The sequence below is a fragment of the Chitinophagales bacterium genome, assembly GCA_020636535.1.
GTDB lineage: Bacteria > Bacteroidota > Bacteroidia > Chitinophagales > JADIYW01 > JADJSS01.
The window spans coordinates 57,672-115,342 of sequence record JACJXT010000012.1; the positions used below are offsets into that span (position 1 = coordinate 57,672).

General features: G+C 30.3%; 52 protein-coding genes (2 of these 52 cut by a window edge). 22 read left to right on the forward strand and 30 right to left on the reverse strand.

Annotated elements, in window-relative coordinates; all coding sequences use genetic code 11:
- From H6553_10030 to H6553_10040, 3 genes are all read right to left on the reverse strand, one after another.
- Positions 1-556, reverse strand: the 5' portion of a protein-coding gene (locus tag H6553_10030; protein ID MCB9034164.1) for an alpha/beta fold hydrolase. Its footprint begins 317 nt before the window's first position; only the first 556 of its 873 coding nucleotides appear in the window; the start codon lies at positions 554-556; its stop codon lies beyond the left edge, outside the window.
- Complete coding sequence (locus H6553_10035; GenBank protein ID MCB9034165.1) at positions 538-1,689, reverse strand: glycoside hydrolase family 3 protein; 1,152 nt, start codon at positions 1,687-1,689, stop codon at positions 538-540. Before H6553_10035 ends, H6553_10030 begins: the two co-directional genes overlap by 19 nt.
- 426 nt (positions 1,690-2,115) lie before the next feature.
- Complete coding sequence (locus tag H6553_10040; protein ID MCB9034166.1) at positions 2,116-3,072, reverse strand: DUF4935 domain-containing protein; 957 nt, start codon at positions 3,070-3,072, stop codon at positions 2,116-2,118.
- A 1,471-nt stretch (positions 3,073-4,543) separates the two neighbouring features.
- Between H6553_10040 and H6553_10045 the strand changes: the two genes are divergently transcribed.
- Complete coding sequence (locus tag H6553_10045; GenBank protein MCB9034167.1) at positions 4,544-7,882, forward strand: methylmalonyl-CoA mutase family protein; 3,339 nt, start codon at positions 4,544-4,546, stop codon at positions 7,880-7,882.
- A gap of 11 nt (positions 7,883-7,893) precedes the next feature.
- Here the strand turns inward: H6553_10045 and H6553_10050 are convergent, their stop codons facing one another.
- From H6553_10050 to H6553_10075, 6 genes are read right to left on the reverse strand one after another with little or no spacing between them, the layout of a single operon-like run.
- Positions 7,894-8,535 (reverse strand): hypothetical protein, encoded by a 642-nt coding sequence (locus tag H6553_10050; protein MCB9034168.1) that lies wholly within the window; start codon positions 8,533-8,535, stop codon positions 7,894-7,896.
- Positions 8,535-9,242, reverse strand: a complete 708-nt coding sequence (locus tag H6553_10055) for a hypothetical protein (GenBank protein ID MCB9034169.1) — start codon at positions 9,240-9,242, stop codon at positions 8,535-8,537. The genes H6553_10050 and H6553_10055 overlap by 1 nt, the downstream gene beginning before the upstream one ends.
- A 5-nt stretch (positions 9,243-9,247) precedes the next feature.
- Positions 9,248-9,901 carry an RDD family protein gene (locus tag H6553_10060; GenBank protein ID MCB9034170.1) on the reverse strand — a complete coding sequence of 218 codons (654 nt, stop codon included), beginning with the start codon at positions 9,899-9,901 and terminating at the stop codon, positions 9,248-9,250.
- 43 nt (positions 9,902-9,944) lie between these two features.
- A complete protein-coding gene (locus tag H6553_10065) occupies positions 9,945-10,397 on the reverse strand; it encodes a D-tyrosyl-tRNA(Tyr) deacylase (protein ID MCB9034171.1) in 453 nt (150 codons plus the stop codon).
- 22 nt (positions 10,398-10,419) lie between these two features.
- Positions 10,420-10,812: a type II toxin-antitoxin system VapC family toxin gene (locus H6553_10070; protein ID MCB9034172.1), complete on the reverse strand. Its 393-nt coding sequence runs from the start codon at positions 10,810-10,812 to the stop codon at positions 10,420-10,422.
- Positions 10,799-11,032 carry a hypothetical protein gene (locus tag H6553_10075; protein MCB9034173.1) on the reverse strand — a complete coding sequence of 78 codons (234 nt, stop codon included), beginning with the start codon at positions 11,030-11,032 and terminating at the stop codon, positions 10,799-10,801. Before H6553_10075 ends, H6553_10070 begins: the two co-directional genes overlap by 14 nt.
- 696 nt (positions 11,033-11,728) lie before the next feature.
- Between H6553_10075 and H6553_10080 the strand changes: the two genes are divergently transcribed.
- The 4 genes from H6553_10080 (at position 11,729) to H6553_10095 (ending at position 17,473) form a co-directional block, all read left to right on the forward strand.
- On the forward strand, positions 11,729-12,202 hold the full coding sequence (locus H6553_10080) for a hypothetical protein (protein ID MCB9034174.1): 474 nt from the start codon (positions 11,729-11,731) through the stop codon (positions 12,200-12,202).
- A 10-nt stretch (positions 12,203-12,212) separates the two neighbouring features.
- Positions 12,213-13,448 (forward strand): transcription termination/antitermination protein NusA, encoded by a 1,236-nt coding sequence (gene nusA, locus H6553_10085; GenBank protein ID MCB9034175.1) that lies wholly within the window; start codon positions 12,213-12,215, stop codon positions 13,446-13,448.
- 165 nt (positions 13,449-13,613) lie between these two features.
- On the forward strand, positions 13,614-16,235 hold the full coding sequence (infB, locus tag H6553_10090) for a translation initiation factor IF-2 (protein ID MCB9034176.1): 2,622 nt from the start codon (positions 13,614-13,616) through the stop codon (positions 16,233-16,235).
- A gap of 185 nt (positions 16,236-16,420) precedes the next feature.
- Positions 16,421-17,473, forward strand: a complete 1,053-nt coding sequence (locus tag H6553_10095; protein ID MCB9034177.1) for an IS5 family transposase — start codon at positions 16,421-16,423, stop codon at positions 17,471-17,473.
- A gap of 116 nt (positions 17,474-17,589) precedes the next feature.
- Here H6553_10095 and H6553_10100 read toward each other — a convergent pair whose 3' ends face one another.
- Positions 17,590-19,053 carry an IS1182 family transposase gene (locus H6553_10100; GenBank protein MCB9034178.1) on the reverse strand — a complete coding sequence of 488 codons (1,464 nt, stop codon included), beginning with the start codon at positions 19,051-19,053 and terminating at the stop codon, positions 17,590-17,592.
- A 378-nt stretch (positions 19,054-19,431) separates the two neighbouring features.
- On the opposite strand from H6553_10100, the gene H6553_10105 reads away from it, so the two are divergent.
- From H6553_10105 to H6553_10115, 3 genes are all read left to right on the forward strand, one after another.
- Positions 19,432-20,130 carry a hypothetical protein gene (locus tag H6553_10105; GenBank protein MCB9034179.1) on the forward strand — a complete coding sequence of 233 codons (699 nt, stop codon included), beginning with the start codon at positions 19,432-19,434 and terminating at the stop codon, positions 20,128-20,130.
- 2 nt (positions 20,131-20,132) lie between these two features.
- The gene (locus tag H6553_10110; GenBank protein ID MCB9034180.1) at positions 20,133-20,675 is read left to right on the forward strand and encodes a hypothetical protein; all 543 of its coding nucleotides are present in this window, start codon (positions 20,133-20,135) and stop codon (positions 20,673-20,675) included.
- A 163-nt stretch (positions 20,676-20,838) separates the two neighbouring features.
- Complete coding sequence (locus tag H6553_10115) at positions 20,839-21,618, forward strand: 3-hydroxybutyrate dehydrogenase (GenBank protein ID MCB9034181.1); 780 nt, start codon at positions 20,839-20,841, stop codon at positions 21,616-21,618.
- A gap of 24 nt (positions 21,619-21,642) precedes the next feature.
- On the opposite strand, the gene H6553_10120 is transcribed toward H6553_10115, so the two are convergent.
- On the reverse strand, positions 21,643-22,605 hold the full coding sequence (locus H6553_10120; GenBank protein ID MCB9034182.1) for an outer membrane beta-barrel protein: 963 nt from the start codon (positions 22,603-22,605) through the stop codon (positions 21,643-21,645).
- 54 nt (positions 22,606-22,659) lie between these two features.
- On the opposite strand from H6553_10120, the gene H6553_10125 reads away from it, so the two are divergent.
- Complete coding sequence (locus H6553_10125; GenBank protein MCB9034183.1) at positions 22,660-24,132, forward strand: DUF2779 domain-containing protein; 1,473 nt, start codon at positions 22,660-22,662, stop codon at positions 24,130-24,132.
- An 85-nt stretch (positions 24,133-24,217) separates the two neighbouring features.
- Positions 24,218-24,472: a hypothetical protein gene (locus H6553_10130; GenBank protein MCB9034184.1), complete on the forward strand. Its 255-nt coding sequence runs from the start codon at positions 24,218-24,220 to the stop codon at positions 24,470-24,472.
- Between the two features lie 30 nt (positions 24,473-24,502).
- On the opposite strand, the gene H6553_10135 is transcribed toward H6553_10130, so the two are convergent.
- The 3 genes from H6553_10135 to leuB are packed head-to-tail and all read right to left on the reverse strand — an operon-like array spanning position 24,503 to position 27,263.
- Positions 24,503-25,075 carry an SIS domain-containing protein gene (locus H6553_10135; GenBank protein MCB9034185.1) on the reverse strand — a complete coding sequence of 191 codons (573 nt, stop codon included), beginning with the start codon at positions 25,073-25,075 and terminating at the stop codon, positions 24,503-24,505.
- Positions 25,065-26,195 carry a glycosyltransferase gene (locus H6553_10140; protein MCB9034186.1) on the reverse strand — a complete coding sequence of 377 codons (1,131 nt, stop codon included), beginning with the start codon at positions 26,193-26,195 and terminating at the stop codon, positions 25,065-25,067. The genes H6553_10135 and H6553_10140 overlap by 11 nt, the downstream gene beginning before the upstream one ends.
- A gap of 3 nt (positions 26,196-26,198) precedes the next feature.
- Complete coding sequence (leuB, locus tag H6553_10145) at positions 26,199-27,263, reverse strand: 3-isopropylmalate dehydrogenase (protein MCB9034187.1); 1,065 nt, start codon at positions 27,261-27,263, stop codon at positions 26,199-26,201.
- Positions 27,264-27,386: 123 nt separating this feature from the next.
- On the opposite strand from leuB, the gene H6553_10150 reads away from it, so the two are divergent.
- The 4 genes from H6553_10150 (at position 27,387) to H6553_10165 (ending at position 33,451) form a co-directional block, all read left to right on the forward strand.
- Positions 27,387-30,269, forward strand: coding sequence for a CHAT domain-containing protein (locus H6553_10150; protein MCB9034188.1), 2,883 nt, complete (start codon positions 27,387-27,389; stop codon positions 30,267-30,269).
- On the forward strand, positions 30,266-31,240 hold the full coding sequence (locus H6553_10155) for an NAD-binding protein (GenBank protein ID MCB9034189.1): 975 nt from the start codon (positions 30,266-30,268) through the stop codon (positions 31,238-31,240). The genes H6553_10150 and H6553_10155 overlap by 4 nt, the downstream gene beginning before the upstream one ends.
- A gap of 119 nt (positions 31,241-31,359) precedes the next feature.
- Positions 31,360-32,451 carry a hypothetical protein gene (locus H6553_10160; GenBank protein MCB9034190.1) on the forward strand — a complete coding sequence of 364 codons (1,092 nt, stop codon included), beginning with the start codon at positions 31,360-31,362 and terminating at the stop codon, positions 32,449-32,451.
- Complete coding sequence (locus H6553_10165; GenBank protein MCB9034191.1) at positions 32,432-33,451, forward strand: AI-2E family transporter; 1,020 nt, start codon at positions 32,432-32,434, stop codon at positions 33,449-33,451. Before H6553_10160 ends, H6553_10165 begins: the two co-directional genes overlap by 20 nt.
- Before the next feature lie 49 nt (positions 33,452-33,500).
- Here H6553_10165 and H6553_10170 read toward each other — a convergent pair whose 3' ends face one another.
- From H6553_10170 to H6553_10200, 7 genes are all read right to left on the reverse strand, one after another.
- Positions 33,501-34,100 (reverse strand): hypothetical protein, encoded by a 600-nt coding sequence (locus H6553_10170; protein MCB9034192.1) that lies wholly within the window; start codon positions 34,098-34,100, stop codon positions 33,501-33,503.
- A 388-nt stretch (positions 34,101-34,488) separates the two neighbouring features.
- A complete protein-coding gene (locus H6553_10175) occupies positions 34,489-34,647 on the reverse strand; it encodes a hypothetical protein (GenBank protein ID MCB9034193.1) in 159 nt (52 codons plus the stop codon).
- 2 nt (positions 34,648-34,649) lie between these two features.
- Positions 34,650-34,952 (reverse strand): hypothetical protein, encoded by a 303-nt coding sequence (locus tag H6553_10180; GenBank protein ID MCB9034194.1) that lies wholly within the window; start codon positions 34,950-34,952, stop codon positions 34,650-34,652.
- Positions 34,953-35,087: 135 nt separating this feature from the next.
- The gene (locus H6553_10185; protein MCB9034195.1) at positions 35,088-35,240 is read right to left on the reverse strand and encodes a hypothetical protein; all 153 of its coding nucleotides are present in this window, start codon (positions 35,238-35,240) and stop codon (positions 35,088-35,090) included.
- A 7-nt stretch (positions 35,241-35,247) separates the two neighbouring features.
- Positions 35,248-35,484, reverse strand: coding sequence for a hypothetical protein (locus H6553_10190; protein ID MCB9034196.1), 237 nt, complete (start codon positions 35,482-35,484; stop codon positions 35,248-35,250).
- 169 nt (positions 35,485-35,653) lie between these two features.
- Positions 35,654-35,863: a (4Fe-4S)-binding protein gene (locus H6553_10195; GenBank protein ID MCB9034197.1), complete on the reverse strand. Its 210-nt coding sequence runs from the start codon at positions 35,861-35,863 to the stop codon at positions 35,654-35,656.
- 390 nt (positions 35,864-36,253) lie between these two features.
- Positions 36,254-37,177, reverse strand: coding sequence for a Dyp-type peroxidase (locus H6553_10200; protein MCB9034198.1), 924 nt, complete (start codon positions 37,175-37,177; stop codon positions 36,254-36,256).
- 192 nt (positions 37,178-37,369) lie between these two features.
- Between H6553_10200 and cysC the strand changes: the two genes are divergently transcribed.
- From cysC to cysN, 5 genes are all read left to right on the forward strand, one after another.
- Complete coding sequence (cysC, locus tag H6553_10205; GenBank protein ID MCB9034199.1) at positions 37,370-37,972, forward strand: adenylyl-sulfate kinase; 603 nt, start codon at positions 37,370-37,372, stop codon at positions 37,970-37,972.
- Between the two features lie 6 nt (positions 37,973-37,978).
- Positions 37,979-38,881, forward strand: coding sequence for a sulfate adenylyltransferase subunit CysD (gene cysD / locus H6553_10210; protein ID MCB9034200.1), 903 nt, complete (start codon positions 37,979-37,981; stop codon positions 38,879-38,881).
- 44 nt (positions 38,882-38,925) lie between these two features.
- Positions 38,926-40,023, forward strand: coding sequence for an energy transducer TonB (locus H6553_10215; GenBank protein ID MCB9034201.1), 1,098 nt, complete (start codon positions 38,926-38,928; stop codon positions 40,021-40,023).
- A 35-nt stretch (positions 40,024-40,058) separates the two neighbouring features.
- Entirely contained in the window at positions 40,059-40,421 is a 363-nt protein-coding gene (locus H6553_10220) for a four helix bundle protein (GenBank protein MCB9034202.1), read from the forward strand.
- A 78-nt stretch (positions 40,422-40,499) separates the two neighbouring features.
- A complete protein-coding gene (gene cysN, locus H6553_10225; protein ID MCB9034203.1) occupies positions 40,500-41,780 on the forward strand; it encodes a sulfate adenylyltransferase subunit CysN in 1,281 nt (426 codons plus the stop codon).
- Between the two features lie 266 nt (positions 41,781-42,046).
- On the opposite strand, the gene H6553_10230 is transcribed toward cysN, so the two are convergent.
- From H6553_10230 to H6553_10255, 6 genes are all read right to left on the reverse strand, one after another.
- Positions 42,047-44,350, reverse strand: a complete 2,304-nt coding sequence (locus H6553_10230) for an OmpA family protein (GenBank protein MCB9034204.1) — start codon at positions 44,348-44,350, stop codon at positions 42,047-42,049.
- Positions 44,351-44,370: 20 nt separating this feature from the next.
- On the reverse strand, positions 44,371-45,363 hold the full coding sequence (locus tag H6553_10235; protein ID MCB9034205.1) for a type IX secretion system membrane protein PorP/SprF: 993 nt from the start codon (positions 45,361-45,363) through the stop codon (positions 44,371-44,373).
- A gap of 23 nt (positions 45,364-45,386) precedes the next feature.
- Complete coding sequence (locus tag H6553_10240) at positions 45,387-48,218, reverse strand: gliding motility-associated C-terminal domain-containing protein (protein MCB9034206.1); 2,832 nt, start codon at positions 48,216-48,218, stop codon at positions 45,387-45,389.
- A 433-nt stretch (positions 48,219-48,651) separates the two neighbouring features.
- A complete protein-coding gene (locus tag H6553_10245) occupies positions 48,652-49,371 on the reverse strand; it encodes an MIP family channel protein (GenBank protein MCB9034207.1) in 720 nt (239 codons plus the stop codon).
- A gap of 67 nt (positions 49,372-49,438) precedes the next feature.
- Positions 49,439-50,257, reverse strand: coding sequence for a class I SAM-dependent methyltransferase (locus H6553_10250; GenBank protein ID MCB9034208.1), 819 nt, complete (start codon positions 50,255-50,257; stop codon positions 49,439-49,441).
- A gap of 334 nt (positions 50,258-50,591) precedes the next feature.
- Positions 50,592-52,691, reverse strand: coding sequence for a penicillin acylase family protein (locus tag H6553_10255; protein ID MCB9034209.1), 2,100 nt, complete (start codon positions 52,689-52,691; stop codon positions 50,592-50,594).
- 100 nt (positions 52,692-52,791) lie between these two features.
- On the opposite strand from H6553_10255, the gene H6553_10260 reads away from it, so the two are divergent.
- Both H6553_10260 and H6553_10265 read left to right on the forward strand, forming a co-directional pair.
- Complete coding sequence (locus H6553_10260) at positions 52,792-54,594, forward strand: acetate/propionate family kinase (GenBank protein ID MCB9034210.1); 1,803 nt, start codon at positions 52,792-52,794, stop codon at positions 54,592-54,594.
- Between the two features lie 332 nt (positions 54,595-54,926).
- Positions 54,927-55,541, forward strand: coding sequence for a hypothetical protein (locus tag H6553_10265; protein ID MCB9034211.1), 615 nt, complete (start codon positions 54,927-54,929; stop codon positions 55,539-55,541).
- 10 nt (positions 55,542-55,551) lie between these two features.
- On the opposite strand, the gene H6553_10270 is transcribed toward H6553_10265, so the two are convergent.
- From H6553_10270 to frr, 3 genes are read right to left on the reverse strand one after another with little or no spacing between them, the layout of a single operon-like run.
- Entirely contained in the window at positions 55,552-56,133 is a 582-nt protein-coding gene (locus H6553_10270; GenBank protein ID MCB9034212.1) for a DUF3365 domain-containing protein, read from the reverse strand.
- A 6-nt stretch (positions 56,134-56,139) separates the two neighbouring features.
- Positions 56,140-56,523, reverse strand: a complete 384-nt coding sequence (locus H6553_10275; protein MCB9034213.1) for a VOC family protein — start codon at positions 56,521-56,523, stop codon at positions 56,140-56,142.
- Between the two features lie 18 nt (positions 56,524-56,541).
- Complete coding sequence (frr, locus tag H6553_10280) at positions 56,542-57,108, reverse strand: ribosome recycling factor (GenBank protein ID MCB9034214.1); 567 nt, start codon at positions 57,106-57,108, stop codon at positions 56,542-56,544.
- 205 nt (positions 57,109-57,313) lie between these two features.
- Between frr and rseP the strand changes: the two genes are divergently transcribed.
- A protein-coding gene (gene rseP / locus H6553_10285; GenBank protein MCB9034215.1) for an RIP metalloprotease RseP crosses the window boundary here: on the forward strand, positions 57,314-57,671 show its 5' end (the start). It continues 1,016 nt past the right edge of the window; the window shows 358 of its 1,374 coding nt (coding positions 1-358); its start codon is at positions 57,314-57,316; the stop codon falls past the right edge of the window.

A 57,671-nucleotide genomic window follows, 5' to 3' on the forward strand; every position in this document is an offset into this window, starting at 1 on the left:
CTTCTAAACCACCAAAGCCAATTTTTTTACCAGGAAAATATCCTAGCAATCTAGCCACTAAACCTACAAATTGTGTTTTCGCTAAAATAGCATACTGATTGTGTTCTATCCAACCTTTGTAATACACCGAACAACTAGTACACAAAATAATTCCAGCTATGGCATTTGAATATTTCGCTGCATGTAAACAAGCCATTTGTCCACCTAAACTATGACCAATAACAATTATTTTTTTATTAGCAAATTCTTTCTGAATGGTGATAATAGCATTATTTAAATCATCATTTACAATATTAGTATAACTATAATTTACTTTTGTAGATGGTCGTATTGATGACTTGCCTATTCCTTTATAATCTGTAGTAATGGCAATGTAATTTTGTGTAGCAATATGTCTTGCTAGTGTATCGTAGTATTTAGCAGCAATTCCCATTGCACTCAATATCAAAAATACAATTGAACTATCATTGTTTTTAGAAAAAACAGTTAACTCATTAGTAGAATTATCATTATTTGTATAAATTATATTTTTTATTTCTACTGTTGCTGCTGACATATTTTTAGTCGGATTACTTTTTTTATAGACGCTTCTATTTGTTGACTTAAGTCGTTGTTTTGCTGAAGTGTTGCTACAATTTGAGTAGATAATTTTCTTGGATTACTTGGCATTAAAATGATGTCGTTTCCTGCTTCTAATGCTTTAAAATCTGCATTTGGAATAGTTGCTACGCCTAGCATATTCATTGCATCTGTAATGGCAATTCCTTTAAAATTCAATTTGTCTTTCAATAAACCAGTCACTATATTTTTAGAAATAGTTGATGGTAAATTATTGGTATTATACGCTTCATTATTTTTAACTGCAATATGTCCAACCATTACAAAAATTGGATTGGCTTCTTGTAAACTGCTTTTAAAAGTAGCTACTTCTTCCATTTTTCCATTAATATAGACTAAGTTTTTATGCGAATCGCCAACTACGCTACCATGACCTGGAAAGTGTTTAATGCTTGTTGCAATATTGCTTCCTTGTGTTACATCAATAAACAATTTAGATTTTTCTAATATAATAGCTGTATCGTTTGAAAATGCACGACCACTAATCACTGATGTATTTTTATTATTGTCTATCACTGGTGCAAAGTTGACAGTAATTCCTGTTTGTAGTAATGTTTCTGCAATAGTAGTAGCTGCATTAATCACATCGTCATTAGTGTTTAATAAATTCGTTTTTGGCACTTTAGGTGTATTAAAGTACTTCATGTTAAACAAATACGGTTCGCAATCACAAGCATATAACTTATTAATATCTTTATTTATTTCATTAAATAAATCGATTTGTTTTTTTATAATATTAATATCGCCTTTTAAGAAAATTACATTGTCTATAATTGTATCTTGTAGTAGTTTAAGTGTAGTACTATAGGTATAAGTAGCATCTGTACTGCTAACTGCATACATAATAATTTGTGCTGCTTTTTGTTTTGTAGTTAGCGATTGATATTTTTCCTCCACTTGTTTGTCTAAGTACGGATTGTTGGAATAAAAATCGCTTAAGTCGAAATTGCTTTGTTTGAAGTTATCGTTTACGATTTCAACTTCATCTTGAAACAGTTTCTGTGCTTTTAAATTCTTAAATATACCTACAACAATAGCAACTAGTAAGCATATAGGAACGATGTATTTCATATTACATTTTACGGCAATAAATATACCAAATATTTTTTGCTACTAAGCAAGTGATATTATAGTTAATACTAATTAGCATTCAAAACAGTTTTATTCTTTTGTATTTTTATGATTAACTGAACTCGCTTTGAGTAGACTTAATTAAACTTGTGATTGCTTGTGAGAACAAAGGTGATAACACCTTTATTGTGTGTAGTGTATTTAGATTCCTGCTTTCGCAGGAATGACGAGAATTATTTTGCTATTGCTTTTTTTGTTGATAGATGAAAAGTACATAGTAAAAACTAATCTAGTACCACATAAAAATACCAAAGCCAAAATATAATTTATATAAATAAGCATATGTAATACTATATACTTATAGTTTTTAGCATTTTTTACCCAGTTGTGTAACGGTCACCTATGTTAGGCGATGTATTTATTCTACTACAAATCATATTGATACTCATATTTTTTATAAATATTTTCATCAATTTTTCCCTTATTAGCTTCTATAATTTCTCTTCGTGCTGATAATATTGTCCAATTACTTTTAATCCAATATATCTGATTATTAGTTGCAAACGCTGTAGTTATATCATTTAATTGTTTGATTGAGAAATTATCAAAATTTCGAAGCTTTCGCACTACACTTTTGGCATTGTCAAAAGAATATGCTTCATATAAATTTTTTATTATTATTTCTTTTTCTGTTTCACTTGTTATTTCAATTTCTGGATAATGCTTTTTGAAAAAATCTGTTATTTTTCTAAAATAGTGTAGATTAGATTGTTTTTTTTCTTCCCACTCACTTAACAAATAATCATTGAACTTTTGATCATTAAGTTTTGAATAAAAGTCTTTATCATCAGAAATAAAATATAAATCTTCTTCATCTGGAATTTTGCTCAACAAACTTTCCCAATTAATTGCGTCTCCATAAGATTTATCCTTTCCTGGAGGATTTCCAATATCATATCTTATTATTGCTTTATTTAGAATTTTAGCTGTAGTTTTAATAACTTCTGCTTTATCAAAGAGTTGATTTAAGATTTCATCGGCTTGTAAAGTTTTAGTTTCGGCATCGTGTTTCAATTTTTTTAATAAACTATTTTTATTCTTTTCATAATCTTTTATTGCATTTTTCATTTCCTTATACTCATCATAATTATGACAAATCATAGGAAATTGATTATTAAATTTTGAAGAAGTTAATTTATCTAAAGAATCTGCAATTTTAACTTCTCTGTTCCTGTAAAATTCATTTTTTGTCTGTTCTGGAATATATAAGCAAATATTATCAGTATTGATTAATGCAATTAATTTTTTTAATTCAGCTAAATCTTCATTTGAAAAATGATAAAATGTTAAATAAACGTTTGTGTCTATGTATATGTTCTTCATAATATATCACCCAACACCCAAATATAAGCAATAAAATAACTTGCGTATATTTTTTTGTTAAGAATAAATTTTGTTTATAATGGTTTTATTTTCAATAGTGTATAAAGGATATATTTTTGCGTATTTTAAATATATACTGTTACTTGTTTGCTACTTTGTTGGTGAAAAATACATAGAATACGCAATATGAATAATCAATTATATACTTTTTCTTTTGGCACTCACAACAATAAAAATGTAATATGGATTGCTTTTTTTAACCAACAATTAATAGAAGATTTAAAGATTTACTTTCTATCAGCGTTCTCTATCAAGTAACTCTGATGAGTGAGAATTTGTATGTATTCTACTATAATATTTTATCAAAAGTATAACTACTTTTTATTGGCAGAAATAGCGTAGGAAGAAAAAATGTGGCGGCTAAGCGTGGGAATATAGCGTGGAGCGATCATTTTTTCTTGACTTTTTTGTTACTTTTTGTGTCAAGACAAAAAGTAAGGAAAATAAGAGTTGAGTAATGTTTTTTCTTATTAGCTATAAATTATTATTTTAATTAAGTACTTAATAGCTATGCTGACTAATATTTTATGCAAACTCAGTTATAAGAATACCAAGCTAAGCCACTTTAAAAGCTAAACAACTTACTAAAAAACCAAGTCAGTTAATAAAACACATAAGTCGAGCCACTTAAAAACCAAACCAAGTTAGGGTAAAAACTAAGCTGACTTATGTTTAAAGTGGGTAGAGGTACTTAAAACACTAACTGAGTTATGGTAAAAGATAAACCCAGTTAAGGTAAAACATTAACCGAGTTAAGGTTTGAAGTGGTATCCTGTACTTCTATAAGTGGGTTGGTATACTTAAAACCTAAACCAAGTTAGGGTAAAACCTAACTCAGCTTATATTTTAAGTGGGGTGGACTACTTAAAAACTAAGTGAAACTGACAAATTGGGTGGCTACCCCCACTTCGGAAGGGGGGTAGGGTACTTCGGAAGTGGGGTAAAGTGCTAAATTTACGCCATTATGGCAGTTTTTTTTTATTTTTCGTTTTAGTAAGGAGATACTTCGTTCGTTCCTCACTCAGTATAGACGGTTGGTTAAAAATGGCTCTCGATACTATAAGTAAAATGTAATTGATAATTAGACCGTCTATTGCGAAATTTTGAGAGGAACGAACAAAATTGTGGTCTACCTGTCGGTAGACAGGCAATCTCAAACTATGAACTGCTATAAAGTATATTGCTTCGCTACTTTCATCTGCTTGCAAGGACGAGGATTATGTTTTTGATTTAGGAGATACTTTGTTCGTTCCTCACTCAGTATAGACGGTTGGTTAAAAATGGCTCTCGTTACTATAAGTAAAATGCAATGAATTAAAGCATCTTCAAAAGAAAGAAAATCAGCAGAAAGGAAATGTATAATTGAACACTATATCCTTCCATTTCTATTAGATAATACCTAAATTTGTATATGCAAACAGTCCAACCTTATCAACCTAAAAATAAAATTAGAATTGTAACTGCTGCTTCTTTGTTTGATGGACACGATGCTGCTATCAATATCATGCGTCGTATCATTCAAGCAAGTGGTGCAGAAGTGATTCATCTAGGTCATAATCGTAGTGTGCAAGAAATTGTAAACTGTGCTATTGAAGAAGATGCTAATGCCATTGCTATTACTTCGTATCAAGGCGGACACATAGAATTTTTTAAATATATGTACGATTTATTAAAAGAAAAAGGTTGCGGCCATATTAAAATTTTTGGTGGAGGTGGTGGTACCATTCTTCCTACTGAACAAGAAGAATTACAACACTATGGTATTGCAAGAATTTATTCTCCTGATGATGGTAGAGCAATGGGTTTGCAAGGAATGATTAATGATTTACTAGAGCAATGTGATTATCCAACTGGCGAAAATGTTGAAATTGATAAAAATAAATTACTAGCAAATAATACTCATTATTTAGCTTCTTTGATTTCTTTTGCTGAAAATAATGCCAATAAATTTCATGATGCCTTTCAATCTATTGATTTTTCAGATAAACCAATTTTGGGTATTACAGGAACTGGTGGTGCTGGAAAATCTTCTTTAACCGATGAAATTGTAAGACGATTTTTAATCGATTATCCAAACAAAAATATTGCTATCATTTCTATCGATCCAAGTAGAAGAAAAACTGGTGGTGCTTTATTAGGTGATAGAATTAGAATGAATGCTATCAACAAAGCCAATGTGTTTATGCGTTCTATGGCAACGCGACAAACCAATGCTGCTACTTCAACAGCACTACACGATGTGATTCATATTTTTGAAGCTGCCAATTTTGATTTAATCATTATTGAAACTTCTGGAATTGGACAAAGCGGAACGGAGATTGTAGATTTTGCCAAACTCAATTTATATGTTATGACACCAGAGTTTGGTGCTGCTTCGCAATTAGAAAAAATAGATATGCTCGACTTTGCAGATATTGTAGCCATTAACAAGTTTGATAAAAGAGGTGCTGCCGATGCATTGCGAGATGTAAAAAAACAATATCAACGCAATAGAAATTTGTGGGAAGCAGATGTTCAAACCATGCCAGTTTTTGGCAGCATTGCTTCACAGTTTAATGACCCTGGAACAAATGAGTTGTATCATGCTATTATTACAAAGCTGATTGATGTATACCAATTAGATTGGAAGATTAATGATGCACTGCAAAAAGGCAATAGCGAGAAAATTTTTATTATTCCACCAGATAGAGTGCGTTACTTGTCTGACATTACCAAAAATAATAGAGAGTATAACCAATGGACAATTGCTCAAGCTGCCATTGCTCAAGATTTGTTTGCTCTACAAAAAGCGTATGATATTACACAACAAGAATCTTTACAAGAACACATTACGCAAAAGCAAAATCAGTTAGATGCTAATTGCAAAACAATATTAGACAATTGGAATACTAAGAAAGAAAACTATACTAACGAATACTATATTTTTAAAGTACGAGATAAGGAAATCAAAATAAAAACTTATAGCGAAACTTTGTCACATACTAAAGTACCAAAAGTGTGTTTGCCCAAAACAGATGCTTTAGGTGATATTTTAAAATGGAATTTACAAGAAAATGTTCCAGGCGAGTTTCCGTTTGCAGCTGGTGTATTTCCGTTTAAAAGAGAAAACGAAGATCCTACAAGAATGTTTGCAGGAGAAGGTGGTCCGGAAAGAACCAATAAACGATTTCATTATGTGTCCTTAGGTATGCCTGCTAAAAGATTATCTACTGCTTTCGATTCGGTTACATTGTATGGTGAAGATCCTGCCATTCGTCCAGACATCTACGGAAAAATTGGCAATTCGGGTGTGTCTATATGCTCTTTAGATGATGCAAAAAAACTCTATTCTGGTTTTGATTTATGCAATCCTACTACTTCTGTTTCTATGACTATTAATGGTCCTGCAGCTACCATTTGTGCTTTCTTCATGAATGCTGCTATCGATCAACAATGCGAAAAATACATACACAAAAATAATTTAGTAGATGCAGTTCAATCTAAAATCAAAAAAATCTATCAAGAAAAAGGATTAGAGCCACCACAATATTTTGGTACTTTGCCAGAAGGTAATGATGGTTTAGGATTAATGTTGCTTGGTGTTACTGGCGATCAAGTGTTAGAAAAATCAGTGTATGATAAAATAAAAGCATACGCATTATCGCAAGTAAGAGGAACCGTACAAGCAGATATTTTAAAAGAAGACCAAGCTCAAAATACTTGCATTTTTTCTACCGAGTTTTCTTTAAAACTCATGGGCGATGTTCAAGAATATTTCGTAGCACATCAAGTCAATAATTTTTATTCGGTGTCTATTAGTGGCTATCATATTGCCGAAGCAGGCGCCAATCCAATTTCGCAGTTGGCATTTACTTTAGCTAATGGGTTTTCATTTGTAGAGTACTATATTTCTCGTGGCATGAAAGTAGATGATTTTGCCAAAAACTTGTCTTTCTTTTTCTCTAATGGTATTGATGCAGAATATGCAGTTATTGGTAGAGTAGCTAGAAGAATTTGGGCAAAAGCTATGAAGTATTTGTACAAAGCCAATGAGCGAAGTCAGAAATTAAAATACCATATACAAACCAGTGGTCGTTCTTTACACGCACAAGAAATAGATTTTAATGATATTAGAACTACGCTTCAAGCATTATATGCTATTTATGATAATTGCAATTCGCTACATACCAATGCTTATGACGAAGCCATTACTACACCAACCGAAGAAAGTGTACGAAGAGCAATGGCTATTCAGTTAATTATTAATAAAGAATTGGGTTTAGCTAAAAACGAAAATCCAATACAAGGTGCTTTTATTATTGAAGAATTGACCGACTTGGTAGAAGAAGCTGTTTATAAAGAATTTGACCGATTAACAGAAAGAGGTGGTGTGCTTGGTGCTATGGAAACAATGTATCAACGCAGTAAGATACAAGAAGAAAGTATGTATTACGAAACCAAAAAACACACTGGCGAGTTGCCAATTATTGGTGTAAATACCTTTTTGTCGTCTAAAGGTTCACCTACCATTTTACCACAAGAAGTGATTAGAAGTACCGACGAAGAAAAACAAAGACAAATTAATAATGTAGCAGCACTACACGAATTTAATAAAGATAAATCGAAAACAGCATTACTGCAATTACAACAAGCAGCACTCAATAATGAGAATTTATTTAGTGTATTGATGGAAACGGTAAAGTATTGTTCTCTCGGAGAAATTACGCATGCACTTTTTGAAGTTGGCGGACAATATAGGAGGAATATGTAAGAGTAACTTATTTATCTCATAACTTCTGTGATAGAAAAATTTTTATCAGATCTAAAACCATCTAAATGGTTAATAAGTTCTGTTTTATAATAATAGACCGTATCGTCAAGCCAAACAGCATCTTCCTTTGGATATAGAATTTCGCTCTTTTTGTCTGAAGGAGCTTCATATAATGCTTTTTGAAAACCAATCATATTATTTTCTATGTCAACAACTCGCATATAGGAGTATAAATAATCATCAGAAAAAATGCCTTCTTCTTTTCTCTTAGTTTCATAAATATCTCCAATAATGGGTGTTTTTATATATTCTTCAAATTTATTATTATCAAAATAAGTTTTTATACTCATAAAAATAATCATGAATATTATAAAATAAGAAAAAGAATATATCCAAATAGATGGTTTTTTAGTATTTAGTAAATGCAAGTATTTATCTGCAGTATATTTAGGCATATTTCCTAATTGAATTTTGCCTCTACAATTCATACATTCAATATCATACTGTTTACTTATCGGAAACAAAGGGAAGCCAATTAAAAAAGCTCTTTGTTGTAGTTTAATATTGTGTTCACTTATTTGTTTACAATAAGGACATACATCTGCAGCAAAATCATTTGCATATAATGCATCTATAGTTCCAATTCTTGCCATTATTCTTCATTTAATGTTCCGTAAAAATCTAATAAATCTGATGAATAAGCTAATAGATAGCTTGTTTGAATATTTCTGTAAGGTGACTGAGTAATTTCTAATGAGTTATTTTTATTACAAATTCCAATATATTGCATTCTAGTACTGAGATTGTTGGTTTCATATAAAATAGATTCTAAGATACTTACAAACTCTTTCTTTGCTTCTTTTGAAAGGAGATCTATTTTGTCAACTTTTAATAGTAAAAGAACTGCATTATTATCATCATTTACTTTAACTAAGCAAGAAATATTTTGAGGTTTAAGTTGATTAATTAAAACAGAATCTAAAATTGATTTAACTTGATTTGCTATCACTCGATCTCCATAAATACCAATATTATCTAATGAATCAATATCGTTTTCTAATTTTGTTGTTCTTATATCTACAGGTTCATTTTTTTTAAATATTGTTTTAGTTCTTTTAAACTCTTTAAATCCTACAAAGATTATTAAAATAGCATAAATATGAGTTGGAATAAAGAATATAGTTGGCATTCCAGAATATCCTTCGCCTTTGCTAGAAACCTTAAATGATAAATATAATGCAATAATTCCAGTCAAGAAAAAGGAAAAGTTATAAGATAGTTTTAATAAGCTTGATAAAACTATCAATATAATTATAGACAATATACCAATTATAGCTCCTCTACCGTTGAAAATTATCATAATGCTTATTTCTTATTATTGATAACTATAGTATCAAAAATTTTATCATATAAATTTTGTTTATTACTATCCCAAAGTAACCAAATACTTGGAATAATTAACCATAAAGTAAAGAATTTAATAGCTTCTCTAAAGAAACCTTTGATTGGATTTTTCATATCACTATCATCTTTTATATTCACTACTTTTAATCCTAAAATTTTATGACCAATGTTTCCACTCCAAACCAAATAAGTAACAGCAGAAATTAAGGAAAAAATTATGACAGTACTTTCTATTGGAATAATATTAGAAATGATACCAGATAGAATAAGTAAAATTACAGACTCTAAAATAAATGCAAATAGTCGTTGTTCTGCACTTGCTATTTGATGCCCTAAATATGAAATATCCTTATTGTTTGATAGAATTGCTGTTGTATTATTAGCATTACTTTGTTTTGATTTTACAATTCGTTGATTTAAACTAATAAGATCATTTTTTGCTTTATCAATATTCTGATATACTTCTTCAATATTTTTAACGCTAATCCAATTGTTTAATCCATTTGTCCAGATTTTAGTTTGATGATTAAATGCATACTGAGCAACTTCAATAATCGTTAATGGTCCAAACTGCTCATCATTTTGAACAATATAATAGTTGTTTGAGTAATTCATTGATGCAAAAATAATATTTAGTTAGCTTATTGTATTAAATAACTCACTCCAAATTTTTACTATCCATGCAAATGGTAATTGGTCCGTCGTTGGTGAGTGTTATTTTCATGTCGGCACCAAAAATGCCTGTTTGAATTTTGTTGGGTAATAGTTGTTGTAGTGTGGTTATAAATTGTTCGTACAACGGAATAGCTATTATTGGTTTTGCTGAACGAATAAAACTTGGTCGGTTGCCTTTTTTAGTTGAAGCAAACAAAGTAAACTGTGAGATTAATAAAATTTCGCCTTGAATATCTTGGATAGATAAATTCATTTTGTCGTTGTCGTCATTAAAAATTCTAAGTTGGACTATTTTTTTACACAGCCAATCAATATCACTTGTAGTATCGTTTTCTTCTATACCTAATAAAACGACTAAACCATGATTAATTTTTCCGTTGATGTTATTTTCAATGGTAACACTTGCTTGGCTAACTCTTTGAATGACTACTCGCATGGATATAAATATAGTAGTATTCCTATAGTTCTACTAAGTCAATTCCTTTAATTTGTTTAAAGTGTTTGTCTCTTGTTGCAATTGGAATGTCGTATTGTTTTGCTAGAGCAGCTATCCAAATATCATTTTCTGGTATTGGTTTTCCTTTTTGTTTTAATTCTGATTTTATTATTCCATATTCTTTTCCAGTTGCTTCATCTATCAATAATATTGTACATTTTGAAGCAAAAACTTCAATTTTTTCTTTATTTTTTGTACTCAACTTTGATTGATTTGCTCCATAATATAATTCACCAATTACTATGCTTGGTATATATACTTTTTGTTTCTCTAATTTGATGGTAACTTTCTTTTCTCCATTTAATATAGCGATTACTATATTGCTATCTACAATTATTTGACTATTTCCACTCATCTACATGAATTTGCTCACATCCTTCTTCAATTGCGTCCATTATCTTTTTTCCTTCTTCCTTACTCCAAACACCTATCAAATCATCAAATTTTGTTTGTGATTTATTTTTCTTTATATTTTTTTCTTCTTTAATTATATTACTAATTTTATTCAATACAGCTTCCTCATCTATTTTTAGCATTGCTTCTATCAACTCTATTTTCTTATGCTCTATAGTCATCTTGTTTGCTTTTTACTAAGTTATACAATTAATCTTATTTTTATTGTTAATTTACTAGTAAAAGTAAAATTACTACTTCTTTAGCAAGGTTAAAAATGAATCTAAGTTTTGAGTATATTCTGATTTATTAAATGTATAAAAATCTTGGTGTTTTGCATTTTTGAACCAATGTAATTTCTTTTGCTTAAAGGTTATATTTTGATATAATTTATTTGTTTCTTGAATTCTAATTTGATCTTTCTTAGTTCCTGCCATCATATAAATTGGACATTTTATACGACCTATATACTTTTCTGGATATAAATTACTTTGATTTAGATTTAATCTGTAGTACTAATTAGCGTTCAGAAGAGCAAAATATATTTTGAATATTTTTTGATGAATTCAAGGCAAAAAACACAATCATAGCCGAAAGCTATCACTAGTATTTTTAACGCAGAAGTCAGTAAAATTGCCTTAAATGCTTCTTGTCCTGAATTTATTTCAGGATCTAGTTCGTTTTGCATGTTTACCAACAAGTAAATATCAAGACAAAATGAATAAAAATTATTTGTTTCAAATAGTGTAATTAATTGTGAAATAACTTTTTCTTGTAATAAATTTCTAATGTATGCTTTGGCTTACAAATCTTTTTATTATCTTTGCACTGCGAAAATGAATGAAGAGGACTAGAAAGTCCTCTTTTTTATTAAATATATGGATAATTTAACGCAAATAAAAGCAAATATTGAAGATCAATTACAAGCTTATTTCAACAATACCGATTTCTTTATTGTTGAAGTTCAAGTATTGGCTACGGGTAAAATTACCGTTTTTGCTGATAAAAAAACGAGTAATATTTCCATAGATGAATGTGTTAACATTAGTAGGTTTTTAGCAAATTACTTAGACGAAATTCCAGAAATCGCAGACTGGTATTCATTAGATGTGTCTTCACCAGGAATGAGTTTGCCATTAAAAGTAGAACAACAATACATCAAACAGATAGGCAAACCAGTAGAAGTAGTGATGAAAGATGGAAGAAAAATTATTGGTAATCTTACTGCATTTGAAAATGACACTTTAAGTGTAGTAGAAGAACCAAAAAAGAAAAACAAAACAGAGGAAAATATAGAACATCAAATTAATTTAAACGATATAAAATCAGTAATAAAACATTTTAAATTCTAAATATAATTATATGAATAGTATAGAATTAGTAGATTCGTTCTCGGAGTTTAAAGACTTTAAAAACATAGACAGACCAACCATGATGCGTGTGTTGGAAGATGTATTTAAAACTTTATTGCGTAAAAAATATGGCTCAGACCAAAACTTCGACATCATTGTTAATACAGACAAGGGCGACTTAGAAATTTGGAGAAAAAGAGACATCGTAGAAGATGGTGCTGTGGAAGACAAAATGGCTCAAGTAGAATTAGCGTACGCTAAAAAAATTGAACCAGATTTTGAAGTTGGCGAAGAATTATTCGAGGAAATTAAAATTGAATCTTTTGGTAGAAGAGCAATCTTAGCAGCAAGACAAACACTTATTTCTAGAATCTTAGATTTAGAAAAAGACGAAGTCTATAAAAAATACAAAGATAGAGTAGGCGAAATCATCACTGCAGAAGTTTATCAAGTTTGGAAAAGAGAAATTCTTTTACTAGATGACGAAGGCAATGAATTAATTTTACCTAAAAACGAACAAATAAAATCTGACTACTACAAAAAAGGCGATAGCATTAGAGCCATCATTAAAGATGTAGAATTAAGAGGAAATACACCATACATTATCTTATCAAGAACAGCACCAGAATTCCTAGCAAAACTACTAGAGCTAGAAGTACCAGAAATTTTTGATGGATTAATCGTAATTAAAAACATAGTAAGAGAACCAGGCGAAAGAGCAAAAGTAGCCGTAGAATCTTACGACGACAGAATAGATCCAGTTGGTGCTTGTGTTGGTATGAAAGGATCAAGAATACATGGTATTGTAAGAGAGTTGAGAAATGAAAATATAGACATCATCAACTTTACCAATAACACCATTCTTTTATTACAAAGATCACTAACACCAGCAAAAATCGAATCTATCTCTTTAGATGAAGAAAGAAAAAAAGCATCTGTATTCTTAAAACCAGACCAAGTGTCTTTAGCAATTGGTAGAGGTGGATACAACATCAAACTAGCAGGCAAATTAACGGGCTACGAAATTGATGTATTTAGAGATACCGATGAATTAGAAGATGATGTTGACTTAGACGAATTTGCAGACGAAATTGATGGCTGGATAATAGACGAATTAAAAGCTATTGGTTGTGATACTGCAAGAAGTATTTTAGAGCTAGATAGAGATGAGTTAATCAGAAGAACTGATTTAGAAGAAGAAACAATTGATGAAGTAATTAGTATAATGAAAGCAGAGTTAGAGTAATGCCAATACGATTTATAAAATCATTTTGCTTTTATAAATCAAACAAAGGTATATACCGATAAAAATAATAGGTGCAAACTTTTGGATTAACACCATTTTAAATTCGGTATAAATTCTAATTTTATTCGTTATACCAAAAATAAAAAACTAATTTTGTAGCAATTTATGTCCGAAGGAAAAACAATTAGATTAGCAAGTGCCGCCAAAGAACTCAATGTCGGAATCGGTTCTATAGTAGAACACCTTCATAGCAAGGGATTTGACGATATTAAAAACAACCCAAACACAAAACTTACAGAAGAACAATACCAAGTACTTTTAACTGATTTTAAAGTAGATATTGCTGTTAAAGAAAAAGCAGAACAAATTACTATTGGTAAAAGAAAAGAGGAAGAAGAAGAGATAGAAGAAATTGTAAAGCCAAAGCAAGAAGAAATAGTTACTAAAAAAGTAGAAGTAGAAACACCTAAAATATTAGGCAAAATAGATTTAGACGCTGCTAAAAAACCAAAAGCTAAAAAAGAAGAAGTTAAGAAAGAAGAAAAGGTAGTTGTTCCTCCTAAGAAGAAAGAAGAAATTAAAAAAGAAGAGAAAGTAACTCCGGTTAAAGAAAAAGAAGTTGTAGAACACATCGAAACTAAAAAAGAAGTCTTATCTGGTCCTAAAATCTTAGGAAAAATTGAACTGAAAGAAGAAAAAAGACCAGAACAAATTTATAGAGAGCAAGAGAAGAAAAGGAGAGAAGAAAAGAAAAAAGAAATTTCTGATAAAAACGAGAAAAAGAAAAGAACTCGTATTAAAACCAACCGAGTTAATGTAAAAGATTACGCTCAAAAAGGTGGAAAAGGCAGGCCGAACAACAACGATAAAAAAGATCCAGATCAACAAGTTTCTGAAAAAGAAATTAAAGACAAAATCAAAGCTACCATGGCTAAGATTTCTGGAGGAAAAGGAAAGTCATCTTCAGTAAAATATCGTAGAGAAAAAAGAGAAGAACACGCAGTAAAAAGAGAAGAAGCAGAAAACCAAGACAGCAAAATACTACAAGTTACCGAGTTTGTAACCGTATCAGAATTGGCTGGTTTAATGAGTGTTACTTCTACAGAAATTATTAAAGCGTGTATGGGCTTAGGCGTTTTCGTTTCTATCAACCAACGACTAGATGCTGAAATCATAGAATTAGTAGCTGCCGAATTTGGTTACGATATTCAGTTCATTTCTATGGAAGAACAAGACGATGACGACGAAGAGGAAGTAGATGCACCAGAAGACTTAAAACCTCGTCCACCAATTGTTACCATCATGGGACATGTCGATCATGGTAAAACATCATTACTAGATTATATTCGAGATGCCAATGTAGTAGCAGGCGAAATGGGAGGCATCACACAACATATTGGTGCTTACGAAGTAACTACCAAAAACGGAGAAAAAATTACTTTCTTAGATACACCAGGTCACGAAGCATTTACTGCCATGCGTGCAAGAGGTGCTAAACTTACCGATATTGCAATCATTGTTATCGCTGCCGATGATAATGTCATGCCACAAACCAAAGAAGCAATAGCACACGCACAAGCAGCAGAAGTACCAATGATTTTTGCTATCAATAAAATTGATAAACCAGGTGCTAACGCAGAAAATGTAAGAAAGCAACTATCAGAAATGAATATTTTGGTAGAAGATTGGGGCGGAAAATATCAATCACAAGAAATTTCAGCAAAACAAGGACTCAACATAGATGTACTATTAGACAAAGTTCTATTAGAAGCAGAAATGTTAGAGTTAAAAGCCAATCCAAACAAAAATGCAATTGGCTCAATTATAGAAGCTAGTTTAGATAAAGGTAGAGGATATGTTGCTACAATAATGGTACAAGAAGGTACACTTAAAGTAGGCGATTTCATGGTAGCAGGTCAGTATTATGGTAAAGTAAAAGCCATGACCAACGAAAGAGGTCAGCGATTACAAAAAGCAGGACCATCTACACCAACACAAGTTTTAGGTTTAAACGGAGCACCAGCTTCTGGCGATAAATTTAAAATTTATGATGATGAAAGCGAAGCAAAAGATATTGCCAACAGAAGATCTACCATTATAAGAGAACAAGGATTGCGTTCTAAGAAACACATTACACTTGATGAAATTGGAAGAAGACTAGCACTAGGAACTTTCAAAGAGTTGAACTTAATTGTTAAAGGTGATGTGGACGGTTCAGTAGAAGCATTAAGCGATTCATTATTGAAATTATCTACCGAAGAAATTCAGGTAAACATTATACACAAAGGCGTAGGACAAATCAGTGAGTCCGATGTATTACTAGCATCAGCGTCCGATGCCATTATTATTGCATTCCAAGTACGACCATCAGCTAATGCAAGAACGATTGCAGAGCAAGAAGAAGTACAAATTAAACATTATTCTATTATTTACGATGCCATAGAAGAAGTTAAATCTGCAATGGAAGGATTACTAGAACCTAAGTTCGAAGAAAAAATTACAGGTAATATCGAAGTTAGAGAAACCTTTAAAATTTCTAAAGTTGGAACAATTGCAGGTTGTTATGTATTAGATGGAAAAGTAGCTAGAACAAATAAGATTAGAATTATTAGAGAAGGAATTGTAGTATTTACAGGCGAATTAGATTCTTTAAAACGATTCAAAGACGATGTAAAAGATGTATCTAAAGGTTACGAATGTGGTTTAAGAGTTAAAAATTACAACGACTTAAAAGTTGGCGATATCATAGAAGCATTTGAGCAAGTAGAAGTAAAACGAAAACTGTAATAAACATCTTTGTATTATTGTCCGTTCATCATGCTGAGTAAAGCGAAGCATCTCCATTTTTTTAGATTATAATAGTACTTTGTATATATTATTAAGCAAAACGAAGCAAGACCGTTGCAAGGCAGTGATAAAAAATAATATAGAATAATGCTAGTAGTTATACTATAATTTAGTATATTAGAGTTATGAAAATAAATAAGCCACTCACATTAGCAGACAGTATATGCGATACACGCGTAAAGAAAGTTAAACAAGTTTTCTTTACACAAATTAACCAGTTAATAGATTGGCAACAAATTAGTACAGAAATAGATAAGTATTACACCAAAGGCACAAGTGCAACAGGCAAGCCAAGTTATGATGGATTGTTATTATTCAAAATCTGTTTACTACAAACATGGTACGGACTAAGTGATTACGAAGTAGAAGACAGAATAAATGACAGCCTCTCCTTTAGTTCTTTCTTAGAATTAACCATAGACCAAACCTCACCAGACCATAGTACCATAAGCAGATTTAGAACAGCAATGACAGGAGCAGGAGCATATGATGAATTATTAAAAAGCATAAACAAACAATTAGAACAACATCAAATACTAGTAAAGACAGGAGCTATAGTAGATGCCAGTATAGTAGAAACACCATTAAAACCCAAAGGAAAAAGTAATTATGAGCTTGAAGCACAACAACAACAACAAGAGCAATCACAAGAAGTACCAACAAAGACGGTAGAAAAAAAATACAGTACAAGTGTAGACATAGAAGCAGCATGGATAAAGAGAGGCAAACAACTAAAATATGGCTATAAGAAACACTATGTAACAGACAACGAAGGATTAGTATTAGGCGTATTAACCACCAAAGCAAGTGTAAATGAAATTAGTAATCTAGAAACGGTATTAAAAACAGCAGACTTACCAAAAGACATAGCAGTAAAAGCAGACAAAGGTTATCAATCAGAGAAGAATAATGAATTGTTAAAGACATTAGGATTAAAAAATAACATATTAAAAAAAGCAACTAAAAATAAAGCATTAACACAAGCCCAAACAGATTATAACAAACTAATAAGCAAAACCAGATATAAAATAGAACGCACTTTTGGCAGTATAAAAAGATGGTTTAACGGCGGTATAGCAAGATACAGAGGCATAGCCAAGATGCACACACAAAACATAATGGAAGCCATAGCATATAATTTATACAGAAGTCCAGGGATACTTATGTCCAAAGCATAAAAAAGCGAAGAAAAGTAAAAAAAAAGAGTACTAAACAAACAAAAATCAATCAAAAAAGATAAAAAATAACAAAATAAGCCAATAAAACAAACAAATTAAAATATAACAAATATAAACTAATGAATATAATAAATAAAAAACAAAAATTTCACCTTTTGCAACGGTCTCAAGTTGTAAGTCATGGCGGCTAGTAGTACATGTTTGTTGGCTAATGCTATGCCTCGTGTATTGACTCGCTTCATGTTTCTAAAGTTTATCAGCGTACCTAATACTGGTTCTACTGTGCTGCTTCGCTTGCGTATCATGCGTTTGGCATAGCTTGCATTTTGTGTAAGTCGTTCATGCATTCTGTCGTAGTAGGGTTTGTCTATGCTGTCTTCTATCTTTTTAAACTTGGTTACTTTGCCACAACAGTTTGCTCTTAATGGACAATCTTTACAATCGCTCTCACTGCTTCTATATTGTTTTTTTTCATATCCTTTGCTATCTGTTTTTATGCCTTTGTACTTTAGTATAGCTCTATTGCCTTGTTGGCATTCGTACTGGTTTTCTGTTGCATTATATCTAAAGCCAACTCTTTCTGCTTTGTATTGTCCAAAGTTAGGAATATATGCTGTTATGTTTTGTTGTTCTAAATATTTCAATGCTTTGCCACTGCTATATCCAGCATCGGCTATTACTTCTGCTATCGTAATATGGTTTTGTTGTAAATTTGTTTGTGTTTGATTAACTATTTGCTCTAAGCAATCACTATCTTTTTTGTTGGCATAATCTGCTAATGCTCCTGTTATTACATGATTTTTGTCGTCTACACTTACTTGTGCTAAGTAGTTTAATTGTCGTGGTTTGCCTGGTTTGGTTGATATTCTTGCAGCTGCATCTGTTTTGCTATAATGGGTGTGATTGCTCACAAATTTTGGGCGTATGGGTTTGCCATGTTCATCTAACTGCTTTGGATTAACCACATGACCTGGCATCTTTTTATACGCTTCTGCTTTCCATTTATGATGTCGCTCTACTAATTGTTTTACTTCCTTTTTTACTTTGAACTCACTATTTTCATCTAATTCATTGGCATATGTAGATACATCTTCTAACACTTCTTTTTCTACCAAGCTATCCATACTTGCATTGGCTTTTACAAAAGCACTATCTATACATTGGCGTTTACCTGCTACCATTTGTTTAGCAATACACAGCTGTAATACTTGTTGAAATATCTTGATAAATATATCTTCTCCATACAAAGCTCTAGTTCTTGATAAGGTTGAATGACATGGCAGAGTTTCATCTAAATCGTAACCTATAAACAAACGGATAGACAAGCTATCTGCACAGAAAGACAACAACTGTCTATCGGAGTTAATATTGTTGAGATAACCTACTATCATGATTTTAAAGAATACCACAGGATCTATACTTGGATTGCCTTCTGTACCATAGTATGGTGCTGTTGCTTTGTAGAGCCATTGTAAATCTAATGCACCATTAAGTTTACGATAGTAGTTACCAGTTGGTACTAGTTCTTGTAGTGAAGTGTATACCATTAATTTTGCTTCAAATTGTTTACGACCTTGCATGTACAATAATACAAATAGTATACAATATAAAATATTTTTACTATAAACATTTGTTTATATCAAAAACTACACTTATCTTAGTTGTGCAACAAACACATCGTGTATATGCAATAGCGGGTTAAGTGCAAATTTTGAACGTTTGTTCTTTCTTGTCGCTACTTTCAAATTCATTTGCTTTTCGTAAATTTAGCAAATTCATTTGCAAGTAGCTTACGGTAGTGCCAAACCGAACATTTCAGCTTCGTTTTTCCGCTACTGACATATACACGTAAACCGTTAGCGGTCAGCATAAACCAACGTTCGTCTAAAAATTAAACTTTAAAAATTGAACGACATATTTTGGCGTAGCGACTAATTAACTTTGACGAAAAATAATCTATGACAGAAACAGTTTTTGAGATTTTAGCCGAGGGCGGAAGTTTAACTATCGAACGAAAAAGAAGCCGAAACGGAGAAAAATTTATTTATCATCACAGTGAAATGGATTTTACTGATGAAGGTCTTGATGTAAACGAAAAAGGAGAATACAAAACTTTTGAGCAACCGTTTCAACTCATCAACTCAAAATATCCTTGGTTTAAATTGCATTTAAAAACAGTTCACGAAGATTATAGAAATTATGTAATTGATGAACTCATAAAATCATTGATGTATCAAGGTTTAACACCTGACGAACTTGGATATTCGCAAAGAGATTTAGAAGAAACATTGAATATAAAACTTGAATTTGGCGTACAACCTTTGAAAAGTGGTTTGCAAAATATCAAAGTTTCAAACTTGGTAAAATTGACTGAATATGATTATCAAAACTACACAGAAGAAAGTGGCAAACAAGTTAGAATAAAGGGTAAATATGAAATGTGGACTGATGAACAAACATATTATCTAGAAAATATGGAAGTTTTGACAGCAACTAACAATTTTGAAACAATTGGTAAACTTGAAGTAAACGGAAATACATTTGTAATAAAAAATGAATTTGGACAAATTGAGTTTGCTTTTCCTTCTGACAAATTTTTTGTTTCGACAAAACCAATTTTAAGCAAATCAAAAGGTTGGTATTTCACAAATAAGTAAAAATGGCGAAAGAACAAACTGGTATATCAGGTGAGTTTTGGTTTTTTAGCCAACTACAAAGATTAGGTTATAAAGCATACATTACTTTGGGAAATACAAAGTCAGTAGACATTTCTGTTGAACTTTCAAATTCGACAATAATAACTTTTGACGTTAAGTCTAAATCCAATTTTGGTGGTTCTTTTCAATATTTGAACATTCCAAAAAGAGAAAATCATTTTGCAGTATTTGTAAATTTAGAAATTAAGACAAATTCAGATGGGAAAACAATTTTATTAAATGAACCAAGTTCGTATATCGTAAACTCATTTGACATTGACGAAATTGCATTCCATTGGGAGGCAAGAAGCGGCTCAACAGGATATGGTTTTGAGGCAAAACTTTTATGGTTTTTAAAGTTTCAAAATATGAAAAGTATTACAGCAAAAAACATAGCCGATTTTAAAAATAGACACAACATAAATGGAGAAATTGATTTCAACAAATATGGAGAAAAGATAATGACACTTGACGAATTTGAAAACAAATATTTTAACCAAAAATAAAATGCCGAACGCACAACATCAGTGACCGTTGCACAACTGGATAAAAAATGCTAAAAACTATAAGTATACACTATTACATATACTTATTTATATAAATTATATTTTGGCTTTGGTTTTTTGTATAATAGTTTATTAGATTTGTCAAGAACAAAAATTGTATTTTATGAAAAACAAAGTTGCGGTTATAACAGGTTCAACAAGTGGTATTGGATTAGGTATAGCACAGACACTTGCTAAAGAAGGTGTTCATTTAGTAATTAATGGTCTTGCTAAGCCATCTGTAGTAGAAACTATTTTAGCAGATTTAATGCAACACAATAATATACAAGTGGTATATCATAATGCAAATATGACTGAGCCATTAGCAATTGAAGCGTTAATTCAATTTGCTATTTCAAACTTTGGAAATATTGATTATTTAATTAATAATGCAGGTGTTCAATTTGTATCGAGCGTAGAAGATTTTCCTAATGAAAAATGGAATGAAATAATAGCCGTGAATCTAAATAGTGCTTTTTATACTTCAAAATATGCTATTCCTTTTATGAAAAAAAATAAGTTTGGTAGAATTATTAATATTGCTTCTGCACATGGTTTGGTAGCATCTCCTTTTAAGTCTGCTTATGTTGCAGCAAAACATGGTTTAGTAGGTTTTACAAAAACCATAGCATTAGAGCTTGCAGAATATGGCATTACTGCAAACACTATTTGTCCTGGTTATGTAATGACGCCACTGGTAAAAAACCAAATTGCTGACACTGCCAATGCCAGAAATTTGACAGAAGAAGCAGTAATAAACGATGTGTTATTAGCTGCTCAACCTACAAAGCAGTTTGTTAAGATTGAGCAGATTGCAGCATTAGTAAAATACTTATGCTCTGAAGATGCTTGTCAAATTACAGGAACACAACTATCAATAGATGGTGGTTGGACTGCTCATTAAGTGATTAATCTAAGTTTGATTATGCTATAATCCTTTTACTTTTTTCTTGGTCGCTTTTTTAGTCTTTTTATCTAGTGTGTCTACTTTGTAGTTTTTGTCTCTTTCTGTTTTTTGTTTGTATTTTGGATATTGTGTTTTGCTAGCTGATTTCTTATCATCATTTTTTTGATGCATATAACCAATTTCAAAATTTAAACCCAAGAAATAGTTCTTAGATTTTTTATAATCTGGATGAGATTTGTAATCACTAGCATTAATATCGTTAAGTCCAGCTTTAACATGTAAACCTAAGCCAAAGTACATATTGTTTTTAAAGATATAGTCGAAACCATATTTAAATGCTAAACAAGCTTGAAATTTTCTGAAATATTTTTCATAATCGCCATCTGCTAAAGTAGCATCTGCATATGGACCATAACCACCATACTGAATTGGAATGTGTGGATATAACGCAAATGCATCAATTGTGCTACCATCATCTTTAGTTACTTTATAGCTCATGTCTGCACTCAACATAATATCTGTTTCAACACCAGCTTCTAGTTTCATTCTAATTTTATATCTTCCATCACCATAATTTCCATTAGGATTTTTTTGTGCTTGTCCTTTTAAAATTGGCGAAAAACGATACATTACACCTAAGTTCAAGAAACTAAAATCTACTTCCTTTTGATGCGTTCCATTTAAATCATTCAATCTCCATTTAAAATTGTCTTCGTATCTCTGACCTTCTTTACAATAACCAGCAAATAGTTGTACACCATGTTTTTCAACAAAGTTATAACCAAACAACAATCCAGCATTAAAACTAAACTTAGCTTTATAATCTAATTCTTTACTTTGAGCACCTAAATAATAAGTATTTTGTGCTAGCATATACGACAAACCTGGCGAAACATTGGCTGCAATTTGAAATCCTTTTTGTGCAAAACTTGGAATAACCATTACCATTACTAGTAAGCTAGCAAGTAAAACTCTCTGCTTCATAAGTGTTAATTTAAAATCAAAAATAAGCAAAAAAATATTAATAGTTTTGCAAAAATGCAATTAAGTAAATCTAGTTTGGTTCGCTCTATACAATGTGCTAAATCTTTATATTTATATAAATACAATTATCATTTAAGAGATAAGCCAAGTGTACATTTACAACACAAGTTTAATCGTGGACATCAAATTGGAAAGTTGGCTTGGCAATTGTTTCCTAATGGCAAAGATGTAAGTCCGAGTTCTCCTAGCAATTTTTCTCCTAGTATTAAAGCAACACAATTATTGCTACAACAAAATTTTCCTATTATATATGAAGCAGCTTTTAAGTACAACGGACTGTTGGCTGCAATTGATATCTTAGAAAATAAAAATGGCATTATTAATATTTATGAAGTAAAGAGTTCTTTAAAAATATCGAACACATATTTACAAGATTGTGCCATTCAATATTATATTTTAAAACAAAATAAGATTTCAATCAATGATTTTTCCATCATACACATTAATTCTGATTATACTTTAAATGATTCGTTAGATTTAGATAGCTATTTTGTAAAAACTTCTGTATTAGAAAAAATAGAAGCATTACAACCATATATAGCAGAAAAAATAAATGAAGCGATTCAAATAGTAACGACTACAACTATGCCTACAATTGATATTGGTGGACATTGTTTAAAACCATATACTTGCGATTTTTATGGTACTTGTTGGAAAGATGTAGCTACAGCATCGTTTTGGAATTTACAAGGTATTTCGTTGCAACAAAAAGAAGCATGGCAACAAAAAAAACTACAAACCATTTATGATGTTAAAGCCAATAGTTTATTAAATACTCAAGAAAAATTAATTGTCTCTAGTTATCAAAAGCAACAAATAAAAACCAATCCATCTGCAATAAAAAAGTATCTGCAACAAATAAAATATCCAATTGCTTTTTTTGATATAGAAGCTTATCAACCAGCAATTCCTACCATAAAAGGAACAAAACCATATGAACGCATTCCGTTTTTATATTCTATTCATTTATTAGAAAATAAAGATGCTACAACAACGCATCATTATTTTATGATTGCCAACCATCAAGACAATAGAAAAGCATTTATAACACAATTTTTAAAAGATACTACCAATTGTAATAGCATTGTTGTGTTTAACGATTTATTAGAAAAAAATATCTTGCATAAGTTTTCTGTTTGGTTTCCTGAGTTAAAATCAGAAATAGACAAAAGAATAGATAAGATTATAGACTTAGAAATTATATTTAAAAATTACTGGTATTATCATTATAATATGATGGGAAGTTTGTCTTTAAAAACAATTTCTAATGCATTGTCTAAGCAAGATATTTACGATAATTCTACTATAAAAGATGGTGCAGAAGCAATGAGTATTTTTAATGATATTGAATTGATAGAAAATGTCAATCAAAAGAAAAAACTAGTTAAACAATTAGTCGATTATTGTAGTGCAGATACTGCTGTTCTAGTAAAATTATTTCATTTTTTGCAACAACAGGTTATATAAGGCATTTTTGTAATATCAATATTTCCTAGTAATTTATTTGGTTTTTATAGCTTGATTGTCTAATTTTAGGATTGAAAGTTGAAGTATGAAAGCACTTATCAAATATTTAAGTTTAGCATTAATTTTTGTTTTAATGTTGGGAACAGCATGTACTAGAGAAAGAGATTGTGTTTGTAGATCAAATGGTGGTAATGGAGAAGTTCTTTTTGTGAAAAAAGTAGAAACACTCTTAAAAGGTGGTGCAGATAATACTTGTCAATCGATAGATGACCAGCAGGTTAGACATAATGAAGCAGCTGGACTTTCAGAAAATGAAGGCGTTAGATGCAAAATTGAGTAAGCATTCACAACTATAAATTTAAATTCCTTTCTAAAATAATTTTTCTTCTACTAACTCGCAAATAATGTGTCCGATTAAGATATGACACTCTTGAATTCTTGGTGTTTCGTTTGATGGAATTGCTATAATAATATCAGAAAATGGTTGTAGTAAAGTCCTATTTTCTCCTACAAATGCAATAGTTGTTATGTTGAGTTGCTTGGCTACTTTAAATGCTTCAATAATATTTTCAGACTTTCCTGAAGTGGTTAAACCAATCAATACATCTCCTATTTTTCCTTTTGCTTGTACTGCTTTTGCATATACTTGATTAAAGTGAAAATCGTTGGCAACTGCTGTTAAATAAGAAGAGTTGACATGCAAAGCTTCTGCATTTAATGGCTTTCTTTCTTTTAAAAACTTGTTAGAAAACTCTGCAGCAATATGTTGTGCATCTGCAGCAGAACCACCATTACCACACAATAATAATTGATTGCCATTTTGAAAAGCAGTAACTAATATATTTACTGCTTCTTGAATTTGTTGCAACAAAACAGCATCATTAGTTATTTGCTGAACTAATTTGATATGATTATCTAATATGTTTTTGATATTATTTATCATTAACTATTGCTTGTATTGATGTTGAAAAATGATGCCAACTGTATTTTTGTTTTTCTAATTTAATATTTTCTCTAAAAAATGCAGCTTTATTTTTACTATAAAATTGAATAATAGTTGTAGCCAAATCATCTGTATTAGGTTCACAAATTAAACCTACAACATTATTAGGAATAGTTTCTGGTAAACCACCAACATTTGTAGCAATCATTGGTGTATTAAAATGATAACAAATTTGTGTAATACCACTTTGCGTTGCTTTTTTATATGGTTGAACAACAGCATCTGCTACAGAAAAATACAATTTGACTTTTTCTTCAGGTATAAATTCATTATAAATAATAATATTTTTTTCTAAATTATTTTTTTCTATGATTGATTTATATTCTTCAATATTATCATAAAATTCTCCTGCTACAATTAAATGAATAGATGCATCGTAAGCAATTACTTTCTGCATCGCTTCTAAAAGCAAATCTAAACCTTTGTAAGCTCTTATTAAACCAAAAAATAAAAGATAAGGCACATTGTTTAAACCTAATTGTTGTAGACCCATATTTCTATCTACTGCTTCACCAAAAATATCATATATAGGATGTTGTAATAAATTTACTTTTAATGCTGGATAAGTGTTTTTTATATCTTTTTCTACTTTATTAGACAAGGCAATACTATAGTCTAAGCTGTGCATAAAATAATTCGTTAGTAACTTATCACCTATTCTTTTTTCATGTGGAAATAAATTATGAATAATTCCTATAATTTTAGTATTTATATTTTTTCTTTTTTCCAATCGAGCAATGCTTGCCAAAGCTGGTGCTAAAAATGGAATAGAAAATGCAACTAATACAATATCGTATTTTTCTTGTGAAATTTGTTTGGCTACTTTTATCCAATTCAATGGATTGATAGCATTGATACATCTTATAATATTAAAAGCAAAACTTCTTTCTTCTTCTACCACTTGTGATTTGCCTGGAAACAAAAAATTAGGATACATCATCTTAAATGTATAAACGACTACCGTATCATTTTCATCATAGTACTGTTGAGCCAATCTTTCATTAAAATTAGCAATTCCACCTCTATAAGGATAAGCTGGTCCTATGATTGCAATCTTCAAATTTTATCCATTTAAAATAGTATCTGCAATAAAATCGCCTACTGCTGTTGTACTATATTTTCCGTTATTAATATCTTCGGTAACTATATTTTCTGTCATGGCTTTATCTACTGCTTGAACAATAGCATCGCTTTCTGCTATCATGCCAAAACTGTATTCTAACAACATGGCTGCACTTAAAATAGTAGCCATTGGATTGGCAATATTTTTTCCAGCTGCTTGTGGATACGAGCCATGTATTGGTTCATACAAAGCCACTTTTTCGCCCATACTTGCAGAAGGCAAAATACCCAAACTTCCTGCAATAACCGAAGCTTCATCAGAAATAATATCACCAAATAAATTTTCAGTTAGTATTACATCAAACTTAGCAGGTTTGGTAATCACTTCCATCGCTGCACTATCTATAAAGTTACATTCTAACTCAATATCTGGATGTTGCTTAGCATATTCGGTAACTACTTCTCGCCACAATCTTGAAGTCGCCAACACATTAGCTTTATCTAACAGCGTAACTTTTTTTCTTCTTTGCTTAGCAAATGCAAATGCTTTTTCTGTAATGCGTAAAATTTCTTCTTTAGTATAGACACAAGTATCGTAAGCAATTTGTTGGTCTTCACTTCTTCCTCTTGGTTTACCAAAATAAATTCCAGAAATCAACTCACGAACTACTACAAAATCTACACCTTGAATTCTTTCTTTTTTTAAAGGCGATGCATCGAGCAAAGCATCATAACTTTTTACTGGACGAATATTAGCATACAATCCTAAATCATTTCGCATTTTAAGCAAACCTTGTTCTGGACGAACTGTTGCATTCGGATTATTATCATATTTTGGGTCGCCAATTGCACCAAACAAAATAGCATCTGTGTTAATACATAACTCGTGTGTTTCGTTTGGATATGGGTTTCCTGTTGCATCAATAGCTGCTGCACCAATCAGTCCTTCGGTAAACTCAAACTCATGATTAAATTTTTGAGCTACTGCTTTTAAACACTTTACTGCTTCTCTAATTATTTCTGGTCCAATGCCATCTCCTGGTAAAACTGCTATCTTCTTTTGCATATCCTATTATTAATCAATCAAAAATAAATAAAGGATTAGGTTTTTCTATTAATGAGATGTTATTAATTTAGTATGGTGAAAAGAATATTAAGTCTATTTGCGATATTTTTTTGGATAATATTTTTGTCTGTTATTATTGGTTGTAATAAAAAACCAAATGATCATATTGCTACAAACATAGCAAATGTTCCTACAAATGATACGACTAAAGACATCGTGCTAATATTAAAATCTAAATTAGAAAATTGGCAAGTAGATAGTTTTGAGTTGATGACTAAAAGGTTCTATCGTGATGCATTAATTAAAACGACTGACTATAATAATATACTAGGTAGTTATTTTTTAGCAAAAGGAATGTTTGATAGTCTGCGTTTGATTATTCATCATATTGAAAAGAATGAAACACTTACTCTGTCTGAAAATAATTTATTGGCAAGATATTATTTAGAAGAAAACGAATATGATAAAAGCAAACAGTATTTTATAGCAGCATTAAATCAATCGAAAGAAAAAAGTTGCAGCAATAAACAAAGAATAATATTATATATAAATTATGGTAGTTTTTATTATTACTATAGTGATTTAGATAGTGCTGCAATTTGGTACGAAAAGGCAAATCGGTTGATTAAGAAAAGTAACTTAACTTATAGTGTAATTAACGCTTTGTATTTGTATAATATTGGTGCATTACAAGGTGAGTATGCCAACTATAGTACAAAGGAAAAATATTTATTACAGAGTAAACATATATTGGATAGTTTAAACTTAAAGAATCATCCATTGCAAGCAAAGATTTATGGAAGCATGGCTGGTTTAAAAATTAGTACAGACGATTATAATGATGCGATTAATTATAGCTTAAAAGATATTGACAATATTGAACAAAATTTTGGTACTAATAACTACGAACTCTATTACAGTTATAGCAATTTAGGCGTAATTTACAGACAATTAAAAGATTTTAAAAAAGCTGAATATTATTTGATTAAAGCTAAAAATATTGCACAAGAAAACTTTGGAGCTATACATGAAAACATAGTAGATGCATTAATAGAACTTTCTACTATATATTATTTAGATAACAAAAATGGTATTGCATTAGCTACAATTGATAAAGCTATTACAATAGAAACTACTATTAATAATAAGAGTATTGTTATAAGCAATGCGAACAGTTTAAAAGCAGAAATTCTTTTAAAAGAAAATCAATTTCATAAAAGTAAACTGTTGCTATATAATTGTATTAATAATTTCAATAATTATTATGGTGATAGAAATCCGTATAGTGCCAATTGTTATACAAAACTGAGTCAGTTATCCTTGCAACAAAATCAGTTAGATAGTAGTTATTTTTTCATCAATAAAGCTATTGAAAAAACAACACAAAAAGATAGTATTATTTATGCTTACGATTATTGGACTACGATTGAACAACTGTGCAACATTATAAGTACAAGCAAAGATAGTAGCAAATATTCGGAAACACTATTACAAAAAATTGATAACGCCATTGCTATTGCTAATTCTCTACGATTTAATTACTACGGTTATTTTACTAAAGCTGCCATTACAGAAAAAATGGACAACTTATATAAAACTGCTTACGATTGTACTTACTCTTTATATAATAAAACTAAAAACAATAAATATATTTTAAAAGCATTAGATTATAGTACTCAAAGTAAGTATGCATTACTTAATAGCAAAATGAAAAAAACTTACTTGAAAGCAAAATTACCAAAGTCTGTTAGTCAGCAACTCGATTATTTATCTGCTAGTATAAAAACTTGGCAAGAGTTGATAGAGTCTTCTGGTGATGATAATGAAATTCAACAATATCAAAAAAAATTATCAGCAGCAGAATACAAAGTACATAAAATAGAAAATAAATATATAAAAATAGAACATCAATTTAATAAAGAATTGCTACAACAATTACAAGCACATTTAAATAAACAAAGTGCATTTATCGACTATTATTTTACGCAAAACAAATTGTATCAAATTACAATAGAAAACAAGCAATTACTATTTAAAGAAATTGCCGATAGTAAAACCATTAAAGAAAAAATCAAACAGCTAAAACAATCTATTACCAACAAACAATACAATAATTATTTAGCGTATAGCTTATATAAAAATCTAGCTCCTAAAAAAACATATGCTAATATTATCTTTTGTACTCACGAAGATTTAGCCACTATTCCGTTTGAAGCACTTAAAGTAAATCCTAAAAAAGACATACACAATTTTTATTTATATCATGCCAACATCAACTACTGCTATTCCATATATCATTACAACAACAAAAACAAACATCAGTTTATTACATCAGGAAATATTGTTCAACCAAATTATACTTCTAAAAAACTACAACTAAACTATGCAAGTTCCGAAGCAAGGTCAATACAACAAAAATTTATAAAAAATAAAATAATAAATAATTACAATGATTTAAAACAAGAACTCTGCAAAGCAAAACTATTGCATTTTATAGCACACACTTATCAAAATAGCAAACAAGAATTAGAGTCTGGAATTATTTTTGAAAGCGACAATACAAATAAAATATTCAAAACAAAGGATTTTCTAACCTACGCTACACAAGCAGATGTTGCTATTTTAGCAAGCTGTCAAACCAATTTTGGAAAAGCCATTAAAGCAGAAGGCAATTTAAATTTAGTATATGGTTTAGAGTACACAGGCGTAAATCAAGTAGTTTATTCGCTTTGGAATTTAAACGACAAAAGCACACAAAACATCATTACTAACTTTTATAAAAATTGGACTTTAAAAAAATCTATTGCTACAAGTTTACAACAAGCCAAAAAAGATTATCTAGCACAAGCAGATGCCATGGCTTGTCAACCTTACTTTTGGGCAGGCATTACACAACAAAGCAATTATCAAAAACTATTTATTTTAAATAAACATAATATAACAACTTGCATAATTATTACTATCTTACTGCTATTGTCAATTGCACTTCTAATTTATAAACAATGACAGTTTATCAACTTCTTTGGAAAAACTTATTAATATACTTAGTATTATTTATAGTATTAATTAGTATCGGTTCTGTAGGTTTTTTTATTATAGAAGATTACCAACCAATCGATGCCGTTTACATGACAGTAATTACACTATCTACTGTTGGTTTTGGTTTAGTAAAAGAACTTTCTTTTGAAGGAAAATCATTTACAATAATACTTATATTATCTAATTTAATAATTTTTACTTATACATTAACAAGAATATCTAAATTCTTTTTTGATCCAGATATTAGATACAACTATAAAAAAATAAAAATGGAAGAAGCAGTAAAAAAACTAGACAATCATGTAATTATTTGTGGCTTCGGACGAAATGGTAGCAAAGCTTACGAAGACTTACAAAAAAATAATATACCAATTGTTATTATAGATAACGATTTTGATGAAACTACAGAACATCTCGATTATCTAATACGAGGTGATGCTACTCAAGATGAAATATTAATAAAAGCTGGAATTAAAAAAGCAAAATTCATTATTTCTGCACTTCCAAACGATGCAGAAAATGTTTTTGTAGTGCTTTCTGCCAAAGAACTCAATCCAAAAATCAAAGCAATTAGCAGAGCTTCCAACGAATCTTCTGTTGCTAAATTAAAATTAGCTGGTGCTAGTAATGTAATTATGCCAGACAAACTTGGTGGTGCACATATGGCAACTTTAGTAATGTATCCAGATGTAAAAGAGTTTATTGATACACTTTCTACCGACAAAAATATTACAGTTTCCGAACTCAATATTACTAAGCAGACTACCATTGGCAATTTAGATGCTTGGAGCAAAACTGGTGCTACAATTTTAGGTTTAAAACAAGAAGACGGAAACTTCTTAATCAATCCAGATAAAACAGTAACAATAAACGAAAATCAGTTTTTAATTGTATTGGGTTCTGTAAAACAGATTAATTTATTAAAAGAAATGATTTAAATAAGTATTAACTAAATGCATTTTGTCCTAAATCTATTTCAGCACCTTGTTTGTTTTGTATCAATACGAAAGTAGCCAGTAAATAAAACTTTTTCGTAATAAATTACTAATTTCGACTTGTGTTAAAACCACTAGAATATTATTATCCAAATGAGTCTTTTAATGATTTAAAATTAGACTTATTATTAAATACTGGATATTTTAGAACAGGCAACTACATGATGCGTACTAGAATATTGTATTTCGATAATAACTTAATGAACGCCTTTCATATTAGAATTAATTTAAGACAACACGAGTGGACAAAAAGTTTAAGAAAGCTCATCAATAAAAATAATAAAATATTTACATATACTATAAAACCGTTTCAAATATCTGCCGAAAAAAATGCACTCTACGCTAAACACAAAGTCCGATTTAAAGGAGATACTTCATCTTACACACTAGAACACTTTTTGTATGATATGCGTAAACATGCATTCTTTAATAGCTATGAAATAAATATATATCATAATAATAAATTAATTGCATTTAGTATTTTTGATGTAGGACAAGAAAGTATTGCTAGTATTTTAGGCGTGTTTGAGCAAGATTATCACAAGTATAGTTTAGGAATTTATACAATGTTGTTAGAAATTGAGTACGCTAAACAACATCAATTCTCATACTACTATCCAGGTTATATTACAGATATTGATTCGCCTTTTAATTACAAACTGCGACTAGGCAATATGGATTATTATGATTGGATGACAGAAAAATGGTTGTCATATCAAAATGATCAATTGCCAACAAAAATATCAGATTGGTACGATAATGAATTAACTAAGCTAGAAAGTTGGTTAATAAAAAATGATTTAGAATATATTAAAATGACTTATCCATTTTATTATCTAGGATATATGTATCCACAATCTAGTTGTGTAAAATCGTTTCAGCATTTGCTAATAAAAACAAATAATACAAATGGCGTTTATTATATATTTGAATATAATCCTGTGTTAAAACTCAACATTTTAGCAAAAGTAGAATTACATCGCAATTTTGATGATGACAGCTTTTACTTTCCATTTCCTACCAATAATAAGTGGAAACAAGTATTAATTTATCAATATCCATATGTTGCTATTGATAATGATAGCAATATTAAAGAATGTTTGTTATTTTTAATGAACCATATTTCTGAAAATAATGATACAATTCAAAGATAAATTAAGATTAGTTTCCTTCTTAGTAGTCATTACTGGCTTAGCCGTTTTGCTATTCTTTCAACTAGAAATGACCATAACTGGTTTTTTAGGAGCTGTTACACTATACATACTCAATAAGTCGTGGTTAGACTTTTTTACTAGAAAGAAAAAATGGAACAAATTTGTAGTCATTGCATTACTCATGTTTTTTGATGCTTTGGTTTTATTAATTCCATTAGGATTAATCTCATATGTACTAGGTCCTAGATTAATCGACTTATACGAAAACAACGATATTTATTTAACTGGTTTAAAAGAAATAGCATATAAAATATACTCTAGAACTGGTTTAAATTTTCTTTCTAAAGACAACCTAGAAAAAATACCAGCTTTAGTGTCTTCGTTTATACCAGACTTATTAGGTTCTGCATCTAACTTAGTGACTAATATCGGTATTATGTTTTTAATATTATATTATATGTTAAAAAGCTCTGATAATATGTCAAAAGCAATTAGCAACCTACTACCACTAAGTCAAGACAACATAGATAAAATTGGCTACAATACTAAAAGCATAGTAAAATCGTACGCTATCGGAATTCCAGTTTTAGCATTCTCTCAAGGTTTTGTAGCAACTATTGGCTACTATATTTTTAAAATAGACGATCCAATTCTTTGGGGATTTCTAACTGGTGTTTGTTCCATAATTCCAGTAGTTGGTTCTGCATTGATAGTAGTACCATTAGTAACCTACTTATTTGTTGGTGGAGATACTGGTGCAGCAATTGGCTTAGCATTATATGCAGTATTTTTAATTATGAATATAGATAATCTATTACGAATGTTCTTATTAGAAGCATTTGCAGATATACATCCACTCATTACCTTATTTGGCGTAATTGTAGGTGTACAGTTGTTTGGTTTCCTAGGATTAATTTTTGGCCCTTTATTAATATCTTATTTTATATTATTAGTTAAGATATTTATTTCAGAGTTTAATGGAAAACCAAGTAGTACTTAAGCAATAAAGTACAGCATTCCATGCTTAACCAATTTATATCTGTGCATATTTAATAATATTCAAAATGTATATCTTGGTTGAAATTAGTAATATTATTTATAATATTCATATCATTTAATAAATTATTATTAATAGAATAAGTATATTGACTAATATTATTGATATTAGCTATTAGATTCCTATTGGGTTGATATGGATAGTAGTTATTTATTCCTAATAAAAATAATATATCAATGAGATGAACTGGCGGAAGAGAATAATAAGTATAACTATAACCTATATATTGAAAAGGAGCTTTACTTATATTTTGAGTTAAGTAACTATTGTAAGAAACCATTATTGAATCTACATATTGCCAACCAAAAAAATTAGTATAACCATTTTTAAACTTTATAATATTGCCGTTATTAAATTCAAAGTTGAAATAGGTATAATAATAACCTAACAAATACTCGTGACTTATATCTTTTATATAAGAATTTTCAGTTTCATAGCTCGCAATTGTATCTTCTAGTCCTGTAAATGCATTTAATCTTGTAACGCTATTAAAATAGTTGCCATTCAAATAAAAATACAAATCTGTATAAACTTCATTTGTACTATTACTATCTATATTCTGATTTATTCGCATTCTAATTTTATTAGACACAGGTTCTTCAATAATTATAAAAGGTTTATTATTATATATAATTTTATTTAAATATCCATTATTATTGTAATTTAAATAATAAGTATAGTACAATGTTTGTATCTGCTGTATTGGTTGTCATTGTAAAATTTTAAGTTTACCATCTAGCATGTTTATATTTTCCTTTTTACAACTAATTATTGTAACCAAAGCTAATAGAATAATAAAGAATATCTTTTTCATAGTATTTTATTTATGTCCGTTTAACCAATTAATTACATCTGTGCTTAATTAGTTTAGTAATATACTAACTCTATACTTCCACTACTGTTTTGGTTAGTTGCTGTTATTTTATTTACTCTATTCTTATTATCAAACAAATAGTTAAACCGTATAATATTATCTTCTACTAAACCTGTTCCATTACTATAGTAATTTTACTAGTTAAATTATTATTGGGTTTAAATGCTTGATAGCCATTTATAGTTAAAAAATAATACGGATTAGCAACAAAAGGAAGAACATTGATAGTATCATAATTATTAAATATAAAAAGTGGATACAGCATATTTATATCGGAACATTTATATTATTATTATAATGAACGCCGTATTCCATAATATATTTTAAAGAATAATAATTATAGGAAGAAGGAGGTATAAAAATAGAGTATTCAACCGTTATAGAATCTATATTGCCATTGGTATAAGACAATGCTCTCTTTATAATCGAATTTCCAAATGAAGGTATATTGCCATAATTTTCAGCAGAAAGAGAATCTAAGTAAAAATTAGTAGTATAAAATTTACACTGTTCGGCTTCATTTAAAAACTCATCAACATAACTTTCTTTAACTATCTTATTGTTTTGCAATATAAATTTGGTAAAACTATTATATATACCACTAGTGTCTTCATAAGAAATTTTATGTAGTCGTTAATAGGTTTATCAATTAATACAGCCAGTCCATTATTTTTAAATATTATTTTCTCCAACCATAAATCTGTGCTATCGTAGTAAAAATAAAAGCGTATCTGTGCCATAATTATCCTGAATAATAAGGTAATTTACTTTTCCTTCTAAAATATTAGAATTGCTATTCTCTTTCTTACAACTAATCATTGTAACCAAAACCAATAGTATAAAAATTATCTTTTTCATAGCACTTTTATTTATGTCCATTTAACCAGTTAATTACATCGGTGCGTATTTGGCTTAAAAATCCAGCATTTTCACTTGCAAAGCCATGGTTTCCTCCAGTATACATTTTTATAATATGCTCTTCTGTATAGCTGCTATAATCATTTGGTATAGCATCACTTAATCCAGTGTAAGTAGCAATTAAACCACCTGTACTACTCAATTTAGCACTCATGCCATTAGTGGCTTGGTTATAAGGTATCAAGTTTTAATCTTAAATTCATGGTTAATGTTTTATAAGTAAATAATAAGCAAGCTAATACTAATTGCTTTAATAAACAAATTTTTAACACAAAATTTATATATATAGAAAATATACCAAATAATAGGTATCTATATCTTTCAGAGTTTAATGGAAAACCAAGTAGTTAAAACTACTCTTCTTTAATACTCAATGCACCAGACGGACAATTAGCCACTTGTCCAACTAATTCATCGCTAGTAGCATTTTCAATTTTTATCCAAGGTTTTTCTTTTGGATGATATACTTTAGGTAGCATTTTAACACAAATACCTGCATGTATACATTTATGAGGTTGCCAAACTATAGTAATTTCTCCGTTGCTATATTCTTTCGATTCCATTTGATAATATATTTTATTGAAAGTAAAACAATTCTATAAAATATGCAAATGATATAAGAGTAATCAAAAACGATTTACAATAAAATTAGTGAGAATAAATAAAAGAAGCATAAAACCAAAACAGTTTGGCGTAGAAGCATTTTTAGCAATAGATGTAAATGTCTCGTAATTGCATTGTGAGGAACGAGCAATAGGCATGTAGAAACAAATTTATCATCGATTTGCTTCACCAAAACAAGAATATAAAGAAAAGCAAAATTCCTTAAATGCTTCTTGTCCTGAATTTATTTCAGAATCTTGTTCGTTTTGCATCAAGACAAAATGAACTAAAACTATATTTATATTAAAAATATTTTTTCTAATATAATTTAAAAAACAACACTTTATAAATTACTCAGCAAACTGTTTCAACATATTCAGTGTAGGTACAAAAAATAGCGTACCAGTTTGTGCTGTACTAAAATCTAAAATTCTATCGTAGTTGCCTTCAGGAACACCAATATACATATTGGTCAACATCTTTTTTATTGTATTGAATGAACTAGCATAAGCAATAAAATAAGTTCCCATACTATTGTTGGCAACACTACCAAAAGGCAAATTATCTCTTACAATTTTCAAATCATCTCCAACATTAGATAATGCAGAATGCGAGTTGCTTGGTTTTACTTCATCAGACATTTCTACATCATCTACCTTAGTTCTGCCAATCACTTTTTCTTGGTCTTGAACAGATAATGCCTTCCAAGCTTTCATGTCGTGTTTATATTTCTGAACAAATAAATAGCTACAACCTTTATACTGTTTATCTTCATCACCAATAATGCCAAAATACGCTCGGTCATCACCTCTCGGATTTTCAGTACCATCTACAAATCCTAAAATACTTCTACCATCCCAATATTTAAAACCATGAATTTCTTCTACACATTCAGCTACATCACTTAAAGCATTAGTAATTAAGTCAGCAATATCTATGCAATAGCTTTTTATTTCTGAACGAATATGAAAATGCAAATCGCCTTTTGTAGCAACTGCTTCATGTTTAATACCTTTTATCGCATCAAAATGCACAAATTCTTTAGGCAATGGTGTAGACAAATTCAGTTGTTGCCAAGCATCATATCCAATACCTAACACTACACTCGAATGTTTGTCTGGAAAACGAGTACTCGCAGTATTATTTATATTAATTACAAGTGTACATATATTTTTAAAAGCAGCTTCAATAGCAGTGTCGTTTTTAAAATTCCAAACCATAAAAACAGTATTATTATTTGGCGTACTCAATACATCTTGCGAATTTGTGTTCATATTTATTTAGATTTATATAAAAGTGTTACCCATTTTTGCTACTCAAATGTAAAAAACATTAAGCACACTTTCTTAATTATTACAATAAATTAAGAAAAAGTGTCATGTAAAAAATCACCAAAAACCATTAGTCTATAAAACCGATATACTATTGGTAGAATTAAAACAAAATACTATATTTGCCATTTCTACATGGAAAAGAACAATAACATACATCCAATTTTTGACAAGCTTTTACAAAGAAGCGACAAAGAAGCATTGCTGCATCAAAAAGGATTGTGTATTTGGCTCACAGGTTTATCTGGTTCTGGAAAAAGCACTATTGCACAAGCATTAGAAAAACAATTTCATCAACAAGGTATTGTTACTATGGTTTTAGATGGCGACAATATTAGAACTGGCATCAATAATAATTTAGGATTTTCTGAAGCAGATAGAGTAGAAAATATTCGTAGAATTGCAGAAGTTACCAAACTATTTATTAGCTGTGGCATTGTTACCATTAATTCATTTGTAAGTCCAACTAAAGACATTAGAACTTTAGCCGCTGATATTATTGGAGAAAATGATTTCTACGAAGTGTATATCAATGCAAGTTTTGACGAATGTGCTAAAAGAGATGTAAAAGGATTGTACAAAAAAGCATTGGCTGGCGAAATTAAAAATTTTACTGGTTTAGATGCACCTTTTGAAGCACCAGAAAATGCACAATTAGAAATTAAAACTGCTGAGCAAAGTGTAGAGCAATCAGTGCAATTGTGCTACGATTTTTTTATCAATAAAATTAAAATATAAATTAATATGGATTATAGTTTAACGCATTTAAGAGAATTAGAAGCTGAGTCGATTTTTGTAATTAGAGAAGTAGCTGCTCAGTTCGAAAATCCTTGTTTACTTTTTTCTGGTGGTAAAGATTCTATTACAGTATTGCACTTAGCCATCAAAGCATTTTATCCTGCTAGTATTCCTTTTACCTTGTTGCATGTAGATACAGGACACAACTTTCAGGAAACCATTGATTTTAGAGATCATTTAGTAGAAAAATATAACTTACGCTTGTTGGTTGCTTCTGTTCAAGAAGCTATTGACCAAGGTTTGGTTAGAGAAGAAAAAGGATTTAATGCTAGTAGAAATGCACTACAAACAGTGCCTTTATTAGAAGCTATTGAAAAAAATAAATTTGATGCAGCTCTTGGTGGTGCAAGAAGAGATGAAGAAAAAGCTAGAGCCAAAGAAAGATTCTTTTCCCATAGAGATGATTTTGGACAATGGGATCCAAAAAATCAAAGACCAGAATTGTGGAATCTTTTTAATGGCAGAAAACACATGGGCGAACATTTTAGAGTATTTCCTATTAGTAACTGGACAGAAATGGATGTTTGGCAATATATATTATTAGAAAATATAGAAATTCCTAGCTTGTATTTTGCACATCAAAGAAATGTTTTTGAAAGAGATGGTGTATTGTATGATGACTCTGAATACATCAATAAAAAAGATGGAGAAGTAGCAGAAGAAAAGACCGTACGATTTAGAACCATTGGCGATATTACTTGTACAGGAGCAGTTTTATCAGATGCAGATACACTAGAAAAAATTATACAAGAAGTTGCTGCTGCTCGTAGTACAGAAAGAGGTACAAGAGCCGACGACAAACGAAGTGAAGCTGCTATGGAAGACAGAAAAAAACAAGGATATTTTTAGTCATTGGTCATTAGTTAATAAGTCATTAGTATTTGGTGAAAAAGATGCAAACTATATTAAAATATTTATTTTTAGTTGTTACATTGATAGTAACTTATAATAATTCTTTTGCTTCTGATGAAATTTTAGAGTATGCTAAAACACAACCAAGTTTTAAAGGAGGAACTGATTCACTTGTTTATTTTATCTATAATAACTTAAATTATCCAATAAATGATTTACTACAAAGAAAAGAAGGTACGGTTTATGTGAAATTTTATATTGATAAAGAAGGTAAAACAAATAATCCAACAGTTATTAAAAGCAATATGAGTGATGATGCAAATAATGAAGCTTTAAGAATTGTAAATGTAATGCCAAATTGGAATCCAGGATATAATGACAACGAAGTAGTTAGTGTTTATTATACTTTACCAATTAAATTTAAAATAACACAGAGAGAAGAAAATACACTAGCTGATTTCACAATAAATACTCAACCAGAATTTCCTAATGGTGGTGCAAAAGCTATGCTTCAATTTATAACAGATAGTTTAGTTTATCCAAAAACAGAATACAAGAAAAAGAAAGAAGCTACAATTTATGTGCAATTTACTATTAATGAAGATGGTTCTATTGCTGATGCAGAAATAATAAAAAATAAAGATATAAGTGGAAATTTCAATAATGAAGCACTTAGATTAGTCAATGCAATGCCAAATTGGATTCCTGCAACACAAAATGGAATTCCTGTTAAAATGAAATATACTTTACCTATTAAGTTCGAAATTCTTGATGAACACGAAATCATGGTGAAAGAATCTTGGGATAATGTTTCAATTAGTCCTTGTAATGGAATTACTCAAGAAGCGGAATACAAAAATGGACCAAGTGCATTAAAGAGTTATATTGAAAACAATATTCAATATCCAAAAGAAGCATCGCAACAAAATATGAATGGTAGTGTTGTTGTACAGTTTATAGTAGATGAAGAAGGTTATGTTAAATATCCAAAAGTTGTAAATGGAGATTACATCAAAGCATATTTAAATGAAGCATTACGAGTAGTTAATTTTATGCCAAGATGGAATCCTAAAATAGTTTGTGGAACAGCAGTAAAATCAATTCAACAAATACCAATTAATTTTTATATAAAATATTGAATAGTAATTAGTCAGTAGTAATTAGGATTTAAAGAATGGAGTTAGAAGAATTAATGGCATATAAAAAAGCTTATGAATTATCAAATAAAATTTGGGAAATAGTAATTATGCTAGATAACTTTGAAAAAAATACTATTGGAAGACAACTATCAAGAGCAGCAGACTCTATAAGTGCCAATATTGCAGAAGGATATGGAAGGTTTTCTTATAAAGAAAATAAACAATTTTGTTTCTACGCAAGAGGTTCATTATACGAAACAAAAGACTGGCTAAATAAATTAGAAAATAGAAAAATTATTACTAATGAAAATTTTAATAATTTAATGAATGACATAAACGACATTGGAAAACTTTTAAATGGATATATCAAATCAATAGGCAAAACCAATGATAAGTAACTAATCACACAAACTTACCAATGACTAATGTCTATTGACAAATGACTAAAAAACAAATAACAAATGACTAATACACAAATGACAAATGACAACTTCGACCAAGAAGCTTATTTAGATATGGAACTACTTCGTTTTACTACTGCTGGTAGTGTTGACGATGGTAAATCTACACTAATAGGAAGACTTTTATACGATAGCAAGTCTATCTTTCAAGACCAAATGGAGCAAATAGAAACAGCTTCGCAAAAAAGAGGCGAAGAGTATGTCAACTTAGCTTTGCTTACCGATGGTTTGAGAGCAGAGAGAGAACAAGGCATTACTATTGATGTTGCCTATCGATATTTCTCTACACCAAAAAGAAAATTTATTATTGCAGATACACCAGGTCATATTCAGTACACTAGAAATATGGTTACAGGTGCTTCAACTGCCAACTTAGCTATCATTTTAGTCGATGCAAGAAAAGGCATTATAGAACAGACTTATCGTCATTCATTCATTGCATCATTGCTACAAATTCCGCACATAGTTGTTTGTGTTAATAAAATGGATTTAGTAGATTGGGACGAAGCTACTTTCAATAAAATTGCACACGAGTACAAAGCTTTTGCTGCAAAACTAGATGTTCAAGATGTACACTTTATTCCTATTTCAGCTTTAATGGGTGATAATGTAGTGAATCGTTCTGAAAATATGAAATGGTATAACGGACCAACTTTATTGTATCTCTTAGAAAATATACATATAGGTTCAGACTTAAATCATATTGATGCAAGATTTCCAGTGCAGTATGTTATCAGACCAATGAAAACAGAATATCACGATTATAGAGCATATGCAGGAAGAGTTGCTGGCGGAATTTTTAGAGTTGGCGACAAAGTAAAAGCATTGCCTTCTGGTTTTACTTCTACCATTAAAGCAATTAAAACTTTAGATGGCGATTTAGACGAAACATTTGCACCACAATCGGTGTCTATTGTACTAGAAGATGAAATTGATATTTCTCGTGGCGATATGATTGTAAAAGAAAACAACTTACCAGAAATTGCTCAAGACTTAGACATTATGGTTTGTTGGATGAACGAAAAACCATTAACACCAAGAGGAAAATATGTTTTAAAACATACAAGTAAAGAATGTAGATGTATGATTAAAGAAGTTATTTATAAATTAAACATCGATACACTACAAAAAGTAGAAGGCGACAGTACTATTAATTTAAATGATATAGGTAAAGTTAGCATTAGAACGACTACACCATTATTCTACGACGATTATAGAAAAAATAGAATTACAGGAAGTGTTATTTTAATAGACGAAGCTACCAACGAAACCGTAGCAGCTGGAATGATAGTGTAGTAGATTGTTAGATTCAAGATTGTTAGATTTTTCGCCACAACAAGTGAAAACACTTGATAATATTTTTTTATGGCATAACCTCCACTGCGTTTCGGTCGTGCTATCCGTTACAAGTCCTCGCTCCTTTCGTCGCTGTGGGCTTTCCACTACTATCACTTATGCAAATAGTGCAAACCAAAACTAACCTCCATAAAAAAAACACCTACTTTTTTAGTAGGTGTTTTGAATTATATTAACCTGAGTTATATTATTTAGTTTTTGTTCAATTAGAATGGACAGTCTCTACATGGATCAATTTGCATATCAAATCTTTCTAGAGATTTAATATCGTAAGAACCGCCAATTACTCTAAACTCTGTTCTTCTATTTCTTTGGTGTTCATACTCACTACAAGGAACGCCATCGGTACAATTATTTCTAGGTTGTGTTTCGCCATAACCTTTTGCTTTTAAACGACTAGCTGGAATGCCTTTTGAAATTAACCAATTCACTACACTTTGAGCTCTTTTTTGTGATAAAGCAATGTTGTATTCATAAGAAGCTCTTGAGTCGGTATGTGAACCAATTTCTACAATAGTACTTGGATTTTCTTTCAAGAATCCTAGTAATTTATTAAGTTGTACTTCACTTTCTGGTCTGATATTCCATTTATCAAAATCGTAGTAAATATCTTTCAATTCAATAGTTCCACCATCGACACCATTATTAGCATCAACAATATTGCTACTGTCTTTTTCTAATTCAACAACTACTCTAGTTACATTAGGATTTCCACAACTTACTATTTGATTGCATTTTTCTAATGAAGATGTTTTAGTATCTACTGTTTTGTAACCTTCTGCTACAGCTACAATTAAATATTCGCAACCACATTCAACAATAAAACATTGCTCTCCTTGTGCATTACTAGTACCGTTATATGTTCTTTCCGAACAGTTATTTTTAATACTTACTTTAGCATTTTCAATTACTTTTTGTGTTCCTTTTTCAACTACTTGAACTAACAAACCCGTTTCTTCTTTTTTAGTTAAAGGAATTCTTACTTTAACAGTTTGTCCTGGTTGAACATTTTTTGTAGAAGCACAAACTGAGTTATTCGTAGCATAACCTTCTGCACTTGCATTAAAACAATAGTCTCTATTAATAGCCACTGGATAAGTAAAATAGCCATCGCACTTTGTATCAGAACCAGCCACTACGCTACTATTTTGTAACATAGCTACGCTTGAGTTGCAAATTGGCTCACCTGTTTTTGCATCTACTACAATACCTTCTAAGTTAATGCCATTATCTGTAAACGACCAAATATCATCTAAACCTTTTCCTTCTGGTCTGTTTGATGTAAAATAACCGTAAGATTTATTTTTTCCGAATGTTAAACCAAAATCATCATAAGTACTATTAATTGGAGCACCAATATTTGTAGGATTTGAAGTAGCACCACTCATTACTTTAAAGATATCTAATCCACCTAAACCTGGCCAACCATTACTAGCAAAGTATAAGTTTCCATCTTCATCAACATAAGGAAACATTTCGTTACCATCTGTATTTAATCCATCTAAATTTTTAGGTTGCGACCAAGAACTTCCTTCTTTATGTGTAACATATAAGTCTGCACCACCATGACCACCAGGCATATCGCTTACAAAATACATGGTTTGTCCGTCTGGTGTTAATGCAGGATGACCTACACTATAATTATCATTATTGTATGGAAACTCTTTCTCGTCTACCCATTTGTTAGTGCTTTCTACAGTTGCTTGATATATTTTTAAATCAGTTACACCTTGCTCATCTTTGCCTTTCTTTTTGTCGAAGTAATTATTTCTTGTCAAATAAACGGTTCCATCTGGTGAAAAAGTTGGTACTGCATCATGAAATTTTGTTTCAGCATCTTTTTTAATTACATCTGGATTTTTTTCAAACTGAATTGAATCACCTTTAGCACTATATAAATCAAAGAATGTAGTACCAATCCAGCTGTGTTCTCTACCAATTGCTTTTTCTTGATCTCTTGACGAAGCATAAATTAAATGGTCATTATGATACACTGGTGAAAAATCATAAGTCTTGGTATTAAAGTCTAGATTAGTTAAATTATATCTATCTTTATTAACATAAAATTTATTATTATTTTTAATTGCATCAATTTGGTTTTGAGCTAACTCGCTATTTTCTGTTTGAATATAATTTTTATAGGCATTAGATGCTTCTTCTAATTTACCTAAAGATTGAGCCGCTTGTGCTAAAGCCAAAGTATATTTTGGATCGGTATTTCCACTTTGTACTGCTTTGTTATACCATTCATAAGCTTTTTCGTAATTGCTTGTATTTTTATAGCAATCTGCTAAGTGAGCCATTAAAACATTGTCGTCTTGTTTTTTCAAAAGTTTTTCGTACAATGGAATAGCGTCATAATAAGCTAATTTTTCATATAAGTTTTCAGCATTTTTCTTTCCACCTAACCAAGATTCTTCAATCCATCCACCTTCTTCTTCTTGTGCTTGCAGCTGATTAAATCCAGCTACTAAAAGAAAAATCAACAATAATATATTATATATTTTCATTTTGTATTATTTTTTTATATTTAGAAATATCTTGGTGTTCTAATTTTATCTTCTTTTCTGAATACATCGTATCCTAAAATAATTTCGTGTGTTCCTTTGTTATAGTCTTGTAATTTAGACAGTGTATAATCGTAGGCATAACCAATCATCAATTGTTTAGTTGGCCATACTTCTAAATTAAAGTCAAAGCTATCGTGATTTTCTAAACCTGTTTTCTTTTTATGGAAAGCAGTTCTATATGTTCCACCAATATTAATTCTATCAATAATTAAAAAGCTTAAATTAAAATCCATTTCAAAAGGAATTTTTTGTTCTTTATTGATAATGTATTTTCCCATTACTTGAGGACGAATTTTAAATCCGCCAGTAACTGGAATAACACCACCAGCCATTGTAAACAAATGTGGTGTTCTTTGAGCAATAGAATCTTTAGCAATTAAACTTGCTTGTTCTTTATTGTACAAAGTAGATTTTATAAAGTTTGGAACAGAAACGCCTACATAAAATTTTGGATGATATAAGTACAATCCAGCACCAACATCTGGTAAAATTCTACTTACATTTTGTGCATATGCCTCATCTGTTTGATCTGCTCTGTTTAATTCGCTTAAGTTGCTTTTGTAAATTTGAAGTCCTGCATTAATACCAATAGATAATTTTATTTTTTCTGACAATTTAATTCTATAAGCATAAGATGCATCTATCCAAGTTTGGTTGGTAACACCTAACCTATCGTTTACTACAAACAAACCTAAAGCACTGTTTTCTTTTTTAAGTGGACTATGAATACTAAAGGAAGCTGTTTGTGGTGCACCATCTATTTTTACCCATTGTGTTCTATACAATGCTCTCAAACTTAATGCACCTCTTGCTCCTGTATAGCCAGCATTAATTGGCAATTTATTATACATGAACTGCGTGTATTGTGGTTCTTGTTGTGCTTGAACCATAAATACTACAGTACAACAAAACAGTATTAATAATGCACTTTTTAATTTATTAATTGTGAACATATTATAACTTTATAATTTTAAAATTAATTTCCTCTATGAATAACAATGAAACCAGCTCTATCAATAACAGCACCTAAAGCATTGGTATACTTTAATGCGTAGTAATAAGTACCGTCTGGCAGATTATCTCCTTTGTAAGTACCATCCCATGAGTTATCGTAATTGCTATTTTTATATACTTCAATTCCCCAACGGTTATATACACAGAATTGAACTGCTTGATTTTCTACTATACAAGGAATTTCAAATAAATCGTTTTTGCCATTTCCATCTGGAGAGAAAGTATTTGGTATATCACAATAATCTACTGTAATGTATACCCAAGCTGTATCTGCACCATCGTCATCACAAATAGCATATTGTATACTATCAATTCCTATATATCCATAATTAGGTGTATAGTCTATATTGTTTCCATTAACAACTGCTGTTCCATTAGTTGGATTGGTAATAATACCATCTGTACCTCCACATAATGCAATAGCATCGTCTTCGGTTTTAATATCGTTATTTAAGATTGGAATGCTTACCGTATTGCCTGTACTTACTGTATCATTATTGATAGCAATTGGTGGTGTTCCTAGAACAGTTACAATTACAATTGTATTTCTACACTCATTATCGCTATTACAAACTTTTATGCAAATAGTATCATTTCCTTTAGCATCATCTGCATTATATACTAAGCAATTATCGTCATTAATATACCAAGAACCATAATTTGCAGTTGCTGTGGTGTTGTCATCGCAATCAGAGTAAGTTAAACCTGTACCAATTGGCAATCCGAAATTACATTCTATTATAGAATCATTTACAAGTACAACATCATATAATGTATCTGGTGTATATGGTTTTATATGAATAATCACTGTTGTTTGTGTACATATATGCAAAACAGTATCACAAGCACTTACACAAAGTGTATCGCTACCTGCTAGGTTTCCTGCTTGGTATTGTAAGCAATTATCTACGATGCTCCAAGTGCCAAAGTCAGCAGTGCCTTGTAATTCTCCATCACAAGATTCTACTAGCACATTATCTCCAACTGGTAATTTAGTACAAGTAGTATCTAGTGTTCCTGCTGTAATTGTTTTTTCTGTAGTATCTACTATTGTACAAGCAACACATATATTAATAGAATCGATGCATTCGGTTTCTCTATCTTCTAATTTAACAGTGTGACAACCAGATGGTATTACCATACTAACTCCATTATATGCTACTGAATAGTTATAGTTTATATAAGTATAAGTTGCACCTTGATCGTTATTCAAAATATAAATTGAAGAATCTGTATCGTATGCTGCATCTGTATTAGTACTATACAAATATAGTCCATTTCTATACCAACCATTATTTGGATCGTTATCATTTAAAATAGTTACTAGAGAATCTAAAGTAGTAAACTGAATGTTTTGACCAACTTTAGTAGAATCATTTAATCTAAACCAAATTAGCGTATGCATTTCATCATCTTGATAAACTGTTGAACCAAAGTTTAAGTTTCCGCCAACTAAAGTTTCGCCACATAAATCTAGTGTTCCATTATAAATTTCATCATCTAATGAAATATTATAATTCATTGTATCATTTAAAGATATAGGTAAACAAAATGTAGCAGAATTATCTGTTGGATTAGTACATTCTATTATAGTATCTGTAGAAGCAATTAGCGTACTACAACTACAATCGTTTACTACAACTTGCATAGAATCTGTAGTTTGACAACCTGTTGCATTGGTTACGGTTAGGTAAACCCAATAAGTTCCTTTTGTTGAATTTGAAAATGTAGCATTTGCTGTTGCAGCATTGGTAAGTATACTTCCATCAGTAGCATAAACACCCCATTGATAAGTGAAAGGAGCTTCGCCAGTTACGATTGGTGCAAGTGTTACTGAATCTGTGCTACAAACGAAAGTATCATTTAATATAAGTTCTGGGCCAACGCAAGTAGTAATACAACTTGCTAAATCGCCTCTTGTGTCGCTATTGCCATTAATAGTATAACTGTTTATTTCAGCCATTCCACTCATACAAGGTGTTCCTGGATTTCCATCAGTGCAACCTCTTGTATCTATTCTATATACTTTTCCTGTTTGAACTTCTAATGCGATAAACTGACCTACACTATCTAGAGCTAAGCCACCTAAATTGTAAGTTGGTGTTGCATTTTCTGAAGCTTCATAACATCTACCATTATAGTCTGTATCAATTACGCCTAATATTTGGTCTACACCACTATAAAATAAAATATTTCCAGTACTTGGCTCCCATACCATATCTTGAGCACCACCTTCACCTCCTGATATTAAAGTTTGTGTTAATGCATCTTGAAATTGAGTACAAGTAGCATCGAAAGTAATAGCATTCCATGTTACAGATAAACTTGGAATAGCGACTTTACCAATATATAAAGCTATAGTATCAATAGTGCTAGGAGGAGATACATGTACTTCGGCAGCCATTACAATATAATTACCATTATTATCTGCTGTTCCTAAGAAACCTAATATTCTATGCAAATTAAATGCTGAATTATTTGGTAGATCAATTGTTCCTAAATTAACAGCTGCTCCATTACTACCAATCTGAATTAAGTTTGAAGTAACTGTAAAAGAACTGCCTAAAAAGACTTGAGACAATATAAGTTCTGGACTTAAAATGGCGTTTAATTGAGCATAAGCGTAACCGTTTGTACTTAATAAAGCTAAAGCATTTAGATTATTTATTACCAATTTTGAAGTAGTATCTACTACTGCAATTTGAGTATCTAATGCTCCAGAGGTAGCATTTACAACACTAATATATGATGGATTATTAGCATTGCTTGGTCCTTCATTTATCAATGATAACATTGTAGGACAATTAAAAGTTGTTAAGTCTTGTGCTTTTATCTGAGTGATAAAGCAAAAAGATGCTAATAAAAATAAGAATTTATTAAACATATTAAATTATTTTTTATTCTGTTATTCTTCTTTAAAAATTAAAACGCAATCTAAAAGAAAGGCAAATCTAATTTATGGTTGTAAGTAAAGCACTTGTTTTGTATTAACATAAGATTAAGTTATATTATTTAGGCAATAAAATACATTATTAAAAATTATAATATAACGAATGATTCTTGACCAATTACTATATTAATCCATGTTTTTTTTAATGCTTAATAGCTTTCTCTATTAATTAAAAAAGCACAAGAGTTACCTTGTGCTTTTAATCATGTTTTGTCTAAATATTAGACTAAAGTAGGTTGAGAAATGTCTAGTATCTAGAAGTCTAATATCTATATAATTATGCTTCTGCTTCTTCGAAACCAAATTTCCAAACTAATGCAGATAAAACTGCTCCAGTTATTGGTGCTACTATAAATAGCCATAATTGTTGTATTGCTACACCTCCTGCAAAAATTGCTGGGCCTAAACTTCTAGCTGGATTTACAGATGTTCCTGTTACTCTAATCGATAGTAAGTGAATCAACATTAAAGTTACACCAATTGCTAAGCCAGCCATTGTTCCGTTACCAAATTTTGATGTAGTAGCAAAAATTACGAATAAGAATACAAAGGTCATAACAGCTTCTGTTAAAAAAGCACTAGTAATATTAAAGTAATTTACTTCGCTACCTAAGTAACCTTTTCCCCAACCATTTGCACCTAAAGCCCAATCGCCTAAACCTGTATAAGCAGAGTGACCTGAAAGTATGGCATATAGAACCGCAGTTGCTAAAACAGCACCAATACATTGAGCTACAATGTAACCAACTGTATCTTTTGCATTAAGTTTACCAGAAACCAACATAGCAATTGAAATTGCAGGATTGATATGACAACCAGAAATGCCACCAATAGCATAAGCCATAGCTACTACAGAAAAACCGAAGGCAATGGCAATACCTAATAAACCAATTCCTGATGGACCAGTATCGTTGTTGACACCAGCAATAACGGCTGCTCCACAACCAAATAAAACTAATCCAAATGTGCCGATTAACTCAGCTAAATATTTTTTCATAATATAAAATTTGGATAAATTTATTTGGATAAGTTAAAATTTGCAAGAAAAGTTATCCACTTTTAGCTTAAACAAATTGAAAATGAAATACTTGTGATATGTCAAAGTATTGATTTGTAGACAGTAACGCTTTCAATAAAATATTAATATCGTAATTTTTAGTGTTTTTAAAATAAGGTATTGCTTCTACAAATTTTATATGATTAGACCATTTTTCAATATCTTTTGGCTGCATAACACCCCAATCCATTGTAGCATTTTTCATGCCTGCCATTTGTACTTGTCTGCCAATAAAAAATCCGCCCATGTTAGAAACCACATCAAACACAATATGAGCACCTGTTAATCGTGAAGCTATGGTTCTAAAAAAAGCACTTACTTTCCCTTCATCAAAATACATAAAAACACCAGGAACTGTTATGAGTAATCCATCATCAATGTCTCCTATATCATACATCCAAGAAAAATCAAACATAGATTTGTAGATATAGGTAACATATTCATTTGGAATTGGCAATAGCTCTGCTCTTAATTCCATAGCGTCTGGTAAGTCTAAATCGTACCATTCGTACTTTGGTTGATTTAAACGATAGTATGCCGTTTCTAATCCAACGCCAATGTTTAAAATTTTTCCTTTTGGATGTTGTTGCATAAACTGTTTGACTTTGTTGTCCATGATTAAAGCTCGTTCACACAAACCAATCATGCCTGTTTTTTTCATATATTTATAGTATTTATCAAAGTCGGTATCTATTTGCTGTGATAATGCCAATGCTTTTTTATCATTTAATATTGGATGCTTGCTTGTAGCATCTTTAGCTCTTGCCATTAATGGTAATAATAATGTTTCTTGTACTACACCTAAATCGGTTGATAATTTTTCCATAGTATCAAATGTAAACGAAATGCATTAATATATGACTATACAAAGGTTATTTTTTTGAATTGTCAGGAGTTTAAATTGTCAAGTGAAAATACTTGAGGTAGCAAATAAAAAGATGCTGAAATAAATTCAGCAACAAGTCTACTTTATTTTTTAGTCATTTTAAACTTATCGCAGAGTCCTCTTACGAGAGACTTCTGCTATGAATAAAAGAAAAAGCAAGAGAACTTATACCTAAATCTATTACAAAAGAGGTCTAATAATTCAAGCTGTCAAGTGAAAATAGTTGGTAAGATAATAATAGATTGCTTCGTCATTCTTCCTCGCAAAGACAAAATTATTTTATCATTGGATGATATACTTTCTCGGCAGTTTTTAGAATAGTCGCTTTGTCCATGCTTATTGGTTTTAGTTGTTGCTGCACAAATAAATCCATTTGATCATCGTAGTGTTTATTGCCTTCTACATTAGACGCACCATAAGCATTGATACTTTCTAAAATTGGTGCTTTATTTTTTTCAAACTGTACTAATAAAATGTAGGAATCGCCAACATCTGCTTTTAACATTCCTTTTTTATATTTTGAACATTGCATGGCAGCAATTACATCTGGAATTCCTGAAACAGGTAGTGCTTTGTTGCCTCTTACTAATTTCTGTACATCACCTAAAGGAACTTCTAAACTACCAAAATGTTTGAGCATATGTTTTTTAGCTGTTTTAACTAAATCGACTAGAAACCATTCATTGGCTTTAACTTGAGTGCTTGGTAAATTTCCTGTTTCTATTAATTTTTCTATGTAGTAATAGTTAATTATTGCAACTAAACCAGCTTGTTCATTATCAATAGCAGCATCTCTATTCCATTTTTTAAGTACTTCAATGGCATCTGCAATATCTGGATATTTTTTTGGATTGAGTTGTAACATTTGTTCCATATTAGCAAATACATAAGTATACGCTGGATTGTGATAGGATTGATTGTATTTTATTGCTTTAAATGTTTTATAATCTATTTTATCATATTTGTTTAATAAATAATTTAATTGAATACTTCTGTTGTTTTTATATGGGAAATAATACTCTTTCACTATAGATTTTTCTTTAGACACATTATCATCTTTTCCTGTTGCTAAATATGGCGTTCCATTGGTATTAAACACAAAACCACATTTTGGATTTTCTATATGTACTAGACTTTCAAATGGATAATATTTTTTTTCGTTCCAAAGTGTAGCAGCAGTATCTCCAGGTAAAACTTTCCACCAATTATATTTTTTATCTCTATACGGAAACTTAGCATTATCTAAATAGTAAATATTGTCATTATTGTCTGCATAAATAATATTTAAACCCGTTATATATTGTTGTTGTATTATTTTTTTAAATTCATTAAAGTTTTGTGCTTTATTCATTTGATACCATTGCTCTGGTGCTTTAATACCATAAGCAGCAGGAAATCTCATCGAATAATATTTGCCTTTATATTCTAGTGTTGGACCATAAACACTTTCGTAGTATTTTTTCTTCACTGGAATTTTAATAAACCAGAAAATCTTTACTTTCATTTTACAGACTTTCTCTTTGAGTTCTAACCATCTTCCATTAAATAAATAATGATTCTTTTTTCTAGGATGCATTGTTAATTCGTACACATCGTCCATATCTGCAAAACTTACGGTATGAGCCCAAGCTAAATTTTTATTGACACCATGAAAAATAGTTGCACCACCAGGAAAAGTTCCACCTATACAATCCCAACCTTCATCAGAATGTAAATGTGCTTCGTACCAAGAATAAGGTCCAGCCAATGGTTGATGAGAATTAATTGCCAAATAAGTACTTCCATCAACAGTTTTATTACTATTTAATGCAAAGCCATTTGAACCTTTATCCGAAAAAAGATGTTGAGCATTGCCCATAGTACCATTAGTGATTTTTAATATATTATATGGCACATTGGTCATAAGTGCCATACCTAAAGTATGTCCAATTAAAATATCTTGAACTGTAACTTTTCCCATATCTTTGAGCCACAATTTTTCTGGAAAAGCTTTAATATAGTCATTAACACCTTGTACATATGCTTCTAAAACAGCTTGAAACTTTGGTGTAAAAGTATGTTTATTATAGTATTTATTGACTATCTCTTTTGAACCTAAAACCGCAGCTACAAAATCCATAATGGCACCATCTTTTCCTTTTACTTCTGCCAATCTGCCTCTAGCCGTTAAAAAGTTTTCTTGCATAGAAGTAAAGTCATCTTCTGCAGTAGCCCAAGCTAAACCATAAGCTACTTCTTCATCTGTAGGTGCATAAATATGTGGTACACCCCAATTATCTCTAATAATTTCAATATTTTTTGGATTGATTTTGAAGGCATATCCTGATGAAAATATCATTAATAATAAAAATAATATATAAATTCTGTTAAACATATCTCTAGGATACTAATATAAGGATATATACCCATAAATGGTGATATTTTTATAGAAAATTTGATTCATAAATCCTTACTTTTGTGAAAAAATTAAGAAAATGCAAATATTGGTAGTGAATTGTGGTAGTTCTTCTATAAAATTAGAAATTATTGATACTTATACTAAAACAGCTATTCATCAATTAAATGCTAATCATATTGGCAATATAGAATTTAATATTGCTATCAATAATCAGGAAATAGATTGTAATGAAAATGATTATTCTAATATATTACAATTTTGTATTAAAACTATTACAAAACGAGAAAATATTAATATTCTAGGTGTTGGACATAGAGTAGTACATGGTGGCACTAAATATTTTCAACCTACAATAATAGATGAAACTGTAGAAGCAACTATCGAATCTTTAATTCCATTAGCACCATTACATAATCCTGTAAATTTAGAAGGCATTAAAATTGCTAAACAAATATTTCCAGATTTAATACATGTTGCAGTGTTCGATACTGCTTTTCATCAGAGTTTGCCTAACAGAGCTAAACAGTATGCATTGCCAACTTCATTGGTAGAAAAATATCAAATTTATAGATACGGATTTCATGGTACGAGTCACAAATATGTTTCGGAACAAGCTGCCAAATTCTTGAACATGGATATTAAAGGTTTGCGAATGATTTCTTGTCATCTTGGAAATGGTGCAAGTGCTTGTGCCGTAGAATATGGTCGTTCTGTAGAAACTTCAATGGGCTTTACAGCTTTAGAAGGTTTGGTAATGGGAACTAGAAGTGGTGATATTGATGCTGGAATTTTATTCTATCTAGCACAGCAAGAAAACATCAGCATAAAAGAATTAGAAGATATAGTATATAAAGAAAGTGGTTTAAAAGGTTTGTCAAATTTAAGCAATAATATGAAAGCCATTTTAGATGCTGCACAAAATGGAGATGATAATTGTAGAAAAGCCATACAAGTATTTTCACATCGATTAAAAAAATATATTGGAGCTTACGCAGCCATAATGGGTGGTTTAGATGTATTAATTTTTACTGGTGGTATTGGCGAAAATGCTAAAGAAATTAGACATAGAGTTTGCGAGCAACTTGGTTTCATTGGTATTATAATAGATGAAGATAAAAACTGCGATGCCAAATTAAGCAACCAACAAAAGGTAATTGAGATAGAAGCCATCAACTCAAAAGTAAAGATATTAGTGATTGCTACAGACGAAGAATTGGCAATTGCAGAAGAAGCGAGTAAAATCGTTAACGAAAAAAATAAAGTAAACAACAACTTATCTATTCCTATTGCCATTTCTGCAAGACATGTACATTTAACTAGAGCAACACTCGATATTTTATATGGTAAAGATTATGAACTGACTGTAAAAAAACCATTGTCGCAACCTAGACAATTTGCAGCTAATGAAACCGTAACTTTAATTGGTGTAAAAAATAATATAGAAAATGTACGAATCTTAGGTCCATTAAGAAGTAAAGACCAAGTAGAAATTTCTAGAACAGATGAATTCTTTTTAGGTATAGATGCACCTGTTAGAGAAAGTGGACATACCGAAAATACACCTGGAATTACATTAGAAGGACCAAAAGGAAAAGTAAAAATAAAAGAAGGTTTAATTTGTGCATGGCGACATATACACATGCATCCAGACGATGCAAAAGCATTTGGCGTAAAAGACCAAGATGTAGTAAGTGTAGATATTAATGATGAAAGCAGAGCATTAACCTTTCACAATGTAATTATACGAGTATCTGATAAGTTTAAATTAGAAATGCACATAGATACAGACGAAGGCAACGCAGCAGAAATTACCAATGGCGAAGAAGGTGTTTTAATACCAACCAACCAAACAGCTTGCTTAGTAAAAAAGAATGTGTAAAGCCACCAATAACCAATGACAATTTTTCGCCACAACAAGTATTATCACTTGATGTTTTTTTATGGCATAACCTCCACTGCGTTACGGTCGTGCTATCCGTTACAAGTCCTCGCTCCTTTCGTCGCTGTGGGCTTTCCACTACTATCACTTATGCAAATAGTGCAAACCAAAACAAACAGCATAAAAGAGTATATGTTGTTAAAAAAATAATTAATATTTGTTAATTGACAGTATTTTTAACATAATAAATTTAAATATTAAAGCACATTCATGTTATTGATTACACAATAAAAACAATGTAATATATATTTGACCAAACAAATTTATATTATATGAAAAAGACAATTCTACTTACTCTAACTGTTATTTCTTTTACCTTTTCAACATTTGCACAAGAAACAAGCAACGAAACAACAAACAAAAAGTTTGAAAAAGTTCTAAAAGGGAATATCGGTTTCACCTATCATTCTTACGACCAATTTAACTTATCACCAGAAATTGGTTTCTTACTAATCAACCAAAAACAAAATGTACACGAATTTGGCTTATCCTACAATAGTGCTATCAATACAAGAAGAGAATTAAGTGCTAATGAGTTTATGCTTAACTATGGTTATAGAATAGTTTTTCTAAAAAACAAAGCCACCAATATTAAACCATTTATATCATTTATAGCAGGCATAGGTGCTTCTCATTCAAATAATAATTTAGCACTCTACAATATAAATTATAAAGTTGTAAATAATTTATTCACTATACAAGCAGGAATTGCACCAGGATTTCAGTATACAAAAAATAAATTCTTTTTAGATTTTTCTGTGCCATTCAAAGCATCATACATGAGAGAAACTAGTAAAATTAAAGATAGTAATTATTCGTATAAAAATAAATTTAACGATGGTGCTTTTAATGTTGGTGCTAAAATAGGTTTAGGCGTTAAATTTTAACGCTTCTATTTTAAAACTCTACTACAAATAAACCTCTTATTGCTTGTGGTTTGTAGTTAATCGCTTTGTCATTCGGATACTTTTCTTGTAAAACACTTACAACATCTGCTGGTATGTCTTTCATTGGTGTTCCATGACATTGCATACACATATTATTCGTTACAATAGGATAGTAAGCAAATGCTTTATCATCTACATAATGCATTTTAGGTTTTGGCATCGTAGCATTATTTAAGCTGTCTTTACATGCTTGTATAAAAGCCAACTCAGCTTCGCTTGCTTGGTTATTCGGATTTCTTGGTTTATCGCTTACGCGTTTAATTTTTCCTTTAAAATCACCAGAAGTCGCCTCAACAATATTATTGGCTTCTATATTACAAAAAGCTATTGCACTAGCAGTACCACCATTTTCTATAGCGTTTTGTAAATTAGCACCAATAGAATCTCTAATAATTTGTATTTGTTGCTTGCCTTTTGCAATAGAATCATTTACTACTGTAGTAGCCGTACTTTCTGAAGTCTGTGCTGTATTTTCTTTCTTAGTTTGACAAGCAATTACTAAAAACAAAATAGCAATAAAAGTATATTTCATAGTTTATTATTTTTTAGAATGAAGTCCAATTCTATTTCCTTCCGTGTCTAAAATTAAAGCATAGTAACCATAATCTTCTGCTATTAAAGTTTTCTCTTGAATAATTTTTCCACCAGCATTTACTACTCTAGATAATTCATTAGACAAATCATCGCTTGATGCAGAAAAATAAACAACAACACCTTGTTCGCTTGGCGTATATTTTTCTTTATGGTATAACAAAGTGCCACTAGCACCTTCTTTTCCTTCTTCATAAGGAAACCAAGCCATAATTTCTTCGCCAAATTGTTGTGCTTGTAATTCAAATCCAAAAACTGCCGAATAAAAAGCAACGGCTCTGTCCATATCTACCACTGGAATTTCAAACCAACCTACTATATTTGTTTTCATAGTTTATATTTTTAGTTTTTATATTGCCATTATTTCTTCTTCTTTGGTCTTAAGCATTGCTTCTACCTTGTCAGAATATTGTTTAGTCAAATTCTGAATATCTGCTTCCGCATTTTTTCCAGCATCTTCCGATAAACCATCTTTAACCAAGTCTTTAATCATTTCATTAGCATCTTTTCTTGAGTTTCTAATACCAACTTTAGATTCCTCACCATATTGCTTACTTTGTTTTACTAAGTCGCGTCTTCTTTCTTCTGTCATTGGTGGAATTGACAAACGAATATTTTCTCCGTCATTTTGTGGTGTAATACCTATATTCGACTGAAAAATAGCTTTTTCTATTTCTCCAATAATATTTTTTTCAAATGGTGTAACAATTAAGGTTCTAGCGTCTAGCAATTTAACACTCGCTACTTGTTGTATTGGTGTTGGCATTCCGTAGTATTGTACCATCATACCTTGTAGCATATCTGGACTTGCTTTACCTGCTCTTATTTTTTGCAATTCAAACTCTAAATGTTTTAATGCTTTTAACATACCTTCTTTGGCTTCATCTAATACCAATTGAATATCTTCTTCTCCCATTTTTTAATATTTTGCTTTAAAATTATGGTATTTAATATGAATACAAAAGTTTTAGACCTAAAAAATACAATAAAACAAGGTAAATTCTATAATCGACTATCATTTAAAACCTTTACAAAGCTTCAATGCTAATTAATAAACATTAAATAAGATTTATTAAGCTATTAATTTACTACCTTTGCGGTTCAATAATTTATAAATTACGATGAACTTAATACAACTCTTTTTTCTATTCTTGTCATTGTCTATTCTTATTGTTTTGCATGAATTAGGACATTTTATTCCTGCAAAATTATTTGGCACAAGAGTAAAAAAATTCTACTTGTTTTTTGATTTTCTATTTCCTTTTCCTAAAATATTAAATTTTTCTTTATTTAAAAAGAAAATCGGTGATACAGAATATGGTATTGGTTGGTTTCCGTTTGGTGGATATGTAGATATCGCTGGAATGGTAGATGAAACAACCACAGAAGAAGAATTAGACAAAGACGATACACCAAAAGAACAACAGTTTAGATTTAAACCAGCTTGGCAACGACTAATTGTAATGATTGGTGGTGTTA

Excerpts from the sequence above, each read along its gene's own strand:
- H6553_10035 (MCB9034165.1), bottom strand. The coding sequence starts at position 1,689 with ATGAAATACATCGTTCCTATATGCTTACTAGTTGCTATTGTTGTAGGT.
- H6553_10040 (MCB9034166.1), bottom strand. The coding sequence starts at position 3,072 with ATGAAGAACATATACATAGACACAAACGTTTATTTAACATTTTATCAT.
- H6553_10045 (MCB9034167.1), top strand. The coding sequence starts at position 4,544 with ATGCAAACAGTCCAACCTTATCAACCTAAAAATAAAATTAGAATTGTA.
- H6553_10050 (MCB9034168.1), bottom strand. The coding sequence starts at position 8,535 with ATGGCAAGAATTGGAACTATAGATGCATTATATGCAAATGATTTTGCT.
- H6553_10055 (MCB9034169.1), bottom strand. The coding sequence starts at position 9,242 with ATGATAATTTTCAACGGTAGAGGAGCTATAATTGGTATATTGTCTATA.
- H6553_10060 (MCB9034170.1), bottom strand. The coding sequence starts at position 9,901 with ATGAATTACTCAAACAACTATTATATTGTTCAAAATGATGAGCAGTTT.
- H6553_10065 (MCB9034171.1), bottom strand. The coding sequence starts at position 10,397 with ATGCGAGTAGTCATTCAAAGAGTTAGCCAAGCAAGTGTTACCATTGAA.
- H6553_10070 (MCB9034172.1), bottom strand. The coding sequence starts at position 10,812 with ATGAGTGGAAATAGTCAAATAATTGTAGATAGCAATATAGTAATCGCT.
- H6553_10075 (MCB9034173.1), bottom strand. The coding sequence starts at position 11,032 with ATGACTATAGAGCATAAGAAAATAGAGTTGATAGAAGCAATGCTAAAA.
- H6553_10080 (MCB9034174.1), top strand. The coding sequence starts at position 11,729 with ATGGATAATTTAACGCAAATAAAAGCAAATATTGAAGATCAATTACAA.
- nusA (MCB9034175.1), top strand. The coding sequence starts at position 12,213 with ATGAATAGTATAGAATTAGTAGATTCGTTCTCGGAGTTTAAAGACTTT.
- infB (MCB9034176.1), top strand. The coding sequence starts at position 13,614 with ATGTCCGAAGGAAAAACAATTAGATTAGCAAGTGCCGCCAAAGAACTC.
- H6553_10095 (MCB9034177.1), top strand. The coding sequence starts at position 16,421 with ATGAAAATAAATAAGCCACTCACATTAGCAGACAGTATATGCGATACA.
- H6553_10100 (MCB9034178.1), bottom strand. The coding sequence starts at position 19,053 with ATGCAAGGTCGTAAACAATTTGAAGCAAAATTAATGGTATACACTTCA.
- H6553_10105 (MCB9034179.1), top strand. The coding sequence starts at position 19,432 with ATGACAGAAACAGTTTTTGAGATTTTAGCCGAGGGCGGAAGTTTAACT.
- H6553_10110 (MCB9034180.1), top strand. The coding sequence starts at position 20,133 with ATGGCGAAAGAACAAACTGGTATATCAGGTGAGTTTTGGTTTTTTAGC.
- H6553_10115 (MCB9034181.1), top strand. The coding sequence starts at position 20,839 with ATGAAAAACAAAGTTGCGGTTATAACAGGTTCAACAAGTGGTATTGGA.
- H6553_10120 (MCB9034182.1), bottom strand. The coding sequence starts at position 22,605 with ATGAAGCAGAGAGTTTTACTTGCTAGCTTACTAGTAATGGTAATGGTT.
- H6553_10125 (MCB9034183.1), top strand. The coding sequence starts at position 22,660 with ATGCAATTAAGTAAATCTAGTTTGGTTCGCTCTATACAATGTGCTAAA.
- H6553_10130 (MCB9034184.1), top strand. The coding sequence starts at position 24,218 with ATGAAAGCACTTATCAAATATTTAAGTTTAGCATTAATTTTTGTTTTA.
- H6553_10135 (MCB9034185.1), bottom strand. The coding sequence starts at position 25,075 with ATGATAAATAATATCAAAAACATATTAGATAATCATATCAAATTAGTT.
- leuB (MCB9034187.1), bottom strand. The coding sequence starts at position 27,263 with ATGCAAAAGAAGATAGCAGTTTTACCAGGAGATGGCATTGGACCAGAA.
- H6553_10155 (MCB9034189.1), top strand. The coding sequence starts at position 30,266 with ATGACAGTTTATCAACTTCTTTGGAAAAACTTATTAATATACTTAGTA.
- H6553_10165 (MCB9034191.1), top strand. The coding sequence starts at position 32,432 with ATGATACAATTCAAAGATAAATTAAGATTAGTTTCCTTCTTAGTAGTC.
- H6553_10175 (MCB9034193.1), bottom strand. The coding sequence starts at position 34,647 with ATGCTGTATCCACTTTTTATATTTAATAATTATGATACTATCAATGTT.
- H6553_10185 (MCB9034195.1), bottom strand. The coding sequence starts at position 35,240 with ATGAAAAAGATAATTTTTATACTATTGGTTTTGGTTACAATGATTAGT.
- H6553_10195 (MCB9034197.1), bottom strand. The coding sequence starts at position 35,863 with ATGGAATCGAAAGAATATAGCAACGGAGAAATTACTATAGTTTGGCAA.
- H6553_10200 (MCB9034198.1), bottom strand. The coding sequence starts at position 37,177 with ATGAACACAAATTCGCAAGATGTATTGAGTACGCCAAATAATAATACT.
- cysC (MCB9034199.1), top strand. The coding sequence starts at position 37,370 with ATGGAAAAGAACAATAACATACATCCAATTTTTGACAAGCTTTTACAA.
- cysD (MCB9034200.1), top strand. The coding sequence starts at position 37,979 with ATGGATTATAGTTTAACGCATTTAAGAGAATTAGAAGCTGAGTCGATT.
- H6553_10215 (MCB9034201.1), top strand. The coding sequence starts at position 38,926 with ATGCAAACTATATTAAAATATTTATTTTTAGTTGTTACATTGATAGTA.
- H6553_10220 (MCB9034202.1), top strand. The coding sequence starts at position 40,059 with ATGGAGTTAGAAGAATTAATGGCATATAAAAAAGCTTATGAATTATCA.
- cysN (MCB9034203.1), top strand. The coding sequence starts at position 40,500 with ATGACAAATGACAACTTCGACCAAGAAGCTTATTTAGATATGGAACTA.
- H6553_10230 (MCB9034204.1), bottom strand. The coding sequence starts at position 44,350 with ATGAAAATATATAATATATTATTGTTGATTTTTCTTTTAGTAGCTGGA.
- H6553_10235 (MCB9034205.1), bottom strand. The coding sequence starts at position 45,363 with ATGTTCACAATTAATAAATTAAAAAGTGCATTATTAATACTGTTTTGT.
- H6553_10240 (MCB9034206.1), bottom strand. The coding sequence starts at position 48,218 with ATGTTATCATTGATAAATGAAGGACCAAGCAATGCTAATAATCCATCA.
- H6553_10245 (MCB9034207.1), bottom strand. The coding sequence starts at position 49,371 with ATGAAAAAATATTTAGCTGAGTTAATCGGCACATTTGGATTAGTTTTA.
- H6553_10250 (MCB9034208.1), bottom strand. The coding sequence starts at position 50,257 with ATGGAAAAATTATCAACCGATTTAGGTGTAGTACAAGAAACATTATTA.
- H6553_10255 (MCB9034209.1), bottom strand. The coding sequence starts at position 52,691 with ATGTTTAACAGAATTTATATATTATTTTTATTATTAATGATATTTTCA.
- H6553_10260 (MCB9034210.1), top strand. The coding sequence starts at position 52,792 with ATGCAAATATTGGTAGTGAATTGTGGTAGTTCTTCTATAAAATTAGAA.
- H6553_10265 (MCB9034211.1), top strand. The coding sequence starts at position 54,927 with ATGAAAAAGACAATTCTACTTACTCTAACTGTTATTTCTTTTACCTTT.
- H6553_10270 (MCB9034212.1), bottom strand. The coding sequence starts at position 56,133 with ATGAAATATACTTTTATTGCTATTTTGTTTTTAGTAATTGCTTGTCAA.
- H6553_10275 (MCB9034213.1), bottom strand. The coding sequence starts at position 56,523 with ATGAAAACAAATATAGTAGGTTGGTTTGAAATTCCAGTGGTAGATATG.
- frr (MCB9034214.1), bottom strand. The coding sequence starts at position 57,108 with ATGGGAGAAGAAGATATTCAATTGGTATTAGATGAAGCCAAAGAAGGT.